At 37.1% G+C, this 57,671-nt stretch carries 43 protein-coding genes, 3 tRNA genes and 2 riboswitches (2 of these 48 running past the window's edge); of the genes, 30 read left to right on the top strand and 16 right to left on the bottom strand.

Translation table 11 applies throughout. The features are described from left to right. From ACQWU4_RS08415 to pckA, 8 genes are all read left to right on the top strand, one after another. On the top strand, window positions 1-945 hold the 3' portion of the coding sequence (locus ACQWU4_RS08415) for a RagB/SusD family nutrient uptake outer membrane protein (RefSeq protein WP_429935318.1). Its footprint begins 480 nt before the window's first position; the window shows 945 of its 1,425 coding nt (coding positions 481-1,425); its start codon lies off the left edge, out of view; it ends in the stop codon at window positions 943-945. 64 nt (window positions 946-1,009) lie between these two features. Further along, window positions 1,010-1,687: a hypothetical protein gene (locus tag ACQWU4_RS08410; RefSeq protein ID WP_429935317.1), complete on the top strand. Its 678-nt coding sequence runs from the start codon at window positions 1,010-1,012 to the stop codon at window positions 1,685-1,687. 126 nt (window positions 1,688-1,813) lie between these two features. Then, entirely contained in the window at window positions 1,814-3,751 is a 1,938-nt protein-coding gene (locus ACQWU4_RS08405) for a putative porin (RefSeq protein ID WP_429935316.1), read from the top strand. A gap of 12 nt (window positions 3,752-3,763) precedes the next feature. Further along, window positions 3,764-5,350 (top strand): bacillithiol biosynthesis cysteine-adding enzyme BshC, encoded by a 1,587-nt coding sequence (gene bshC / locus ACQWU4_RS08400; protein ID WP_429935315.1) that lies wholly within the window; start codon window positions 3,764-3,766, stop codon window positions 5,348-5,350. 38 nt (window positions 5,351-5,388) lie between these two features. Further along, window positions 5,389-7,335 carry a LysM peptidoglycan-binding domain-containing protein gene (locus ACQWU4_RS08395; RefSeq protein ID WP_429935314.1) on the top strand — a complete coding sequence of 649 codons (1,947 nt, stop codon included), beginning with the start codon at window positions 5,389-5,391 and terminating at the stop codon, window positions 7,333-7,335. A 70-nt stretch (window positions 7,336-7,405) separates the two neighbouring features. Next, complete coding sequence (gene fabD / locus ACQWU4_RS08390) at window positions 7,406-8,281, top strand: ACP S-malonyltransferase (RefSeq protein ID WP_429935313.1); 876 nt, start codon at window positions 7,406-7,408, stop codon at window positions 8,279-8,281. Window positions 8,282-8,290: 9 nt separating this feature from the next. Next, window positions 8,291-9,196: a GYDIA family GHMP kinase gene (locus ACQWU4_RS08385; RefSeq protein ID WP_429935312.1), complete on the top strand. Its 906-nt coding sequence runs from the start codon at window positions 8,291-8,293 to the stop codon at window positions 9,194-9,196. Window positions 9,197-9,323: 127 nt separating this feature from the next. Continuing rightward, complete coding sequence (gene pckA, locus ACQWU4_RS08380) at window positions 9,324-10,940, top strand: phosphoenolpyruvate carboxykinase (ATP) (protein ID WP_429935311.1); 1,617 nt, start codon at window positions 9,324-9,326, stop codon at window positions 10,938-10,940. A gap of 128 nt (window positions 10,941-11,068) precedes the next feature. Here the strand turns inward: pckA and ACQWU4_RS08375 are convergent, their stop codons facing one another. Beyond that, on the bottom strand, window positions 11,069-11,476 hold the full coding sequence (locus ACQWU4_RS08375; RefSeq protein ID WP_429935310.1) for a type II 3-dehydroquinate dehydratase: 408 nt from the start codon (window positions 11,474-11,476) through the stop codon (window positions 11,069-11,071). A 480-nt stretch (window positions 11,477-11,956) separates the two neighbouring features. Here ACQWU4_RS08375 and ACQWU4_RS08370 point away from each other — a divergent pair, with 480 nt between their 5' ends. From ACQWU4_RS08370 to ACQWU4_RS08360, 3 genes are all read left to right on the top strand, one after another. Further along, complete coding sequence (locus ACQWU4_RS08370; protein ID WP_429935309.1) at window positions 11,957-13,204, top strand: hypothetical protein; 1,248 nt, start codon at window positions 11,957-11,959, stop codon at window positions 13,202-13,204. A gap of 257 nt (window positions 13,205-13,461) precedes the next feature. Continuing rightward, a riboswitch (SAM riboswitch) is annotated at window positions 13,462-13,559 on the top strand. An 83-nt stretch (window positions 13,560-13,642) separates the two neighbouring features. Further along, the gene (locus ACQWU4_RS08365) at window positions 13,643-16,576 is read left to right on the top strand and encodes a SusC/RagA family TonB-linked outer membrane protein (protein WP_429935308.1); all 2,934 of its coding nucleotides are present in this window, start codon (window positions 13,643-13,645) and stop codon (window positions 16,574-16,576) included. Between the two features lie 18 nt (window positions 16,577-16,594). Next, the gene (locus ACQWU4_RS08360) at window positions 16,595-18,088 is read left to right on the top strand and encodes a RagB/SusD family nutrient uptake outer membrane protein (RefSeq protein ID WP_429935307.1); all 1,494 of its coding nucleotides are present in this window, start codon (window positions 16,595-16,597) and stop codon (window positions 18,086-18,088) included. A 142-nt stretch (window positions 18,089-18,230) separates the two neighbouring features. On the opposite strand, the gene ACQWU4_RS08355 is transcribed toward ACQWU4_RS08360, so the two are convergent. The 4 genes from ACQWU4_RS08355 to ACQWU4_RS08340 are packed head-to-tail and all read right to left on the bottom strand — an operon-like array spanning window position 18,231 to window position 26,673. After that, entirely contained in the window at window positions 18,231-18,707 is a 477-nt protein-coding gene (locus tag ACQWU4_RS08355; protein WP_429935306.1) for a hypothetical protein, read from the bottom strand. A gap of 7 nt (window positions 18,708-18,714) precedes the next feature. Next, on the bottom strand, window positions 18,715-25,356 hold the full coding sequence (locus ACQWU4_RS08350; protein WP_429935305.1) for an RHS repeat-associated core domain-containing protein: 6,642 nt from the start codon (window positions 25,354-25,356) through the stop codon (window positions 18,715-18,717). A gap of 37 nt (window positions 25,357-25,393) precedes the next feature. Continuing rightward, window positions 25,394-25,864: a hypothetical protein gene (locus tag ACQWU4_RS08345; protein ID WP_429935304.1), complete on the bottom strand. Its 471-nt coding sequence runs from the start codon at window positions 25,862-25,864 to the stop codon at window positions 25,394-25,396. Window positions 25,865-25,869: 5 nt separating this feature from the next. Next, window positions 25,870-26,673 carry a cell wall anchor protein gene (locus ACQWU4_RS08340; protein WP_429935303.1) on the bottom strand — a complete coding sequence of 268 codons (804 nt, stop codon included), beginning with the start codon at window positions 26,671-26,673 and terminating at the stop codon, window positions 25,870-25,872. 912 nt (window positions 26,674-27,585) lie between these two features. On the opposite strand from ACQWU4_RS08340, the gene ACQWU4_RS08335 reads away from it, so the two are divergent. The 19 genes from ACQWU4_RS08335 (at window position 27,586) to ACQWU4_RS08245 (ending at window position 51,152) form a co-directional block, all read left to right on the top strand. After that, window positions 27,586-27,909: a DUF6660 family protein gene (locus tag ACQWU4_RS08335; RefSeq protein WP_429935302.1), complete on the top strand. Its 324-nt coding sequence runs from the start codon at window positions 27,586-27,588 to the stop codon at window positions 27,907-27,909. 134 nt (window positions 27,910-28,043) lie between these two features. Continuing rightward, a complete protein-coding gene (locus ACQWU4_RS08330) occupies window positions 28,044-32,405 on the top strand; it encodes a CusA/CzcA family heavy metal efflux RND transporter (protein WP_429935301.1) in 4,362 nt (1,453 codons plus the stop codon). Window position 32,406: 1 nt separating this feature from the next. Beyond that, on the top strand, window positions 32,407-33,669 hold the full coding sequence (locus ACQWU4_RS08325; RefSeq protein WP_429935300.1) for an efflux RND transporter periplasmic adaptor subunit: 1,263 nt from the start codon (window positions 32,407-32,409) through the stop codon (window positions 33,667-33,669). 131 nt (window positions 33,670-33,800) lie between these two features. Next, window positions 33,801-34,682 carry a bestrophin family protein gene (locus tag ACQWU4_RS08320; RefSeq protein WP_429935299.1) on the top strand — a complete coding sequence of 294 codons (882 nt, stop codon included), beginning with the start codon at window positions 33,801-33,803 and terminating at the stop codon, window positions 34,680-34,682. A 25-nt stretch (window positions 34,683-34,707) separates the two neighbouring features. Beyond that, entirely contained in the window at window positions 34,708-35,604 is an 897-nt protein-coding gene (locus ACQWU4_RS08315) for a cation diffusion facilitator family transporter (RefSeq protein ID WP_429935298.1), read from the top strand. A gap of 13 nt (window positions 35,605-35,617) precedes the next feature. Beyond that, the gene (locus tag ACQWU4_RS08310) at window positions 35,618-36,037 is read left to right on the top strand and encodes a Fur family transcriptional regulator (protein WP_429935297.1); all 420 of its coding nucleotides are present in this window, start codon (window positions 35,618-35,620) and stop codon (window positions 36,035-36,037) included. Between the two features lie 44 nt (window positions 36,038-36,081). Next, complete coding sequence (locus ACQWU4_RS08305; protein ID WP_429935296.1) at window positions 36,082-38,046, top strand: heavy metal translocating P-type ATPase; 1,965 nt, start codon at window positions 36,082-36,084, stop codon at window positions 38,044-38,046. A gap of 348 nt (window positions 38,047-38,394) precedes the next feature. Then, on the top strand, window positions 38,395-38,757 hold the full coding sequence (locus ACQWU4_RS08300; RefSeq protein ID WP_429935295.1) for a hypothetical protein: 363 nt from the start codon (window positions 38,395-38,397) through the stop codon (window positions 38,755-38,757). Window positions 38,758-38,927: 170 nt separating this feature from the next. Next, complete coding sequence (locus tag ACQWU4_RS08295; protein ID WP_429935294.1) at window positions 38,928-39,203, top strand: YHS domain-containing protein; 276 nt, start codon at window positions 38,928-38,930, stop codon at window positions 39,201-39,203. Continuing rightward, entirely contained in the window at window positions 39,190-39,873 is a 684-nt protein-coding gene (locus tag ACQWU4_RS08290) for an SCO family protein (RefSeq protein WP_429935293.1), read from the top strand. Before ACQWU4_RS08295 ends, ACQWU4_RS08290 begins: the two co-directional genes overlap by 14 nt. A gap of 32 nt (window positions 39,874-39,905) precedes the next feature. Further along, window positions 39,906-40,580: a superoxide dismutase gene (locus ACQWU4_RS08285; protein WP_429935292.1), complete on the top strand. Its 675-nt coding sequence runs from the start codon at window positions 39,906-39,908 to the stop codon at window positions 40,578-40,580. A 2-nt stretch (window positions 40,581-40,582) separates the two neighbouring features. Beyond that, the gene (locus ACQWU4_RS08280; RefSeq protein WP_429935291.1) at window positions 40,583-40,951 is read left to right on the top strand and encodes a hypothetical protein; all 369 of its coding nucleotides are present in this window, start codon (window positions 40,583-40,585) and stop codon (window positions 40,949-40,951) included. A 212-nt stretch (window positions 40,952-41,163) separates the two neighbouring features. Beyond that, a complete protein-coding gene (locus ACQWU4_RS08275; protein ID WP_429935290.1) occupies window positions 41,164-41,991 on the top strand; it encodes an MbnP family protein in 828 nt (275 codons plus the stop codon). Beyond that, a complete protein-coding gene (locus ACQWU4_RS08270; protein WP_429935289.1) occupies window positions 41,984-43,027 on the top strand; it encodes a cytochrome-c peroxidase in 1,044 nt (347 codons plus the stop codon). The genes ACQWU4_RS08275 and ACQWU4_RS08270 overlap by 8 nt, the downstream gene beginning before the upstream one ends. After that, complete coding sequence (locus ACQWU4_RS08265; RefSeq protein ID WP_429935288.1) at window positions 43,024-43,983, top strand: transporter; 960 nt, start codon at window positions 43,024-43,026, stop codon at window positions 43,981-43,983. Before ACQWU4_RS08270 ends, ACQWU4_RS08265 begins: the two co-directional genes overlap by 4 nt. A gap of 179 nt (window positions 43,984-44,162) precedes the next feature. Beyond that, a riboswitch (cobalamin riboswitch) is annotated at window positions 44,163-44,347 on the top strand. A 109-nt stretch (window positions 44,348-44,456) separates the two neighbouring features. After that, window positions 44,457-46,487: a TonB-dependent receptor plug domain-containing protein gene (locus ACQWU4_RS08260; RefSeq protein WP_429935287.1), complete on the top strand. Its 2,031-nt coding sequence runs from the start codon at window positions 44,457-44,459 to the stop codon at window positions 46,485-46,487. Then, window positions 46,484-47,617: a YncE family protein gene (locus tag ACQWU4_RS08255; protein WP_429935286.1), complete on the top strand. Its 1,134-nt coding sequence runs from the start codon at window positions 46,484-46,486 to the stop codon at window positions 47,615-47,617. Before ACQWU4_RS08260 ends, ACQWU4_RS08255 begins: the two co-directional genes overlap by 4 nt. A gap of 11 nt (window positions 47,618-47,628) precedes the next feature. Continuing rightward, entirely contained in the window at window positions 47,629-48,837 is a 1,209-nt protein-coding gene (locus tag ACQWU4_RS08250) for a cell surface protein (RefSeq protein WP_429935285.1), read from the top strand. Window positions 48,838-48,872: 35 nt separating this feature from the next. Beyond that, complete coding sequence (locus ACQWU4_RS08245; RefSeq protein WP_429935284.1) at window positions 48,873-51,152, top strand: DUF5074 domain-containing protein; 2,280 nt, start codon at window positions 48,873-48,875, stop codon at window positions 51,150-51,152. A 125-nt stretch (window positions 51,153-51,277) separates the two neighbouring features. Here ACQWU4_RS08245 and ACQWU4_RS08240 read toward each other — a convergent pair whose 3' ends face one another. From ACQWU4_RS08240 to ACQWU4_RS08190, 11 genes are all read right to left on the bottom strand, one after another. Beyond that, window positions 51,278-52,051, bottom strand: coding sequence for a T9SS type A sorting domain-containing protein (locus ACQWU4_RS08240; RefSeq protein WP_429935283.1), 774 nt, complete (start codon window positions 52,049-52,051; stop codon window positions 51,278-51,280). Window positions 52,052-52,179: 128 nt separating this feature from the next. After that, the gene (locus ACQWU4_RS08235; RefSeq protein ID WP_429935282.1) at window positions 52,180-53,385 is read right to left on the bottom strand and encodes an MFS transporter; all 1,206 of its coding nucleotides are present in this window, start codon (window positions 53,383-53,385) and stop codon (window positions 52,180-52,182) included. 57 nt (window positions 53,386-53,442) lie between these two features. Then, window positions 53,443-54,099, bottom strand: coding sequence for a FadR/GntR family transcriptional regulator (locus ACQWU4_RS08230; RefSeq protein ID WP_429935281.1), 657 nt, complete (start codon window positions 54,097-54,099; stop codon window positions 53,443-53,445). 171 nt (window positions 54,100-54,270) lie between these two features. Continuing rightward, window positions 54,271-54,897 (bottom strand): FMN-dependent NADH-azoreductase, encoded by a 627-nt coding sequence (locus tag ACQWU4_RS08225; RefSeq protein ID WP_429935280.1) that lies wholly within the window; start codon window positions 54,895-54,897, stop codon window positions 54,271-54,273. A gap of 59 nt (window positions 54,898-54,956) precedes the next feature. After that, a complete protein-coding gene (locus ACQWU4_RS08220) occupies window positions 54,957-55,535 on the bottom strand; it encodes a Crp/Fnr family transcriptional regulator (RefSeq protein WP_429935279.1) in 579 nt (192 codons plus the stop codon). 114 nt (window positions 55,536-55,649) lie between these two features. Further along, window positions 55,650-55,721, bottom strand: a tRNA-Glu gene (locus ACQWU4_RS08215). Window positions 55,722-55,818: 97 nt separating this feature from the next. After that, window positions 55,819-55,890 (bottom strand) — tRNA-Glu (locus ACQWU4_RS08210). Window positions 55,891-55,900: 10 nt separating this feature from the next. Then, window positions 55,901-56,155 (bottom strand): 30S ribosomal protein S20, encoded by a 255-nt coding sequence (rpsT, locus tag ACQWU4_RS08205; protein WP_048501176.1) that lies wholly within the window; start codon window positions 56,153-56,155, stop codon window positions 55,901-55,903. Window positions 56,156-56,222: 67 nt separating this feature from the next. Then, window positions 56,223-56,543 (bottom strand): hypothetical protein, encoded by a 321-nt coding sequence (locus tag ACQWU4_RS08200; RefSeq protein WP_429935278.1) that lies wholly within the window; start codon window positions 56,541-56,543, stop codon window positions 56,223-56,225. Window positions 56,544-56,982: 439 nt separating this feature from the next. After that, a tRNA-Glu gene (locus ACQWU4_RS08195) sits at window positions 56,983-57,054 on the bottom strand. 58 nt (window positions 57,055-57,112) lie between these two features. Continuing rightward, window positions 57,113-57,671, bottom strand: the 3' portion of a protein-coding gene (locus ACQWU4_RS08190) for an N-acetylmuramoyl-L-alanine amidase family protein (RefSeq protein WP_429935277.1). It continues 731 nt past the right edge of the window; only the last 559 of its 1,290 coding nucleotides appear in the window; its start codon lies off the right edge, out of view; the stop codon is at window positions 57,113-57,115.

Here is a 57,671-nt window from a genome sequence, read left to right as displayed (position 1 = left end):
TTTGATGCATTGAGAATGTTTGGACAGGAGTATGCAGGAGGTACTACAGGGGTAGTTATTCCTACAGTATACAATCCTGAAGCTAAGCAGGCTCGTTCTACAGTAGCTGAAACAAGAGCTCAGATAGAAGCTGATTTTGATAAGGCACTTTCTCTAATGGGAACTCCAACAGCCAATATACACCTTACAAGAACAGAAATTAACCAATATGGTGTGAAAGCACTTATGTCAAGATATTATCTTTACAAAGGTGATTATGCAAAAGTTAGAACTTTGGTAGCTGATTTGGTTGCATCAGGTAAATATTCTGTGATTGGTGCATCTGATTTCTCCGGAAGTTTTTCAAAACCAGATTCTTCAGTTAACTCAATTTTTGAAATTGCTGTAGGTTCCACTAATGATCTTGGAACAACATCTACTTCTAACAAACTAAACCTTGCTCCAAAAGGATACGGAAATATGAAGGTTGTTCCTGCATTAAGACTGTCTTATATTGCAGATGATGTGAGAGGAGCTGTTATTTCATCAACAAACGTTCTTAACGGTAAATATGTAAATAGTTTTGACAACATTCGTGTTGTGAGATACGAAGAGGTATTGTTAAACGGTGCAGAAGCCGAACTTAACGGAGGATCTGCTGCTACTGCATTAACTTATTACAATTTGATTCAGGCTAAACGTGGAAAAGCTACTGGTGCTTTGGCTCCGGCTGCTGCAGTTACATTAGATATGGTAGCTACAGAAAGACAAAAAGAGCTTGTAGGAGAAGGTTTTGGATATTGGGATTTACTAAGAAGAAATCAGCCAATTATTCAAAGAAGCTCTAGCGGTGTTGCAGGTACTGTTAGAAACGTTGGAAACCAATTATTAACTTTCCCTATCCCTAGAACGGAAATTAATGTTCCTGGAACATTGGTTGTTCCTAACCCAGGTTTTGGTAATTAATAAATAAATTTGAAAAAAAAGCCGCTATATAGCGGCTTTTTTAATCTAAAAGATAAATGTTAATATGAAAAAAATACTTTTTATTACGACAATATTGTTGGGACAAATTCTTTTTTCCCAGAATAGCGATATTCTAAATGTTGTCACAACACCAGATGGGTTTTACAGTAAGCCGGGAAGAGTCCATAAAGAAGATCGTAAAATTGATGGTTCCCCTTATATAAATGGGGATCAGTTTCAGAAAGTAATTATAAAAGATTACAGTAAAAATGTTCAGGATCTTCGCTACAATGCATATCAGGATGAAATGGAATTCAAGATGGGGGAAGAATTATATAATGCAAACAAAACAGAAGGGCTTAGAATTCAATTTCCAACCCTTAAAAAAACATATGAATCTCTTACTTATTCTTATGATGGTAAGACAAAATCAGGATATTTGGTACTACTGGTAGACAATCCTAAATTTTCTTTATACAAAAGAGAAAAAATGGAGCTGATGGGAGGGACAAAGAGTAATAATGGCTTTACAAAAGATGCTAATGATTATTATGAAAACGACAAAGATTTATATCTGATTGCTAAAGATAAAAAATTCTCCAAATTCCCTAAAAACTCATCTGATGCTGCTTCAATTTTTTCAATAGACAAGAAAGAGCTGGATAGTTTTGTGAAATCGAATAAAATCAATTTCAATAAAGAACCGGACATGATAAAACTGGTAGAATTCATAAACAAATAAACACCATATCTAACCCCTGCATTCCGCAGGGGTTTTTGTTTCCTTTTATTTCTTATTTTTGCTGTACAAAAAATGAATAGTGAAACCGTTAGGTGCTATATAATTTTTTTACAATAAAATATACACATGAAGTACATCCTTGTTATAATAATCTTCTTTAGTTTTGCCGTAAAGGCTCAGGTCGTTAATAAAACAGATATTAAAGACCCGAAAAAAGAAGAAGATACTCTTGTCATAGACACGGGAAGAAAAGACTCTCTGAAAATCTTTAAACCGACAATTAATGATTATCTGTATCAGACTCAGTTTTCCGAAAAGAAGGTTTTTGATACCGTAATGACTTTTGATAAAACTCATATCTTTTCGCAGTATAATAATAAGGACAACTTTGGTAAAGCTCAGGTTGCCAATATAGGGGCAGGATTTAATCCTCTGATTTATGAAGTAAATCCCGAACAGAACCTGTCATTACTTCCTTCCAACAAATCGTACATGATCATCGGAGCTGATGAGGTAAAATACTATGATGTAAAAACACCCACAGCCGCTTTCATTTACCATACAGCAATGAAGAACGGAGCTGCATTGAACTCGACTTATACCCAGAATATTGGGAAAAGATTCAATTTTGCCCTTGAATATATGGGACTTCGTTCTCAGGGATTTTATAGAAATTCCCTGGCTTCCAATAACAATACCATATTTTCGGGACATTATGTTTCCAAAAGTGGGAACTATGAATTGTATGCCCATTATCTGCATCAAAATGTAAACAATCAGGAAAGTGGAGGGATTACAGAAGATGATCTTTTTCAGAATGGCGACAGCAATTATAAGAACAGACAGAATGCACAGGTTAACCTTGCATCATCAAGTTCCCAATACTCATACAGAAGATATTATCTGTCCCATCAGTTTACACCATTCAATTCAGAGAAATTTCCTTTCAGTATAAGACATACCTTGTCCCATCAGGGAAACAAATATTTTTACAACCAGGGAGCAGCAGAACCTTATTGGTATGATGACGCTTCGGAACTGACAAACGGTTTTCCACTTACAACAAAAAAATATTCAGACAACTTCAGTAATACATTAAGTCTTGTTTTTAATAATGAGAAATTCAAGCTTGATGGTGGAGTACGCTATCAGATGCTTAAATTTGGTGTAAGAGATATTGCGACGGTTAATGGAATAACACTTCCGGGAGAGCTTAAAGAAAACAGAATTGGAGCAGTAGGAAATCTTCAGATAAAACTTTGGGACAAATTTCAATTGAAATCCTTCTTGGAGTTTTCCAATGGGAGCCAGTTCGGAAGCTACCTTAGAACAGCCAACAATATAAAGTTTGAGCCGGTAAAAGATTATTTTGTAAATGCAAAAGTAAACTTCCAGAGTGCTTATCCTTCATTCAACTATCTTTTAAATACTTCCGTTTACAATAAATACAATTATTACCTGGAAAATGCCAAAAACCAGACCGTAACGGAAATTGGAGGAAGTGTTAATCTGAAATGGTTCAAAACAGAAATTTTTGCCAACTATTTCAGAATAGATAATTATACTTATTTCAATGCTGACGGAGCACCGCAGCAAAGCAGCAGCTCGCTGAACATTTCCCAGATTGGAGGAGATGCCACCTTCAGTTTCGGAAAATTCCATCTTAATACAAGACTTCATTTCCAGAATGCATTAACGAATAAAGAATTGCTCCCAATGCCAGGTTTTATAGGAAGAGCCAATTTCTTCTTCCAGAGCCAGGCATTTAAAAAAGCAGCCGAAATTCAGGCAGGTTTAAAAGTCTATTATTTCTCAAAATTTGCATCGAGAGATTATTTCCCGATTTTAAACGAATATATTCTGCCTAATGCAGATTCATTTTCCATTGGCGGGCAGCCTATCGTAGATCTTTATATCAATATGAAGGTTAAAAAAATGTTCTTCTATGTAGAAGGCCAGCAGATAGGAACCGTTATTTCCAACAATAAAGCATATGCATTTCCACATTATCCGGTTTACGATTTCAGGTTAAACATTGGTATTGTGTGGTATTTGTTCAACTAAAAGCAAAACAAGTTGAAAACAATAAATAAGATATCATTTAACGATATAGAAAGCATTCCTCAATTGGTAAAAGATTTTCTGAATCAGAAGATTGAGGGCTTTGAAAAAAACACCTTTTCTTTAGATCACTTTAAAGATCAGATTCATCTCAAACAGAATTCTTTTACAGAGGATCAGAGGTTGATCTTATCTGATGTAATGGAGAAACAGCTTTCAGATCTTGTACTTTCTTCAAAACAGAAAGAAAACTTAGAAAATCTGAAGTTACCCGATACATTTACAATTACTACCGGACATCAGCTGAATTTATTTTCCGGTCCCGTTTTCTTCGTCTATAAAATTCTGCAGACCATTAAAACATGTACTTATCTGAAAGAAAATTTTCCGGACTTTAATTTTGTTCCTGTATATTGGATGGCATCGGAAGATCATGATTTTGCTGAGATCAATCATTTTAAAACAGAGCATAATTATTATGAGATCAATGAGAAATCCGGCGGACCTGTAGGAAGGATAACCATCAGTGATACATTTTTTATTTCCGAATTTGAAAAAGAATTTAAAGATTCCGTATTCGGGACAGAATTGATTCTGATGATGAAAGAAGCATATAAAGTTGGAAATACACTTACGGAGGCCATTAAAATATTGGTCAACAGGCTTTTTTCAGAATTTGGATTACTTATTATAGATGGCGATTCCAGAGAGCTTAAAAACCAGGTTAAAGATATTTTTAAAGACGAACTGATGAGTTTCAGTCTGCAGAAAAATTCAGAAGAGAAAGTGGATTTTCTGACTGAAAAATATGGGAAAGTACAGGTCAATCCACGTGATATTAATCTTTTCTATCTTTCTGAAACCAGAGACAGAATCGATTTTGATGGTGAAAAATATATAGCAGTAGACACAAACAGAAGATTTACAAGGGAAGAAATACTTCAGGAATTAGAAAGCCATCCCGAAAGATTCAGTCCAAATGCTTTAATGCGTCCGGTTTATCAGGAAAAAGTACTTCCTAACCTGGCCTATATTGGAGGAAATGCTGAAATCATGTACTGGCTGGAACTTAAAGACTATTTCAAAACGGTCAATATTCCTTTCCCTGTTTTGATTCCAAGAAACTCAATGCTTTTCATTAAAGAAAAAACAGTTGGGAAAATAGAAAAGCTGGATCTTAACATTCAGGACTTCTTTGGAAATTTTACAGCAATTACCAATCAGAAAATTTTAAAAGACAGCAGTATATTATCATTGCTTGAAGAAAAAGAAATCCTTTTGGAGAAAAATTTTTCTGAACTTAAAGACATTGCTGAAACTACAGAACATTCTTTTGGAAATATGGTAAAAGCAGAAGAAGTAAGGCAGTTGAAATCATTCAAAAGAATGAAAAAACGCCTGCTTCATGCAGAAAAAATAAAACAAAGTGAGCTGCTTGAAAGACTCGAAAATCTGTTTTTAGACGTTCATCCTTCAAAAACCTGGCAGGAAAGAGTTTATAACTTTAGTACATTCTTTTCGGATTATGGATATTCATGGCTTGAAAATTGTTTGGAAGAGATGGTGGTTCAAGAATCCAAATTAATAATTGTTGCCATTTAATTTTAAAGAAGTATTTTTGTAAATTATAATTACCGAGTATGATAAAAAGGTTTTTTATTTTGTCCAGTTTATGTATGGTTTTGGGGGTATCTGCCCAGAACTCTCACACCGTTGTAAAAGGAGATAATCCTTATAATATTGCAAAAAAATATGGGATGACGGTAGATGAACTGTTAAAGCTGAACCCAAAATACAAAGACGGTAAGCTGGCAATAGGAGATATTGTTACAGTAAAAACTGAAAAACATACTACTCCGGTTTCCAAACCTGCCGTTGTAGAAAAAGCCAAAACCAACCATTCAGTGGCACAGGTTGGGAAGATCATTCTACAGCCTAAACAGACTATTTACGGAATTACAAAACAATACCGTATCTCTGAAACAGATTTGAGAAAGCTGAACCCTGAACTTGATGCTCATATGAAAATAGGAGATGAGATCATTTTACCTCTTGAAAGCATCAAAAAATATGGCGGAGAACAGCAGGCAGTTCCCGAAACTGTGGTTACTAAACCTGTAGAAACCCATACAGAGACACCTATAGCTACAACACCTGTAGAAGGAGAAGCTTATGTGATTCAGTCAAAAGATAATTATTACAGAATTACAAAACAGTTTGGAATTACCCAACAGGAACTTTTTGCCTTAAATCCTGGATTGGAAGAAAAAGGACTTAAGCCGGGTGAAACCATCAAAGTAAAAAAATCAAATACGGATGCAGCAGTGGTTTCTGAACCTGTAAATCCAAAAACCAAAATAGAATCAGGAAACGAAAAATCTTCTGCAGGAACTGTAACTACCGTCGTTGATGATTATGTTACCTATACCGTTCAGCAGGGAGATACTGTGTTTTCTATTGTTAATAAATTCGGAGTATCTATCGATGAACTGATTGCTCTGAACCCTGAACTTTCAAAAGGGCTGAAAGCTGGAATGGTCTTAAAGATCAAAAAGCAGGATCCGGCTTATGTGAAGAAAAGCGGCGATGCATTAAGCGTTGTTTTAATGCTTCCTTTCGGATACAGTACCAATGAAACCCAGTACAGATCAATGGCACTGGATTTCCTTACCGGAGCTAAACTTGCTATTGAAAGAAATGCCAGAGGAGGACAGAAGCTTGATATTAAAATTGTGGATTCCGGGAACGAAGCCTCATTTAAAAACTCAATGGCCCAGATCAATCCGGAAAATACAGACCTGATTATTGGCCCATTCTTTAAATCTAATGTAATTGATGTTCTTGATTTTACCAAAAATCAGAAAATCCCGGTTGTTGCGCCTTTTGCCAACTCGCCGGAACTATACAATTATAACAACCTGATTATTGTTGAAACCAATGATCAGACTTATGCAGATAAAATAGTTGAAGAAGTAAAAGCTGTTTATTCAGATCAGAAAATTTATGTAGTGGCAGACAGCAAAAAAGAAATTGCAAACTACATTAAAGGTGGTCTTGAAAAAGCAGTTAAAAATCCAAATATTATCGTCGTTAATTCTCCTTCAGAGATTCAGCTGGATCAGAATATGATGACAGGACAATCCGCTCCGGTTATTGCCATCCTTGCCAGTGATAATGATGCTGCAGGAGAAGCTTTTGCCAACAAAACAATTGCTCTTTCCAAAGAAGTACAGGGAGTGAAAGCCTTCAGTATGTATTATTCTCCTGTTTTTGAGAAGAAAGTAGATGATCTGAGCCAGGCAAGCCTTGTATATCTGATGGACAGAAAGATCAATACAGACGGAAGCTTTGAAAAAGAAATTCTGGCAGCTTACAAAAGTAAATACTGTAAAACACCTCCAAAATATGCAATCGTAGGTTTTGATGTGGTGAATGATATGCTGACCAGAGAAAATAAAAAAGGAGAGATCTTTAAACAGATGAATAAAGTTCAGACCCAGCTTGCTACTAAGTTTGAATTTGTGAAATCTAAAGCAAATGGAGCTTACGTAAATACCGGATACCGTGTAATTAGACTAGTTCCTTAACCTATTTGTGCTTTTTTAAAGGAATATTTTTAACATTATCTTTATATTTGCATAATATTTAAATCAATACATGAAAGCACTTGTATTTCCTGGGCAGGGTTCTCAGTTCGTAGGAATGGGAAAAGAATTATACGATTCCAGAAAAGACATTAAGGACTTAATGGAATATGCCAACGAAATTTTAGGTTTCGATATTCTTTCCCTGATGTTTAATGGTACGGATGAAGATCTGAAGAAAACAGAAGTTACCCAGCCTTCAATATTTATACATTCAGTAGCTGCTTTAAAAGCAGTAAACGGTCTTGGAGCCGAAATGGTTGCAGGACATTCATTAGGCGAATTTTCAGCTTTAGTGGCTAATGGAGTTCTGTCCTTTGACGATGGTTTGAAATTAGTATCCGAGAGAGCAAAAGCTATGCAGGAAGCCTGCGATATCAATCCAAGCTCTATGGCTGCAATTTTAGGTCTTGATGACACTAAAGTTGAAGAGATATGTTCACAAATCAGCGGTATTGTAGTACCTGCTAATTATAACTGTCCTGGCCAATTGGTAATTTCAGGAGAAACAGCAGCTGTAGAAGAAGCTTGCATAAAACTTAAAGAAGCGGGTGCAAAAAGAGCATTATTACTTCCGGTAAACGGAGCATTTCACTCCCCGTTAATGCAGCCGGCACAGGAAAGACTGGCAGCGGCAATTGAAAATACAAAATTCAGAAAAGCAACTATTCCGGTATACCAGAATATTACAACTACAGCAGTAATTAATCCTGAGGAGATCAAACAAAATCTGATCGCTCAGCTTACAGGTCCTGTAAAATGGACGCAGTCTGTTCAGAATATGATCAAGGACGGAGCATCTAATTTTGTAGAAGTAGGTCCCGGAAAAACCCTTCAGGGACTGATCAAGAAAATTGATCCTTCTGTAGATGTTGCTTCTGCAATCTAAATAAAAAATATGAGCGGAATATTTTCACCGGGAAAGCTTATGCTTACTTCAGAATATTTCGCAATAGACGGAGCTCTTGTCCTGGCGGTACCTACCAAGCTTGGACAAGAGTTTTTTTTTGATGAAAAAGACGACCGGAGATCTCTGATATTTTGGGAAGCGCATCATCAAAACAAATTATGGCTGAAGGCTGTCATTGATTATAAAAACTGGCAGATCCTCGAAACCAATCTTCCTTCAAGCGCTGAATTTATTCTTAAAACCTTAAAAAATGTTCAGCAACTTTCTAAAATCAAATTCAAGAACAGTTTTACTTATCATCTGAAGACCAATCTTCAGTTTCCCGCAGACTATGGACTTGGAAGCAGTTCTACACTCATGAATAATTTGGCGGAGTGGGCTGGTATTGATCCTTTTCATCTCAACAGCATTAGTCTGGGTGGAAGCGGTTATGATATTGCGGTTGCAAAAGAGAAATCAGCTATTCTTTTCCAGAGCAAACCTGAAATAAGTTATGAGAAGGTTGATTTCAGTCCGATGTTTAAAAATGAACTGATTTTTATTCATTTAAATCAGAAGCAGGACAGCAGGGAAGGAATCAATTTTTACAAGTCAAAATCAAAGTCCCAAATACTCGTTGATGAATTTTCGGATATCACAAAGAAAGTTTTGTTATGCGGTGAATTGGAAAATTTTTCTCAATTGATGATGATTCATGAGCAAAAAATATCAAAATTCCTTGAAATTCCTACAGTTAAAGAAAAAAATTTCACAGACTGCCCTGTTTTTGTTAAAAGTTTGGGAGCCTGGGGCGGAGATTTTGTGATGAGTGCCAAATTTCATGGCTATAAGGACTATTTTTGGGGAAAAGGTTTTAATACTGTTTTTGAATGGTCTGATATAATTAATTTATAATCAGTAATTTACAGCCAGGTTTTTTTATTTGCCATTCTGACTTATATCATTATATTTAAACCACCTTTAACAAATAATTAATATTAATTTTGTTGAACCCAATAAAGAAATAGAAAATATAAGTAAAATGAAACACGCTAAAATCATCCAGGATTTAGAAAAATTAGGGATTAAAGGAAATTATGAACTCGTCTATAACCCGTCTTATGAAGAGTTATATCAGGCTGAGGTAGCTCCTGAAAATCAAGGCTTTGAAGAAGCTGAGCTTACAGAATCTGGTGCAGTATCAGTAAAAACTGGAATTTTCACAGGTCGTTCGCCTAAAGACAGATACATAGTTCAGGATGATGTTACAAGAGACACAATTTTCTGGGACGGGAAAGTAAACCTTCCTACAACAGCGGAAAATTTTGATTCTTGTAAAGGATTAGTGCTGAACCAGCTTTCTGAGGCTAAAAAGATCTATGTAGTTGATGCTTTTTGTGGTACCAATACAGATACAAGACTAAAAGTGAGGTTCATCGTTGAAGTAGCGTGGCAGGCGCATTTCGTTACTAATATGTTCATCCGTCCGTCTCACTACGAATTAGAAAATTTCGGGGAGCCGGATTTCACAGTAATCAATGGTTCCAAAACAACCAACCCGAACTGGGAAGCTCAGGGATTAAATTCTGAGAACTTCATTATGTTCAATCTTACCGAAAAATTACAGATCATCGGAGGTACATGGTACGGTGGTGAAATGAAGAAAGGGATGTTTGCAATGATGAACTACTATCTTCCACTAAAAGGAATGGCTTCTATGCACTGTTCTGCCAATGTAGGTGAAGGTGGTGATGTCGCTCTTTTCTTCGGTCTTTCCGGAACAGGAAAAACAACTTTATCCGCAGATCCTAAGAGATTCCTTATCGGTGACGATGAGCACGGTTGGGATAACAATGGAGTATTCAACTATGAAGGTGGATGCTATGCTAAAGTAATTGACCTTTCAGAAGAAAAAGAGCCGGATATTTTCAGAGCAATCAAAAGAGATGCACTTCTTGAAAATGTAGTGGTAAATAACGGTGTTGCTGACTATAAAGACGGATCTATCACTGAAAATACAAGAGTATCTTATCCTATTTATCATATCAACAAAATTGTTCTTCCTTCTAAAGCCGGACATGCTAAGAAGATTGTTTATCTTTCTGCTGATGCCTTCGGAGTATTGCCTCCGGTTTCTATTTTAGATGAAAACCAGGCACAATATCACTTCCTTTGTGGATATACTTCCAAACTGGCTGGCACTGAAAGAGGAATCACTGAGCCTGAACCATCTTTCTCTCCTGCATTCGGAGAAGCGTTCCTTACCCTTCACCCAACAATGTATTCTAAAACATTGATCGGGAAGATGAAAGAACACGGTGCAAAAGCATATTTGGTAAATACAGGATGGAACGGAACCGGAAAGAGAATTTCTCTGAAAGATACAAGAGCTATCATTGATGCCATCATTGACGGTTCTATTGAAAATGCTCCTAAAACTCAGGTTCCTATCATGAACCTTGAAATTCCTACACAGCTTCCAAATGTTTCTGAAGGTATCCTGGATCCTAGAGAAACATACAGTAATGCTGCAGAATGGGAAGAAAAGGCAAAAGATCTTGCTGCAAGATATATCAAGAACTTTGAACAGTACTGTGATACTGAAGAAGGGAAGAAGCTAATTGCTTCAGGTCCTCAGCTTCAACAGCAGACTATCTAATATAACAAAAGCCTCATCATTGATGAGGCTTTTTTATTTAATAACTTCAATCCTTCCGAAATATTTATTTCTATTATTACAATGTCATGCTGAGCGGAGTCGAAGCATCTGTTTTCTAAATTCCTGGTTTATTTCAAACTTAAAATAGCCAGTCTGTACCCATCCATTCCAAAACCGGACAATACAGCATCTGTATTGGCTGCCGTTACAGATTTCTGTCGGAATTCTTCCCTTTTATAAATGTTACTGATGTGAACTTCTACTTTGGGTTTTTGTATATTTTTTAGGCAGTCTGCTATTGCATACGAGTAATGTGTATAAGCTCCGGGATTAATCACCAAAGCATCAAAATTATCCTCCTGAAGTCTGTTAATGATTTCTCCCTCAATATTAGACTGATAATAGCTGATCTCATGATATGAGAATTCAGTCTCCAGTTTTTTCAGATAATCTGCCATGGAAATTGTACCGTATATTTCCGGCTCCCTGGTGCCCAGTAAATTAAGATTTGGACCATTAATGATAAGAATTCTCATTTGAAAAATTTATTCAAAGATAAATAATTTCTCTGCATATTAATTATTAAGTGTCATAGATGTTTGGACAGAAATTCTGGTATAATCAATCCGTATCTATTTTAAACTCCCTGTAACTCTCATTTAAAATTTATAACATAAATAATTAAAGACATTTCAAAAGAAAGATATGTTGATAAAACCTATGATCTGTTAATTTTTATGTCGATTGATTTTTTTTATCACTAAGGTTAATTGGTTCAGTGGAGTTATCTAAATGAATTTTTATAAATCATTGGTTTAATTTATTGACTTTCAGTTTGATATAGATTTAAGTTATTTCCCGTTTTTCACTTATTGAATTGTTTTTTTTATCTAAGCCGGAGAATAACTTTGCCAAATGTTTATTCAAAAAAATCTCATCGAAATGAGTAAGGATGACTTGATGAAAGGATTCCCTGCAATAACTTTTATCAATCTTTAAACTTAAATAATTTGAAAATGAAAAAAACAATATTACTTTTTGCAACCATTGCTTCTGGTTTTATTTATTCACAGGTTGGAATCAATACGTCAAACCCACAGGGGATTTTCCATGTAGATGGTTTGAAGGATAATCCTGCATCGGGAGTTCCAACTGCTCCACAGGGCTCGAATGATTTTACTATAACTTCCACAGGCAGAGTCGGAATTGGAACCACTGAACCCAATGCTTCTGCAATTTTGGATGTCAATGTAGACGGACTTGCCGTTGGAAGCAAAAAAGGACTTCTGGGTCCGAAAGTAGCTTTAACTTCTCAAACCGATCAGGTTACCATTCCTTCGCCGGTAGCAGGACTGCTTGTGTATAATTTAGGAACCGGAGGACTTGGCTATACGGGTTATGTATTCTGGAATGGCACGGAGTGGAGAACATTTAATAACGGGTCTCTTGCCCCCGGAACTTTAGGAGCTATTACCTGTAACGGAGTTACACTTTCGCCCGGAACTTATACTGCCGGGACACCTTATACCGGAACAATGAATGTTCCTTATACAGGGGGAAACGGGGGAGTGTATGCTGCACAGACTGTAGGTCCTGTAAACGGGCTTACTGCAACGCTTCCTGCCGGGAATTTCAATGTAGGATCAGGAATACTTAGCTATACGGTTTCAGGAATGCCAACTGCTTCCAGTCCTACACTGACTACTTTCCCGATAAATATTGGTGGGCAGACCTGTAGTGCAACGGTAGGAGCTGGAGCTGTGATTGCGCCTGGAGAGCTTGTGTATTATCACTCTTCAATTCCCCGCCAGACAACATCATTTCTTTTAAGCCAATTCCTTAATGATCTTCCGGTAGTTAATAATACTTTCAGAGTCGATGCTTTTATTACTTCTCCTAATGCGTTTGATGGAAATGGAACTTCTACTAATTTTGATCCGCGTCTTTACAATATTACCACCACCAATGCGAAAGTATGGGTTTCTGAGGTGTCTACCCATACAGGTGATTCACGTGGTGCTAATTTTTTAATTTTCCCAAATAATTACGCACAGTTTGATGATGGGGTTTATCTTACCTATGGAAGAAATGAGACTGTTACATTTGATATTACAACTGCGGATAACAAATGGTACAGGGTTTATTATGCATTGCGTATAGATAACAAATCTTATACAAGTTCGGGTAATGCCAGCGTTACCTCAGATTCTAATACATTAGACAATACATTGGAAGTTTTTGTTTCCATACAGAGACTGTATTAATACTTGAAATTAATCTTGGAAACATTAAATGGCGCCTTATGGCGTCTTTTTTTATTTCAGTATTTTATAAAATATGCATCATTCAATTATTAATAATGATATATCTCATGTTTGAAGATTTCATAATTCGTTAACTGCTTGCTGTGAGGGTTTTTAATTAAAAATTAAGTTAATTTTTGATAATATTTAGTAAAAAATTTTAAAGTCTACTTGTTTTGTAGACTAATTGTTTTTAGATTTGCAGACATATTTCGATCGGCTTATAAAGAAAGATGGAGGGAACTGACCCTGTGAAATCTTAACAACCTGCCCCTGCGCAAGGTGTTACATTCAGCCTTTAAAGGAAAAATAAGCATTTGGTTAATCGTATTTATCGATGCCCTTTGCTGACTTTTCTGCAAAGGGTTGATTTTTAATATACGATAAATAGAATTGATTATGATTAGCAAAAATTTAATTGCATCTAAGGTTTGGATTCCTCCTGTTGCTGTGTTTTTCTTAGGAATTATCAGCGTAAATGCACAGGAAGTAAAAGCAAAAAAAGATACAATCAACGAAAAGGAAATTGATGAAGTAGTAGTAATCGCTTATGGGAAAGCCAAGAGAACAAGTTATACAGGTTCAGTAGCTACCATCTCAAGTGATAAGATCAATAACAGACCTGTTACCAATATTACAAAAGCTCTTGAAGGGCAGGTTCCCGGAATACAGGCGGTAAGTGCTTCAGGACAGCCGGGTTCTACAGCTTCCATCAGGATCAGAGGAGTAGGGTCGATAAGCGCTTCCAGCGATCCGTTATGTGTGGTAGACGGAATTCCTTTTGACGGAAATATCAACTCTATCAGCCCGAATGATATAGAATCTATCAGTGTTTTGAAAGATGCTACGGCCAGTTCACTATACGGTTCAAGAGGAGCCAACGGAATCATCATTATCACCACAAAGTCCGGTAAAAAAGGGGAATCCAGAATCAATTTTAACATCAGTCAGGGATTTTCCGGCAGAGCCGTAAAAGATTACAAACAGGTAAGTACAGACGAATATTTCCAGCTGTATTGGGAAGCCTTGAGAAACGGCTATAAATCAGGACAAATAACTTCACAACAGGCAGGACAGATGGCAAGCGATAATCTTGTGAATGCTTTGGGAATAAACCCTTACGGAGCCGGATTTCCAAAACCTGTAGGAACAGACGGGAAGCTTCTTCCGGGAGCAAAGCCTCTATGGAATGACGATTGGAGGGATATTCTTCAAAGAACGGCATCCAGAAGCCAGGTGGATTTCGATATCAGTGGAGGAAGTGAAAAAAGTAATTACTTCTTTTCATTAGGCTACCTTGATGATAAAGGAATTGCCATCGAATCAGGATTTCAAAAATTTTCCACCAGATTAAAGATCAATTCCGAAGTTAAAAAGTGGTTGAATGCAGGGGCAAATCTAAGCTACACCAACAGTATTCAGCAGGCACCACCTTCTTCGGATTCCAGAACAGACAATATTATCAATGCAGCCAGAGTAATTCCGTCTTTCTATCCTTATTACGAAAGAAACGCTGATGGAAGCTACGTTTTGGATGCAGAAGGAAACAGGATTTATGATTTCGGGAAATACAGACCTACAAGTGCTTTACAAAACCAGAATGCCGCTGCAACTCTGCCTTTGGATAAAAACGAAAATAAAGAAGACAATTTTTCAGGAAAAGGATTCTTAGATTTTACTTTTCTTCCCGAATTGAAATTTAAAACCAGCTTTTCAGTTGATCTTGTGAATTACAATGGCCATTATTATTCAAATCCCCTTCTTGGTGAGGGAAGCGAGATTGGCGGTTCAGTAACGAGATCAAACAGCCGGACACTTTCTTATACAACGAGTAATATTCTTACTTTTGACAAAAAAATCGGGAAGCATCACCTTAATGTTTTGGGAGGTCAGGAATTTTATAAATATGATTACCAAACGATATCCGGTTCCAGGAGCCAGTTCTCCCTTCCATATTATTATGAACCTGATGCTGCAGCCCTGTTGGGAAGTTTCAGTGGAAACAGTGACAAATTTTCTTTGTTGAGCTTTCTGGGAAGAGCAGAGTATGATTTCAATAATACTTACTTTTTATCCGTATCAGGAAGGGCGGACGGTTCTTCAAGATTCTTCGAGGATAACAGATGGGGGAAATTCTGGTCAGTAGGAGGTTCATGGAAAGCTTCCAATGAAGATTTTATCAAGAACCTGAATATTTTCAACCAATTAACGCTTCGTGCAAGTTATGGAGGTCAGGGAAATGATAAATTGCGAAGACCAAATGGATCTTCACTTTATTATGCTTATCAGGAGCTGTACAGATTTTATAACAACCTTGGCGAACCGGGAACCGTTCTTGAAAAAGTACAGACGAATGATGTGAAATGGGAAACCAATCTTAATTTAAACCTGGGACTTGAGTTTGCCATCCTTAATAACAGAGTTAAAGGAAACATCGAATATTTTAAACGAAAAAGTCAGGATCTTTTATTTAATATGCCGGTTGCCCCGTCTTTGGGAATCAGTGATTTTCCTTTCAACGTAGGAACGATACAGAATACAGGTTTTGAATTCTCATTGTTTACGACACCGATCAAAAATGATAATTTCCAGTGGAATGTTGATGTAAACCTGAGCACTTTAAACAATAAAATTACAAAACTTCCCAAAGGGTCTGTAATAACCGGAACAAAGCGCCTTGAGGTAGGTGGTTCCATCTATGATTTCTTTATTCCTGAATGGATAGGCGTAGATTCTTCCAACGGGAAACCTCTATGGAGATATATTTACCAGGATGCGAACGGAAATACAGTAGACGGAACAACTTCGGAATATGCAAAAGCTACAAAAACAATTCAGGGATCTGCATTGCCAAAAGTAACAGGAGGAATTACAACAAGTATTGCCTATAAAAATTTTGATTTTTCAGGACTTTTGACATTCAGCATTGGCGGAAAGATCCTTGATACAGATTACACATCACTGATGAGCAACGGAAGCGCCGGAGGGCGTGCGTGGAGTGCAGAAATGCTGAACAGATGGACTCCTGAAAATCCAAATACAGATGTTCCTGCGCTAAGCACCACTACGAATAACTGGACCTCTACTTCTTCAAGGTTTTTATATTCCGGAACCTATGCAAGACTTAAAAATGTGAGTTTAGGGTATACACTTCCATCAGATTATTTTGAAAAATTGGGACTGAAAAAATTCAGGATTTATGTTCAGGCAGAAAACCTTCTGACTTTTTACAAACATAAAGGGATGGATCCTGAGCAGGCACTGGATGGAACCACTTATTACAGATATCCTGCCATGAGAACTATAACTTTCGGTCTTCAGGCAACTCTTTAACTTTTTAAAATTGAAACAATGAAAAAATTAAAATATATATCTTTTGCCCTGATTGCAGTTTGGTCGCTGACAAGCTGTCAAAATGAACTGGAAACGGCTCCTACAGACCAAGCTAATGGTGAAGAGGTTTTCAAAACGGCAGAAAGTGCAGAAACGGTAATTAACGGAGCCTGGGCGAAATTGAATGATGATGGACCCACTTTCGCGAATATAGGATATTCAACGGTTTTGAGGACAAGTGATGCTATGGGAAGTGATGTTGCGGTTCTTACCAATAAGTATGGTTTCGCGTCTGCATACGCTTTTACGGAAATGGTGAACAATACTGCTTCCCGGTCACAGTTTATATGGTCTGCACTGTATTCAACCATTAACAATATGAATAATGTGATCACCCGTATTGATCAGACAGAAGGAAGTCAGGAGAAAAAAGACCAGGTAAAAGGGCAGGCTAAAGCATTGCGTGCTTTCTGTTATCTGAATCTGGCCAGTTTTTATCAGTTCAGCTATCTGAAAGACAAAACTGCATTGACCGCTCCAATCTATATGGAACCTTCAACAATCAGTACTGTTCCAAAGAAAAGAGCAAGCCTTGAGGAAATTTATGCTTTGATCAAAAACGATCTTACAGAAGCGGATAACCTTTTAACCAATTATACCAGAAATAATAAGGATAAAATTAATAAAGCTGTTGTAAACGGTCTTTTGGCAAGAACTTATCTGAATACCGGAGAATGGAACAAAGCGGCGGCTGCAGCAAAAATAGCCAGAACAGGCTATCCTTTAATGACTGCTGAAAAATACAAAGAAGGTTTCAATGACATCAGCAATGGCGAATGGATCTGGGGTCACGGACAGACTCAGGAGCAGTCGGGAGCAAGCTATGCTTTCCATTATCTTGATGTATCTTCTTCGGGAAGTTATTACTACAGCTTTATGGCAGATCCTTTCTTCAAAGATCTGTTTGATGCCAATGATATCAGATTCCAGTTGTTTCAGTGGGACGGACTTCCGGGTAGAGAAGGACTTTTAAGGTATTCGAAATTTAAATTTAAGACAGGTCTTATTGCAGATATTGTTCTAATGAGAGCTGCAGAAATGTATTTGATCGAAGCCGAGGCAGAAGCCAGAAACGGGAATATTGCAAATGCAGTTACAGTTTTAAATGAATTGAAAACAGCCAGAAACGCCAATCCTTACAATGGCTCTCTTACCCAGGATGCTGTTATAGAAAAAATTCTGATTGAAAGAAGAAAAGAGCTTTTCGGGGAAGGATTCTCCCTCTCGGATATTATAAGAACTCGGGGGGCTGTGGCAAGAAAACCGTTTGTAGATACCAACGGACAACCTGTAAAAGTACAGATTACCACTCCTGATGGAACCGTAAAAACGGTGAACGGAAGAGGGCATTCTGTTTTTAACTTCCCGGATCAGACTGCTTTTGCGCCGAACAGTAAGTATTATCTGTTCAGTATTCCGCAGAAGGAGATTGAGAATAATCCGAATTTATAGTTTATTTAGATTTGATTTTTTAAAAAGCCACGATGTTTAAACATTGTGGCTTTTTTACTTTAAAATCTAAAAAATTTTATATCAGGAAGTATTTCAATAGAGATTTACTGTTTAAATTCAACTCTTGTTTCGATAGCCCCTTTTATTTTTTATAAAACTCAGATGAAAAAGTTGTCTTGTATATACTGGATGAGGTAATGTTTTTTTCAATCTTATTTTCAATTTTAGTGAAAATAGAATTATCCCCATTTTTAATACATTTTATTTCATTGAAATTATCCTTCTTTGAATTAAATATAAGTGCTGATTTATGTACAATTATATTATTCTCGAAATAACAATCACTCATTTCTGATTTTGAAGAGAGATACAACTTATAAATAGATTCTAAATCTTCTTGTGAAAATTTTATATATAGTTTTATATTTTGAATTAAAGAGTCATTAGCATATTTCTTATATTCATATATCCCGGTTGAACTGTTATAAATACGTTCATCATAGATAGTACCCAAGTCATAATCTGCGGTATGATATATAAACTCCGTGTTTGCCTTGTTCTGAGCTGTACAAGCTTGAAAAGCATTAAATAAAATTATTAAGTATATATAATTTTTCATAAGATAATTATTTCATTGAACGTTGGAAAACTGGCATAAGCTTTTTATAAGCTGTTTCTATTAAGTTTTGTCTGGCTAAATCTAAGAGTTTAAACATTTTATCTAATCGATATTGAGGAATAAAATCATCAATTGGGTAGTTATTTATTGTTCTGCTAATATGCTCTAGTTTGTATACTGCGAATTCTTCTGTAGTATCTAACATTTCTGTGTATCTATTTTTTAGTCCAAATTCTTTTTCCCAATCAATACTTTCATTAAGTAACCTTAATTTATTCGAAAGTGCATGTCCCGTCTCATGTATCATTGTTTCGGCCAGTAATTGGGGGTTTTGAGCAGCTAAAGGAGAATATACTATATTGGATTTACCTGTGAAAAAATTTGCTTTTGTAGTATATGCTAAAACATGGGTTTTATTTCCAGGATTCATAGTCCCATCTGTCCATGCTGCATCTCCAGAAGTTTCATCCCCAACTCCATAATCATCATAATAAAATTTTTTTCGAGTTTTATTTATATTATTTTGCATAGTATCACTTCCAATAGTTGGGTCATATTTATAAGTTGAAGTCGTAGAGTTATCAGCCATTGTTATTCTAGCCTTATTCCCTCCACTAGCAAAATACTCTACAGTGTAACTCACAGCAGCTACTGCACCACCAATCACAGCCCCTTTTAAAACTCCATTTAGAAAGTTATCACCATTAATTAATGAAACAATACCTCCGCTTCCACCACCAGCTAGAGCTCCATTTCCAACCGTAGCCCAGAACCCCCCAGCGCTGAATATCTCTCCAGCTCCTGCTGAAACGGCACCCGTAACAGTTCCAATTAGAATAGATTTTGCAAAACCACCCCAGGACCAATTATTATTGAATGTTGCTTGAAGAGCATACATACCAACACTTATTGCAGCACCAACAATTGCACCGGATATCACTGTAGCCCAAAAATATCCAAGCCCAACACCAATTAAGAAAGGAAGGACCTCTCCACTTGGATCATTATACATCAGCGGATTGTTGAGTACATACCCATACTTATTATAATTCTGGGTATTGTAGGGATCCTGAATATTTTCATCAGCATTTAAGAATCTTCTTAATAATGGATCGTACAATCTACCGTTCATGTGGATGATTCCTACTTCTGCAAAATGTTCATGGCTTGTGTATCCTCTTTCTACTAATAACGAAGTTGCATCAATTATATTTTTATCAGTGATAATTGCTCCGTTTCCAACCTGTAGATGAGTGAAATTCCCCCATGCATCAAAGTGTCTTTGCTCAAGTTTATTTCCTGCTTCATCACTAACAGCAAGTATGCTTCCTAAATAATCCTTGTGCAGAAATTTGTAAGAACCGCTGCTCTCTGTAAAGTCCTTTAAATATACAATATTACTTTCATAAGGATTTCCGCCTATATAAAGAATATGTTTTTCTTTTCCGGTTACATTATCCTTAACAACTTCAAAGCTTCCATCTTCGCTGTAGTATTTGGTGAATTTGCCTTCCTGATCGGGATCGAAATTTCCACCGTAGCTTACTTTCTGTCTCATACTGGTGAGTCCGTACTGAAAAGCTACATCCCCTTTCTCACCGTCAATAAAAACAGGATCATTATTTTCATTATAAGCAATGCTCTGGATCAGGTCATTATTGTAATTCTGGGTTCCGGCAGCATTTAAAGTCATTCCGGTAGGTTGATAGATCTTGGCAGGATTCTCAAATTTAATTGTTCCCACCTGATCGTTTTCCATAATCCTACCTTTAACATCGTAAACATTTCTGTTTGTAGAAGGTTTGATTCCGGTGATGGGATTGGTCCAGTTGATGAGTCTATTGTTATCGTCATAATCGAATGATTCTGTAATATTAAAGTCTCCTCCTGTGGTTCTGCTCTTCAATTCATTTTTAATTGCGTCAAATGAATAAGAGAGTTGAAGAATAGATGGTTTAACAGTTGAGGAATGATTTACATTAGTTAAGAAGCCATTGACATTATAGGTATTGTTAATGCTGGCTGCTCCTAATTTGGCTTGAAGTACCTGCCCTTTAGCGTTTGTTTCATTAAGTTCCCATAATATTTTTCCTGAGTTTTTATCTTTTATCTGATATAATTCCCCGCTCCAGGTACTGTAGTTATTTTCAATCTGGACTTTAGTGAGAGTGCCTGACGAATATAACTGTTTCTCATAAGAAATAACCCTTGCCTTATCATCATAGGTAATTGATTTCTGAATATAATATTTTTCGTTACTGCTTTCTGAAGATGATAAAACTCTACCTTGCGGATCATAAGAAACACTGGAGCTGTATATTTTACCTTTGGATGTTCCTGATTTTGAGCTTATCCTTCCTTTATCATCATATTGGTATGTAATAACTTTGTTAGTTGACTGCCCGCCATCGGTTGTAGATAGTTCTTTTTGCAAAATAAGCTGCCCGAAAGTATTGTAAGTGTATTCTTTAGTACCTTTTGGACTTATTATTTTTTTAGGCTGGCCAAAACCATCATATTCATATTTATAGATTCCGTTTGATGGATCATTAAATTCTGATTTTCTTCCCCATGAGTCATATTTTGTCGTAACAATATTTTCGGCATATTTAGCCTGGACTTGCTCTCCTGCAGCATTGTAGGAGAATGTAATAGTCCCTCCTTTATCAGAAGATGAAATTGTATTTCCAATAGCATCTGCCGTTTTTGTAGTCGTTCGTGCATTACCATTGTTTTCCTTTACTGTTGTTGTCAAACCTGAAACCGAAGTCGTCACCTCTTTTCCATTGAATGATTTTGCCGTTATTTTAGCCGGGAAAACCGTATCGTCATAAGTAATTGTGTTCCATTGAAAAGGATTACTCCCTTCAAAGAAAGGTTCACTTTCTGCAGTTTTTCTTCCCAATATATCATATTGAGTTTCTTTTGAAACAAATTGCCCTTGCGTGAATGCTTTGGTTGAAACTTTATATTCCTGCCCCAATTTGTTAGTATGTTTTTTTGATACATTACCATTAGAATCATATTGTATGACTGTTATATTGCCATTAACATCTCTTATATACTGATAAGTTGTTGTACCTTCCAGATTGGTTTTGGAAGACAGAAGTTTGCCCCATGCATCATATTTATTGACTAGTATATTGCCAAGTGGATCGGTTTGTTTCTCAATCTGTCCCCAATCATTGTAAATAAAATGGGTTTCCAGTCCTAAATTATCAATTTTCTTTTCTACAAATCTTCCTTTAGGTTCATATACAGCTTTGTTAGTTTGTACCTGGGAATCTATACTATTGCTGATCGTTTTTTGAGTGATGTTTCCAAAACCATCATAATCATATGTTTCCAAAAGATAACCGGAATTATCTCTGTTCCAGGTTTTGAGTATTTTTAAAAGGTTACTGTCATAAATATATTCTTCCTTGGCAGATTTTGTATCGCCATAGGCCTGTACAATTTCAGTTTTATAGTCTGGTCTTCCAATATAATAAGCTGATCCCGCTCCTGTTGGATTATGGATATATTTAAATGTAGAAGTTGTTATAGCATATCCGTTATTCACATTGGTTACACTTTGGGCTGGAAGATAGTAATCCCCGTAGGTAAGGCTGCCTGTAGTGATGGTTTCTGTTAAAAATTCCTTAGTTATAGTACTTTTTGGAATAATTGCCGTTATAATTTTAGGTTTATCAATTTCTGAAACAGGTGTGGTTACTAACTGTCCATTTAACATTTTATCTTCTTGATAAATAGTGGACTTAAAGCTTAACAGCTGGGTATTGTTCTCAGAAATATCTGTTGGGAAAATTTTTGATTCATCATTTGTTCTGATTGACCATTCCTTTACAGGAACTCCATTCATAAGCGGATCTATTTCTACTCCTGACCAGATTTTGGTATTTTCAGCTCCATCTGCATACCACGAAGAACGGGCGGACTGATAATACCCTAATGAGCCTTTCCCTTGCAAATGTCCGGTCATACCTCTGTACCTGAAATCCTGTTTTTTCCCTTCCAGTTTCAACTGTGATACGGCATAAGATTGGTCAACTCTGTTTAAAGAGAAGTATGGATAATATTCTTTTTTGATTTTGTTATAAAAAAATGAATTACTTTCAGGGATAAGTTCGTTATAATCTACCGTCGTTATAAGGCCGCCCTGATTAATTGCAGTAATTCTAGTTAATTCAGCTAAGGAGGTTTGTGTTCTGTATTTGTGCACTCTTGTTTTATTAAATACAAAAATGTCGTAATAGCTGTTGTTGGACTTAATTGGGTTGGTTATAGGTTGAAATAAGCTAAGGTCGCCACCGCTAATAGTATATGATTGGCTTGTACTGTTTAAGCCGGCGGTAAAATCAGTGCCACCATTTCCATGCAGCGTTTTAACTTCATATTGTAACTTTCTCCATGTTGCATTTCCATAACTATCTACACCTCCTACGCTATTTTTAGAATAAATAAAAACAATATCAGATTTTCCATCTTTATTAGTGTCTGAAATAGAATAAAAATGACGATCAATCAACGACCAAGTTACTGGTTGGTTGGGACTTCTATATTTAAGAAAATTTATCTTTAAAACACTTTGAAAGCCATTTTCTGTACCCATGTAAAACCGCCAGTTATCATCTACTTGGTTATCTGTAACAGGAATTGTAAAATCAAGATTTCCATCTCCGTTAAAATCCCCATATAAAATAGGGGTTTCAACATTTTTAACTTCAGATAAACTTCCGGTAAATCTTATCTTTTTTAAATATTTATCAGGTGCGGTTTTAATAAACTCAAAAGCGGTATATGCTGTGTTTGAAATATTAATAATTTCAGCTTTTCCATCTCCATCAATATCTAAATATTTTTGATTACTATAAATATTCTCATTAATTCCAGTATCTATTGTATAAGTTGACAACGGATTATTTTGATTCTTTAAATCCACAATGAAATTATCTATTTCATAAGTAGCACACCTGAGAACAGTACAAGGATCAGGGCGGGCAGTAGTTTCATTTGATGTAACATTATTACAGGCAGGATCTGGTACCCATTCACAAACTCTCTTTTTTAAAGTCAAAAAAATGTCTGAAATACCATCTCCATTGAGGTCTCCTTCATTTAAAGATGGGGAGATTATATTACAACCTGCAGGTGGAGGCTCGTTACCAGACGTACAGTCGGATATATTATATATTAGCTTTTCGAATACCTTAACAAAAGTATTATTTCTAAAAATATAACCTACAATTTTATCTTCTTCATATTGTACAATGCCATTTCCATTATAAATCTGGCCTTCTTCGTCCAATAAGGTACTAACAACCTTTGCTTCACTATTAAAAATTTTACTGGTAGAAACCTCTGTATATGAATCGTTGAAAGCGCCAAGTTTTACAACACCATTATTCATAATAAAATCCAAATAAGAGTCTCCATTAAAATCTCCGGTAAGCTTGACATTCTCAAAAGAGTCACTGTTATAAGGCAAAACACCATAATAGTCTCCTGTTGATGAGATTAAATTTGGATATGAAAATGTCACAGGGTTAGCACTTGCATTTTCAGAATTGAATTCTGTAATTTTATTGACTAACTGATAATTAGTACCATTATTAAAATACTCTATTGCATACCTTTTAAATGTATTTCCATTAGATTTTACAACAACATCATTTAACAACTTATCTTGGAGAATTGAAATACCATTTATAAAAGATGTTTCTTTTAAGTTTCTTGTTGTGTTTGTATTATAATTAAAAATAATACTGTTAAAGTTTGCTTTACTTAATAGATCATTCCCTCCCCATTCTATACTTGCTATAGAAGCAACGTTGCTGGATAATGTTTGGGTATAATTATAATTAATATGATTCCCTTGCGCATCTTTCCATTTTACAATATTGTATTCTATAGGTGTTCTGGCTGTACTATTTCCTGAAGCAATTGCTCCGTACCAAGCCTGAGAACCATCTTCAAAAGTCACTTCCCAATATTCAGGACCTTGCCAGGCTTCTCCCGTTACAGATCCGATGGATCTTATTTTGATATTCGAATATTTTTCCGTAACATATTCAGCTCCATTCTTACCGTATTCTCCGGATTTTAAAACCAGTCGTTGTCCATTAAAGCTATAATAATCAGAATAATCTAACTTGATTCCTCTCGTTTCGCCATTAGTCTCAATGGTTTTCCCAACTCTCGAAATGGTAGTGATTCCTGAAATATTCCATCCATACCCAGCAATTCCATTACCTGAACCACTGATATAAACAAGATTAATTTGTGGAGCTACACTTTTTACTCCCGGAGGTAAAGCAATAGGTAATGTAAATTGTAGCTGCCCAGCTCCGTTTACTTCAATATTTCCTTTAGTGTCATGAAAACTCTGTCCTGCAGGAGTAGTTGTTCCTGATGGGTTGGTTGCGCCTGCATCTGAATTTGTAGGTCCTCCTCCCGGATTTTCAGTACCCGGCCCAATTTTGGCTATAAAAGGATTAGATATATTTGATGATGCATGAAATCCCTGTGCAAGCACCACAGTCTGTGGATCCTGAACTGTTCGCGAGGTACTTTCAGTTTGGTATAATATTGTTTGAGAGTATCCCAATATTGAGATACAGGATATAATGAATGAATAGAAAATTTTCATATTCTGTTACTTAAATTAATGGATAATAATTATGGACCTATCGTTTGCTAACATTTCTGACGAAAACTCTTCCGTCTTTCAATGTAAAACGCAGAATATAAATTCCCCAGTCATAACCGCTCATATTGATTTTAAGCTGACGGTTTAACCCTGGAATATTCTGTTGTTGAAATTTCCAGTGTACAGTACTGTGCTGATATAGTGAAACAGCTTCTATGAGATTGTCTGCTTCTTCTGTCCAATCGATGGTAAGAACATCATTTACCGGCACAGGATAAAGCCTGATTTGTTTCCAGAATGTCTTTTCATCCATTGCAGATGTCTGTTCCAGAGCTGCTGTAGTTATGGGTTCTTTTTTTGCAGATTCAGCAGGTGCACTTTTCCCCGCTGCGTTAGGACCTCGGTATATTTGGTTTCCGGCTTCGTCATATTTGAAATAAACCTCAGTTTGAGAAAATCCGAAAAACCCTACAAATAATGAAAATATAGAAATTATTTTTTTTTTCATAAGTATTATTTTTTTTCGGATAAAAGTTTTTCAAGCTGTTTCTCCAGTTTTTCAACTTTTTCAGATTGAACTTTTAACTGCTTGTTCTGTTCAATAGAGTAAAGTGTAAGCTCCTCTATTTTTTCCATAAGTTTGGTATTCATGTCAGCTACATTAATACCATTTTTAAGAATCTCTGCTTCTGATGGAATGTTTGGTAGATGTCCTTTCTCCTGGATATGCTTTTCTACTTCTTCTAAAGAATTTAGTTTATAATCTTTTCGAAATACATAATCTGCCCATACATTGGCTTTTATTTCAACCTCTTTAGCAAATATTTTACCGTCAAATCTTGCTGTGGCATTGTTAAAAAACTTTATCCAAGTGCCGTTGGCAAGATCCTGAATACCTATATAATATCTTCCGTCATTGTAATTGCTGGGCATAGCAAGAATGATATTATGGGTTTTTCCCTTATTTCTAAGAACTGTATCTCCATTTTGGCCACCAAAGCACCCGTCACAAGTTGATTTTGAAATTTGAAATGAGCTCAGTGAACTAGCTACTTCAAAAACTGGATTTTCAGCTTGATAAACTCTGAAAGCCGAATCATTATTCACAGGATCATTGGCTCCTATCTTAGCTTTTCCATCAGGAAGTATGCGCATAACTTCCGTATTGTTGGCTTTAAGTACTAAAGGTTGGTTGTCTGTTGTTCCGAGAAAGTTATTCGAGGGATTTGTACCGGAATTTCCAGTTAAATTCCAAGATTGTGCAAAAGAAAATGTTGAAATAAGTAAGGCTAACGCAAGTAATTTTTGTTTCATCATGATAATCTTAAAATATGTTAAATGTTTTTTGCAAAATTACCTTTTTTAGTTCACAATAAAAAGATTTATTTTATTGATAATCATAATAATCTTCCCAGGATTGATATTTTACTGATTAACCATAGATGTAAATATATTTTATAAAACATCAAAATTTAGTATATTTTATTTCTACAATACTAAATGTAGTTTAGAGATAATATAGAACTGAATTAGAGATCTTGCTTTTTGAACTGGCTGTTCGGTAGTTGGGGATAGATATTTTTTCGTAATGTAGTTTTTATTAGAGATTTGAAAAAGATAAATAAAAATAAACTCTTTATTGTACCAAAAAATTGTTATTACTTTTCACAAAATAAACAATTCTCTCATTCCTATCCCTATCTTTAAAACTAATTTTAATACTATCTAAGCTATTCCTCTTACTGATATCATCATAATATAAAACAATATTATCACTATTCATGCCGCCACAAAAATTACAGTGAAAATCGATAAACTCACCATGGTCACTGTCTTCAAGGGAAAGGCCTTCCTCACTAGTTTCAATATTCTTAATCCTTATACTCAAAGCAAAGAAATTTTTATTAATCGTTTGGTCCTTTATTGAATTGAATTTAAAAGCGGTAAACGCTTCTACATCTGATATTCTCCATTATTAATTTTAACTGTATCCACTGTAGGGAGGTATTCTTTAATTAAAAGTTCTCTACTTCTAGCTTCTGAAATAGTCTGGGGAAGAAATTCTATATCAGAGCCTACACAGGACATTAGTATTAATAAGAATAAGAAAACGTATTTTTTCATGATAGTTATTATGCGTAAAATTAATATTGTTTTCTACAATGTCAAGGATATATTAAATATCAACAGAATCTTCCCATTTTAGAAAAAAACTCTACCTTTGTCCGTATGAACCTGTTAAGATGGATACTTGCATTCTATTTCATGGCATTGTCACTGATGCCCTGTGAGGATGTGCACCGTTCTTCAGGATCGGCAGACATTAAGCTGTCATTCAATGTTCAGGAATCTCATTCAAAAGATCAGGGGGATATCTGTTCTCCGCTTTGTACATGCAGCTGCTGTCAGATGACGGTATCTTCTTTCAGAATGGACCCCCTGTTGGAAATTCAGAATCAGGTTCAGGCTTACTTTTCGAAGAAAATTCTTTTTCAGAAAAACAATTTTGCGTATCAGATGTACGACCATATCTGGCAGCCTCCTAAAATTTAATTTTTATTGATTATTAGAAAGTTACGCTTTCTATCCATTGAACTTTGCAATACCATTGCAGAGGTCTTCGTGATATTTTTGCATCGGCATTATCGCCGCTTGTACTTATTACCAATAAAAATTAAATACATATCGTGTTAGATAAAATCATAAAATTCAGTATCAAAAACAAGGTGGTTGTTGGTATTATGACCTTGCTTCTCATAATCTGGGGAGTATGGAGCGCTACAAAACTTCCCATAGATGCTGTTCCTGATATTACCAACAATCAGGTGCAGATCATTACCGCTTGTCCTACACTCGCAGGACAGGAAGTAGAGCAGCTTGTTACTTTTCCCATAGAGCAGAGCATTGCCAATGTTCCCGATATTCAGGAAACCAGAAGTATCTCAAGATTCGGGCTTTCCGTGATTACTGTGGTATTCAAAGAAAATGTGGATATTTATTTTGCCAGACAGCTGATTAATGAACAGTTGAAACTTGCCGTAGAAGAAATTCCCAAAGGAGTAGGAACTCCCGAACTCGCCCCCGTAAGTACAGGATTAGGGGAAGTGTATCAGTATATTCTCCATCCTAAAAAAGGCAGCGAAAAGAAATACTCCGCCAAAGAACTCCGGACAATGCAGGACTGGATTGTCCGCAGACAACTGAATGGAACTCCCGGTGTTGCAGAGATCAACAGCTTCGGAGGAGAATTAAAACAATATGAAGTAGGAGTGAATCCCGACCGCCTTAAAGCAATGGGAGTAAGCATTTCTGATATTTTTACGGCGTTGGAAAAAAACAACCAGAATACAGGAGGAGCTTATATTGACAAAAAGCCAAATGCCTATTTTATCCGCGGAATCGGCTTTGTAACTTCATTGGAAGACATTAAAAATATTTCCGTAAAAAATGAAACCGGAAGCGTTCCTATATTTATAAAAGATGTGGCCGATGTACGTTTTGGGAACGCTGTACGTTACGGAGCACTGACCTACAACGGAAAAGTGGATGCAGTAGGCGGTGTAGTAATGATGTTAAAAGGTGCTAACAGTAACGATGTTGTAAGCAGAATCAAAGCTAAAATCCCAACCATTCAGAAATCCCTTCCCGACGATGTGATTATAGAACCTTTTCTGGACAGAACAGATCTCGTAGGAAGAGCGATCAATACCGTAGAAAAAAACCTTATTGAAGGTGCCCTTATCGTTATATTCGTTTTGGTTGTTTTTCTTGGAAATCTTAGAGCAGGGCTTATTGTAGCTTCAGCTATTCCGTTATCGCTTCTGTTTGCTTTAGGAATGATGAATGTTTTCGGAGTCAGTGCCAATTTAATGAGTCTCGGTGCTATAGATTTCGGACTTATTGTAGACGGAGCTGTCATTATTGTAGAAGCCACCTTACATCATTTAGGTATAAGAAAATCCGTTAGAAAGCTTACCCAAAGCGAAATGGATGAAGAAGTCTTCCTTTCCGCATCGAAGATCAGAAGCAGTGCTGCTTTCGGAGAGATTATTATTCTTATTGTATACATTCCTATTCTTACATTGGCAGGAGTAGAAGGAAAAATGTTTACACCAATGGCTAAAACAGTAGGATTTGCCATTTTGGGAGCTTTGATTCTTTCATTGACATATATTCCGATGATGAGCGCTTTATTTTTGTCTAAAAATATTTCTCACAAAGAGACCTTTTCAGATAAAATGATGAACTTCCTGCAGAAAATCTACCAGCCATTACTGCAGAAAGCTATTAAAGTAAAGTACATCATAGTTTCAGCAACAATTTTCGTTTTCGTCATCAGCGCTTTCATTTTTAAAAATATGGGTGGTGAATTTATCCCCCAGTTGCAGGAAGGTGATTATGCATTCCACTGCATCTTGCCGCAGGGTAGTTCACTCAGCCAGAGTATTGAAACCTCTATGCAGGCTTCCAGAATTATTAAACAGTTCGATGAGGTGAAAATGGTTGTTGGGAAAACAGGTTCAGCAGAAGTTCCTACAGATCCAATGCCACCCGAAGCCACTGACCTGATTGTGGTATTGAAACCGCAAAGTGAATGGAAATCAAAAAAATCCTACTCAGAGCTGGCCGATGAAATCAGTGAAAAATTAGAAAGTATTCCCGGTGTATTTTTTGAGAAAAACCAGCCGATTCAGATGCGCTTCAATGAGCTGATGACAGGAATCCGACAGGATGTTGCCGTTAAAATTTTTGGTGAAAACCTGGATTCACTTTCCATTTATGCAGATAAAGTAGGAAAGATCATTCAGACTGTAGATGGAGCAACTGCCCCGCAGATCGAAAGAGTAAGTGGGCTTCCTCAGATCAATGTGGAATACGACAGGACGAGAATGGCCAATTACGGACTGAATATAGAAGATGTCAATAATGCTGTAAGCACAGCCTTTGCAGGAAAAGCAGCCGGACAGGTCTTTGAAAATGAAAGACGTTTCGATCTTGTAGTCCGCCTCGACAGTCTTCACCGAACCAATATTGAAGATGTAAATAATTTAATGATTGCAACAGGTACGGGAACACAGATCCCGCTTTCCCAGGTTGCTAACGTAAGCTATAAACTGGGACCGGCACAGATCAGCCGTGAAGAAGGAAAAAGAAGGATCGTAATCGGGTTTAATGTAAAAGGCCGGGATGTACAGAGTGTTGTGAAAGATATTCAGGCAAAGCTGGATAAACAGGTTAAGCTGCCTTCGGGTTATTATTTTACTTATGGCGGGCAGTTCGAAAATCTTCAGGAAGCCAGCAAACGTCTGATGATTGCAGTGCCGGTTTCCCTGTTCCTGATCTTTATGCTCCTGTATTTTACATTCCATTCATTCAAACAGGCGGCGTTGATTTTTACAGCTATTCCTATGAGTGCTATCGGAGGTGTTTTTGCTCTTCTTTTAAGAGATATGCCCTTCAGTATCAGTGCAGGAATAGGATTTATTGCCCTTTTCGGAGTTGCTGTTCTTAACGGAATTGTTTTAATAGGAACCTTTAACCAACTTGAAAAAGAAGGAGAGAAAGATGTATTGAAAAGAGTATATGAAGGGACAAAAACCAGATTAAGACCAGTTCTGATGACCGCAACAGTGGCTTCATTAGGATTCCTGCCAATGGCAATTTCTACCGGAGCAGGAGCGGAAGTACAGAAACCTCTGGCTACAGTAGTGATCGGTGGTTTGGTGACAGCTACTTTCCTTACTCTCTTTGTTTTGCCGATGCTCTATATTATTTTTAACTCAAAGATTTCCGGAAAGATCAACAGGGTCAAACCAATAAGCACAGTGATTGTCCTTGGATTCCTGATGCTCGGACAGACTTTCAAAGCTCAGACCAGACAGATGTCTGCAGATCAGGCAATAGAAATGGCAGTGGAAAATAACCTGGTGTTAAAATCAAAAGATTTAAATATAAAATCTGCAGAAGCCCTCAAAGGAACGGCAAAAGAGCTTCCAAAACTGAATTTTGAAGCACAGCTGGGGCAATACAACAGCCCAAAATTCGACCAGTCATTTTCCCTTTCACAGAGCATTCCTTTTCCTACACTGTTTAAGGCAAGGAGAGAATTGATTAATGAGAATATAAAAAGCAGGCAAATCAATAAAGAAGTTTCCGTAAACGAACTGAAAAAGCAGGTACGAACGTATTATTATCAGATTGAATATCTGCAGTATAATAAATTCAAGTTAAAGAATCTCGACAGCCTGTATCAGGATTTTATCAGAATTGCCACGGTAAGATTTAAAGCAGGAGACATAAAAAAGATTGAAATTAATACTGCAGAAACCCAGAAAGGAGAAATCAGCCTGCTGTTGAAACAGAACGAGGTATACTTGAATAATGCGTATAAAAATTTAAAGACATTACTCAATACTTCCGAAGATTTTGAAGTTCCGTTTAAAAGTGATTATGAACCTTTAAGAACGGAAAATATCCTCGACAGTACATCCGTAGCCGATAATCCTACTGTAAAAGCTTTTTATAATGAAATGGTAGTTGCAGAAAAAAATAAAAATGTTGAAAAGTCACAGGGACTCCCTGAATTCAGCCTGGGATTGACGAGCCAGTCGCTCATTGGATTTCATATCAAGAACGGGCAGGAGAAATTTTATAATGCAGGTGACAGATTCAATTCTTTCTCTGTAGGTGTTGCCATTCCTTTGACATTTGGTGCTACAAAAGCAAGAATGCAGGCTCTGGAATACGAAAAACAGGCTGCCGAAACCAATGCCAGAATGCAGCAGAAACAGCTTTCTGCACAGCTTGAAAATGCTTTCGGGCAATATCAGCAGGACATCCAGCAGTATGAATATTATGTGAGTCAGGCTATTCCTAATGCCGATAAAATTGTAAAAGCAGCTCAGTTAGGCTACAAAACAGGAGAGATTTCTTACGTAGAATATCTTTTTGCCCTCCAGACTGCAACTAATATTCAGTTAAAATACCTAGAATCCATCCAGCAGGTTAATCAATCTGTAGTTACCATTAATTCAATCATCAATAAATAACATGAAAATAAAGCACAATATCATACTTCTGACAGTCACGGTACTTTTAATGATAAGCTGCGGCAAAAAAGAAACGTCAGCAGAAAAGACTGAAGTAAAAACCGAAAAGACCGAAACTGGACATGAAGACGCTCCCCAAACTATTGCTTCATTGACGGAAGAACAGATAAAATCAGTCGGAATATCTTTAGGCCCAGTGGAAATGAAAGAGCTTACCTCCACTATCAAAGCAAACGGACTTCTGCGTGTTCCGAACAACAATAAAGCAACGATAACCTCTCTTTATGGCGGAGTTATTAAAACCCTTAACGTACAGGTTGGAAGCCTGGTGAGAAAAGGGCAGGTGATTGCAACCATTGCCAATCCTGAATTTATCCAGCTGCAGGAAGATTATCTGACCACAAACAGCAGAATCACCTACGCAGAACAGGAATACAGAAGACAAAGAGAGCTTTTCGATAATGATGCAGGAGCAAAAAAGAACCTGCAGAGTTCGGATGCAGAATTGAAAACACTGAGAACCCGGAGAGCTTCTCTTTTAAAACAGCTTCAGATGATGGGAATAAGCCCGGGAAAAGTAAATAATTCCAATATGAGGTCGGGACTGGTTATTACTGCACCGATCAGCGGGACGGTCAGTAGTATTTCGGCGCAGATTGGAAGCTATGTAGATGTTTCGTCACCTGTGGCAGAAATTATCGATAACAATTCTATCCACCTCGATCTGCAGGTTTTTGAAAAAGATCTTCCGAAAATGAGAGTAGGACAGACCGTTCATTTCAAATTGACCAATAATCCTGAAACTGAATATGATGCCATGGTGTACAGCGTAGGTTCTTCATTTGAAAACGAGAGTAAAACAGTATCTGTACACGGCACCGTGACCGGAAACAAAGCAGGTCTCATTGACGGAATGAATATCACCGGAATAGTAAGCCTTGATAAAAATACCACACCTGCTGTTCCAAATGAGGCAATCGTAGAAGCAGACGGAAAATATTATGTGTTTATCAAAACAGATAAAAAAACTGAGGAACATGAAGAAGAGATCCCCGTTGAAGGTAAGAAAGAAGAAGCCGGCGAGCATGCTCAATACAAGAAAACCTTAAATTTTGAAAAGGTAGAGGTGGTAAAAGGAGCTTCGGATATGGGATATACTGCAATTACACCGGTCAGGGAAATTCCTGCCGATGCCAGAATCGTTGTGAAAGGAGCCTTTTTCGTTAATGCCAAGCTTTCCAATTCCGGCGAGCATGAGCATTAAAATAAGAAAATGATAAGTGATTTATAAGGACAGACCGGAATAAGTACCGATTTTTATGCCTAAATTAGAGGTGTTTACGGTAGATTTTCAGAGTCAGACAGACAAGAAACATTCTAATACATCATTCAGTTATGTTGCTAAACAAGAAAATATCCATCTGGTATTTCATCCGTGAAATAAAAAAACAGATCCTGTATATGGGAGTATTTGCTATATCCATCGGATTATTAGACCTTCTCCCCGGATTCCGCAAAATTTCTCTTCCTCTTAATATTCCGGCTCTTTTAGGAACTGCAGTATCATTACTGCTGGCTTTCCGGACCTCGCAATCCTATGAAAGGTGGTGGGAAGCCAGAACAGTCTGGGGAGCAATAGTGAATGATTCCAGAACATTGATGAGGCTGGTCATTCAGTTTTTCCCTTCAGGAGAAGATAAGATCATCAAAGAATTTGCAGAAAGACAGATCATCTGGACCTATGCGCTCGGTGAATCCCTGAGAAGACAGCCTTTTTCAGAGAAAGTTCAGAAATATCTGGATGAGCATCAGATCGAAGCAGCAAACATTCCGAATGCTCTTTTGGATGCCCATTCCCAACAGCTCAAAGAAACGGCTTCTTTGAAAGGCTTAACAGATTTCCAGCAGATGCAGCTGAATGATATTATTACAAGACTTTGCGACAGCATGGGAAAATGTGAAAGATTAAAAAATACCGTTTTCCCAAGATCTTACAGTATTTTACTGCATACCCTGATCTATGTTTTTGCTGCAATACTCCCGTTCGGATTGGATGACGGGCAGCTTATTGTTGAAATCATTATTACCTTCCTTATTCCGGTTATGTTCCTTGCCATAGAAAAAACATCAATTATCATGCAGGATCCCTTTGAAAATGGCCCGGTTGATACACCGGTGACCGCTTTGGCACAAACCATTGAAATTAATATCAGACAAATGACAGGAGAAAAAAATGTTCCTGCCAAAAAAGAAAATACTTTGTATTACGAAATGTGACAGATTAAAAAATTCCAAAAAAATTATGGAAGAAATAAAAATACAGACGGGTTCGCCCGCAAGCAGACATAAAAAGAATTTGCTTTTTGTCCTCTTGTTAAGCGGGACCTATATGATCGCTGAGGTGATTGGAGGTGTTATTACCCAAAGTCTTGCCCTCATGGCAGATGCGGCACATATGCTGACTGATGTTGTCGGGTTGCTTCTGGCATTCATTGCCATAAAAATAGGAGAAAGAAAGGCAGATGCTTCCAAAACATTCGGATATTACCGGACAGAGATACTGGCAGCAGTAATTAATGCTGTGGTACTGCTTGGTATTTCTCTTTATGTGCTGTATGAAGCCTATCAAAGATTCAGTAATCCACCGGAAGTGCAGAGCAAAACAATGCTTATTGTGGCAGGAATCGGGCTGATGGTAAATATTATAGGAATGATGATCCTGAGAAAAGATTCTGAAGGAAGTCTCAATATGAAAGGGGCTTACTTTGAGGTTCTTTCCGATATGCTGACTTCCATTGGAGTGATGATTGCAGGAGTCATTATGCTGACAACAGGCTGGTATTACGCTGATCCGATTATTTCTGCAGCTATCGGCCTTTTGATTTTCCCAAGAACCTGGCGTTTATTGAAAGAAGCAGTCAATGTATTGCTGGAGGGAACTCCCAAAGATGTAGATATTCAGCAGGTACGTAAAACACTGGAAGAAGTTCCGGGAGTAAAAGACGTGCATGATCTTCATATATGGTCATTGACATCAAGTGTCAATGCTATGAGTGCCCATATTGTAAGAGATAATAAAACGGCTCAAAACCAACTGCTGAAAACTTTAACCGAAGTCACAACGAAAAACTTTAAAATCAGCCATACTACTTTCCAGGTTGAAGAAGAAGGTTATGAAGAACAGGAAGTACATCTTTAAAATAAATCAGGAAATGAAAAAAGATATAGAAAATAAACTTATTGATAAAAATACCAAACCTACCAGTATGAGGATTTTGGTATACGATTTTTTAAGTACTCAGGATGCGGCACTTTCCCTTTCGGAAGTGGAAAACCATTTTGATAATGCAGACAGGACCACAATTTACCGGACTTTGAAAACCTTTGAAGAAAAAGGAATTGTTCACAGCATTCAGGAAAATACAACCACAAAATATAAATTATGTGATGACGGTTGTGATGAGAAAACACACAAAGACTGGCATCTGCATTTCTACTGCAAAATATGCAAGCAGACTACCTGCAGAGAAGGTATTTCTTTTCCGGAAAATATACAGACCAATTTCAGGATTGATGAAATAAGACTTTTTGCCAAAGGAATCTGCGAGAATTGTCTTGAAAGTTTGCAATAGTGTTGCATTGAGTTTAAACCTAATTTTACATCAAAATAGTATTTATGGAAGAATGTTGCAGTACAAAACCCAAACAGAAAGAACAGCATAAACACGACCACTCAGAAGGAGACGGCCACGATCACTCTCATGATACAGGAGATAAAACGGTTTTCCAGATGTTTCTCCCCGCCATCATCTCTTTCCTGTTGCTTCTGATTGGAATAGCATTGGATAATTATATAAAAACAGAATGGTTTACAGGATGGGTACGGTTAGCCTGGTATTTGGCAGCATACGTTCCAGTGGGACTTCCCGTTTTGAAAGAAGCTTACGAAAGCATTGTTCAGGGAGATGTATTCTCTGAATTTTTCCTGATGGGAATTGCCACAGTAGGAGCATTCATAATAGGGGAATATCCGGAAGGTGTTGCCGTAATGCTTTTTTATTCCGTAGGTGAAGTATTTCAGGGAATGGCTGTTTCAAGAGCAAAAGGAAACATCAAAGCATTGTTGGATCAGCGCCCTGATGAGGTAACAGTCATTGAAGGTAGCCAGCCAAAAACCATTAAAGCAAAGGATACCAAGATAGGAGATATCATTCAGCTGAAGCCGGGTGAAAAGCTGGCGCTGGATGGTGAACTGATTACAGAATCAGCTTCATTCAACACAGCAGCCCTTACAGGAGAAAGCAAACCGGATACTAAAACAAAAGGAGAATCCGTACTTGCAGGAATGATCAATATGAACAATATTGCTCATGTAAAAGTGAATACGGCTTACGAAGACAGTAAGCTCAGTAAAATTCTGGAACTGGTGCAGAATGCCACAGCGCAAAAAGCCCCGACTGAACTTTTCATCAGAAAATTTGCAAAAGTATATACTCCAATCGTTGTTTTCCTGGCGATAGGGATTTGTCTTCTGCCCTATTTTTTTGTCGATGATTACATCTTCCGGGACTGGCTTTACAGAGCACTGATTTTTTTGGTAATTTCATGTCCCTGTGCATTGGTGATCTCGATTCCTTTAGGGTATTTCGGAGGAATTGGAGCGGCAAGCAGAAACGGAATACTGTTTAAAGGAAGCAATTTTCTGGACAGTATTGCAGAAATCCAGAATGTAGTAATGGACAAAACCGGAACCATGACGGAAGGTGTATTCAAAGTACAGGAAGTGAACATTAACCCCGAATTCAGCAAAGAAGAGGTCCTGAAACTGGTGAATGCTCTGGAAAGCAAAAGTACACACCCTGTAGCTACAGCGATTCATAATTATGCAGGTGAGATCAATCACGCTGTCCCATTAGAGAATGTAGAGGAAATTGCGGGACATGGTTTAAAAGCTTCAGTTAATGGAAAAGAATTGTTGGTAGGTAATTTTAAGCTGATGGATAAATTCAGTATCAGCTACGATATTAATCATGGCAATATTGTTTACACTTTAATTGCTATAGCCTATGATAAAAAATTTGCTGGCTATATCACCATTGCAGACAGTATAAAAAATGATGCAAAACAAACTGTTGAAAACCTTCACAAAATGGGTGTGAAAGCGACTATGTTGAGTGGTGATAAAAGTACCGTTGTAAAATATGTAGCAGATCAGCTTGGTATAGACAACGCTTTCGGAGATTTGCTACCTGAAGATAAAGTAAATAAAGTAAAAGAAATCAAAGCCACGAATCAAACCGTAGCCTTTGTAGGTGACGGAGTAAATGATGCTCCCGTGGTCGCTCTCAGTGACGTAGGAATTGCAATGGGTGGGCTGGGAAGCGACGCCACCATCGAAACAGCGGACGTTGTGATCCAGGATGATAAACCCGGTAAGATTCCAATGGCCATTAACATAGGTAAACAGACCAAGAAAATTGTATGGCAGAATATTATTTTAGCCTTTGCCGTAAAAGCGATAGTCTTAGCTCTGGGAGCCGGCGGTCTGGCAACGATGTGGGAAGCCGTATTCGCAGATGTGGGAGTAGCGATGCTGGCTATTTTAAATGCAGTGAGAATACAAAGGATGAAGTTTGGTTAAAGGTAGCAGGTTGCAGATGACAGGTTTTAGGTATTAGATGAGGCGAGAAATAATCAGGACTGTAAAATTTTATCAGAGATAAAATCCTTGCGCCTTAAAAACATCCATCATTTCTAAAATAACTTTTGCGCCTTTGCGATAAAAACACTCCAGGCCGCAAAAAAATAAAGACATAAAAAATCTGTGAAATCAGCCTAATCAGCGAGAGAAAAAAATAACCCATAAACTCTGTTACAACTGTAGCAGAGTTTTTTTCATCAGGTTTCAACGAAAATAATCAATGACATTCATCATAAATAAGCCATAAACCCAATTTGAGTAGTATATTTGTAAAACAGAACCAATTCATTGAGATTTCTTATATCCATATTCGTCATTTTTACCATCGCATTACGCCCTGTTTTGCCATTGGTAAACTATGCCGTGAACTATGATTATATTGTAAAAAACCTCTGTGAAAACAGAAATATTCCCCAATCTACATGTAAAGGGAAATGCTACGTAAGTAAAGAACTGGCAAAAACAGAGAAACAGTCCAATAATTCCCAGACTATAAAAATTGCAGGATTAGATGTATTTCTTTCACACGATATTCTTTCATTTTTAGCTCAAAAAGAATCTGGTTCCGAATTAAAAGTGATCAATACATATCATAGTATAGATGATACTTCAGAATATTTTACCAGGATATTTCATCCTCCTTTAGCTTAATTTATTTTGAACTAAATATATAGTTGGTGTTTTAATCTGTGAAAACATCTCTTATTGCTATATGTAAAGTGCTTATGAATGTAAATACATGCTAACATCACTTTAAATTTAGTTTAAATAATACCTCTGTCTTTGTTCAATACTATCATTAATTTCAATTTACAATTAAAATGAAATCAAAAATTATTTTAACTGCATTATTGTCAGTTTCATTATTCGCCTGTGGCCAGGAAACACCAAAAGTAAAACATAAAAAAAGTGCTTCATCTTCAAAATCAAGCATCAGAAAGGTAAAATTTGCCAATGCCGAAGATCCGATTTGTCATATGAAAACAGAAGATGATATGAAAGACACAGTAGTCTATAAAAATAAAACATACGGTTTTTGCAGCAGCCTTTGTAAAGACGAATTCAAAAAAAATCCGGAAAAATATGCCCAGAAATAATAAACCCCAAAACGGAGCAAAGAAAAAGGTCATCATTCCGATAGCCATTTTTGCCCTGCTTTTTCTGGGAATAGGTATAGGAATGGGATACTTTAAAAAGAACCTGTACACCGTAATGAAGGTTCCCGATTTTACACTGACCGACCAGAATAATAAGAAAATCACCAATAAAGATATGCTGGGGAAAGTATATCTGGTAGAATTTTTCTTCAGCAGGTGTCCAACAATCTGCCCCGTAATGAACCGTAATATGAGATTTATTGAAGATGAGGTAAACAGCCCCGAATTTGGAATTATCTCAATAAGTATCGACCCGGAAAACGATACACCCGCAGCATTAAAACAGCATGCCAAAAGTGTGGGAGCAAAATCACCGGACTGGCATTTTCTTACCGGAGACAGGGATTATATAGGAAAACTGGCAGATCAGTTCAATATCTATGTAGGAGATAAGGAAGACGAAAGTGAAAGCCTGAACCACAGCGGAATGATCGCCCTTGTAGACAAAGAGGGAAACATTCGCTGCAGGTATAATAAAGACAATATGCCAATCCTGTATTATTCCGGGCTGAATTATGAAGATCCGGAAGGAAAAACACCAAAGCTTAACGGTAAATATCATCCCGACAGGGAAATCCTGATCGAGGATATTAAAAAACTATTGAAGTAAGAAATATTGTTAAACCATAAAAACAAAACGTTATGAAGATTTTGAAAATAGCAGCTTTAAGTGCCGTATTTGCCACACAGTTTGCTTTTGCCCAGTTTAAGCAGGCTCCGCTTCCGTATGCATACAATGCGCTGGAGGGATCAGTGGATGCACAGACTATGGAAATCCATTATTCAAAGCATGCAGCTGCCTATGTTGCCAATTTAAATAAAGCGATTGCAGGAACCCCACAGGAAAAACAGACCCTTTTCCAGATTCTTTCAGGAGTTTCTAAGCTTTCACCGGCAGTAAGAAACAATGCAGGAGGGCATTACAACCATGAACTTTTCTGGACAGTTCTTACTCCCGTAAAAAACACACAGCCTTCTGAAAAACTGGCTAAAGCTATCAGTGAAACTTTTGGAAGCATGGAGGCTTTCAAAGAAAAGATCAGCAAAGCAGGAGCAGACCGCTTCGGTTCAGGATGGGCATGGCTTTCTGTAGATAAGAACGGAAAATTATTCGTGTCATCTACAGCCAATCAGGATAATCCTCTGATGGATGTAGTAGAAGAAAAAGGAACCCCGATTTTAGGGATTGATGTATGGGAACACGCTTATTACCTGAAATACCAGAACAAAAGAGCCGATTACCTTACTGCAATCTGGAATGTGCTTAACTGGAAAGAAGTAAGCAGAAGATATGACGAAGCAGTAAGCAAAAAATAAAAATGAATTTAATTTGCAGCATATTCCTCACTTTTTACATGGTGTTCAGACCCCTGATCCCATTGATGGAGTATGCTGTAAATTATAACTATATTGCTACCGTTCTTTGTATTAATAAAAGCAGGCCGGAGCTTCATTGTAATGGGAAATGCTACTTAAGCAAAGAACTGGCGAAAACAAATAATACTGATTCCTCGCCTTTAAACAAAACCAAAAATTCAGGACAGAAAGTATTGGATACTTATACACTTTCTGAAATATCAGCCATTCAGACGGAAAGAGAACTCTTCTCCCTGAATTTTAATTTTCTCTATGAAACAGCCTATTCTTTTCTGTTTCTAAAACATATTTTCAGACCACCGGTTTTTTAAGTTTACTCCTTTACAAACCACAAAGAGAAGTTTATATAGTATGAAAATCAAAGATTTTCAAAAACTTATGTGCTCTTCTATTCAGTTTTCCAATACACTTTAAATAACTAAAGTGTAAAAGAACTTTTGCGCCTTTTGTGGTTTAAAAAAATTGAATGTTCACTCATTCAAAAGAATCTCTATTTCAAAAAATTCAACTTAAAAAATCAAAAATGAAAATTTATAAATTTTTATCATTATTCTTTATTGCCTTTACTTTACTCACTTTATCATCTTGTCAAAGCAGCGATGATGCCGATCCGCAGGATACTTCCACAGGGAATCTTCAGATCAAATTCGAGAATGGGTTTAATAATCTTGGTGATATTGTTTTAAATCAAACAGTACAGACTTCTACCGCAGGGCAGAAACATAATTTTTCCACCCTTAAATACGTAATCAGCAATATTACACTGATCGACGAAAGCGGAAACGAATTCAAATACAATGAAAATAATCCTGATAAAGGAGCTTTTATCATAGACCAGGCAGATGCAGTAGCCGGAATTGTCTACGTTGACCTGAACGGAGTCCCTAAAAATAATTACAAAAAAATGAAATTCGGACTTGGGATCAGCCAGAAAGCGTACTTGCTCGGACAGGACGGTCAGGCAGAATTCTGGACCAAAGCAAAAACTAAAGGGATGTCATGGTCCTGGGCAGCAGGCTATGTTTTTGTGAAACTGGAAGGGAAATATGGCAACAGTACGGCAGATACAAACTTTATGAATCATACCGGAAATATGGGAAATGTAGCAGCCAATAACACACCGGATCTTTACCGGGAAATTACGTTGAATTTGCCGACGACAGCCAGAGTGACTTCGCAGGTAAAACCTTCAGTTCATATTCTTGCCGATCTCAACCAGTTTTTAAGCGGCGGTAAAACACTTTCCCTTACAGCGGAAAATAATATGATGATGGGATCAAGTCCTCATTTGGCAGATGTTACGGATAACCTGACTAAAATGTTTAAAGTAGATCATGTTCACAATGATTAAAATTTTATCCAAAATAGTATTGGCTATACTTTTTCTGAATTGTGTATCCTGTTCTGATGAGGTGATCCGGCCACTCGAAAAAGATGAAGCCTATCCGTTGCAGTTTCCTTCCTATTTCCCTGAAATGACTTTCAATTCATCCGGAAATCCGGTTACCAAAAACGGAGTGGAATTAGGACGAAAATTATTTTACGAAGGAAAACTTTCCAGAAATAATACAATATCATGCGGTTTCTGTCATATTCAGGAAAACGCTTTTACCCATCACGGTCATACAGTAAGTCATGGTGTAGACGATAGAATAGGAATCCGGAATGCACCGCCTGTCCAGAATATGGCTTTTCTGAAAAGATATATGTGGGACGGTGTGATCCATAATCTGAATGAGCAGCCTATCAGCCCGATTACAGATGAAAACGAAATGGATAGTTCCATGCCTGAAGTGATATCAAAACTGAAGGAAGACCAAAAGTATAAAAAGCTTTTCATGGCCGCATACGGAGATGAAAATATTACCGGAGAAAGGGTTCTGAAAGCCCTGTCACAGTTTATGGCAAGCATGATCTCTGCTGATTCGAAATATGACAGGTTCAGGCAGGGAAGAGAAATTCTTACTTCTGAAGAAAATCAGGGAAAGAGTTTATTTCAGCAGAAATGTGCTTCCTGCCACAGCGGAGAATTATTTACTGATGAAAGCTTCAGAAATACCGGAATGTATTACAATACGCAATTCAAAGATGCAGGACGTTACCGTGTAACGCTTGATCAGAATGACTGGATGAAATTCCGCGTTCCGAGCCTTAGAAACATAGAATATACTGCTCCCTATATGCACGACGGAAGATTTTACACGCTGGAAGCTGTTCTTAATTTCTATTCGGATAATGTAGAGGATAATCCCAACCTTGATCCGCAGCTTAAACAGAACGGACATATAGGAATTGCAATGAATGCTCAGGAAAAGCAGTTTATCATTGCCTTTTTGAAAACCTTGTCTGATAAAAGCTTTATTTCCAATCCAAAATTTGCAGAATGAACATTACTATAAACTTTAAAAGAATAATTTTTATAATCAGTCTGGCTTTCTCATTTGTTTGTCAGGCTGCAATAATTAACGACAGTATTGATATTTCTGATGATATTAACAGAAATATCCTTGATGACTGTGATGCCTGTGGCTGTGCGGCAGGAAACGGCTCCTCCGGTTTTGAATCTTTGCTGAATCCGCAATTTATCGGGATTAAGTATTTTGCCCAGCATTATAGAGCAAAAGAAAACCTTTTTGTAAAAGATCTCACACAGGATCAGTATTTCAATACCATGCAGATTTGGGGAAAAATCCCTTTGACTGAAAAACTGAGTGTATATGCCAGTCTGCCTTTTCATTTTCACGAAAAGAAAACCATGCAGGGAGATATCAACATCAATGGTATCGGAGATTTAAATCTGATGGGAATCTACAGGATCATTAATTCCAAAGATAATTTTCATCAGCTTAATGGTGGTCTGGGGATAAAAGTTCCTTTGGGGAAATTTGATGAAAAAGGAATTTCCGGGGTCAATCCAAGTTTTCAGCTCGGAACGGGCAGTTGGGATTATCAGGCAGTTTTAAACTATAAATTTCAGAAGAATAAGCTGGCTTTACTGATCAATACAGATTATACAGTGAAAACAGAAAATAAAAAGCATTACCATTTTGGAAACCAATGGAATTATGCGGCAACAGGATTTTATCAGATTACAGGAAATGAAAAAGCCATTTTATCTGCGAAGGCAGGACTTCAAGGCGAAGTGTATGACAAAAACAGGCAGTTTAATGAAGCACTACCCAATACAGCAGGAAGTGCTTTATACGGGAAGCTGGGTTTTGAAGCTTCCTATAAAAAATTTAGTCTCGGTGGTGAAGTGATGCTTCCTGCGTATTCCAATCTGGCGGGAGGAGATATTGAAGCGAAATCTAGATTCAGTATTTTTCTGAATTTTGGGATTTGATGAGGAATGATGGTTTCGAGAGCCTCAGCCACCAAAAGTGGTTGATTCAATCTTAAACATACTATTATTCTATCCTTAATGATGGGTTCTGAAACTGGTGGCTGAGGCTCCCGAAGCCGCCGGTTTTTATTGCTGAAAATTAAATTATTATGTCTTGTATTGCATCTGTCAATAATTTTCTATCTTTGCCGCAATCTGGTGCGCTGTAAAAAGCACTTAAAAGGGAATCCGGTGAAAATCCGGAACAGACCCGCTGCTGTAAGCTCCACATCAAAGTTTTTGAAGATTATATCCACTGTTTTTTAATGGGAAGGATTTCAAAAACGGAGTAAGTCAGAAGACCTGCCGGAGGATAAACGTTTGATGCTTTCGTGGAATAAAGCTTAGGACAACAATGATTCTGTGCAGTGACAGCTGTGCTTTGTCGTTGCTATCTTATATCCATTAGCGTCTGCATTATTCCAAATGAGCTAATGGTCAGAAAACTTACTGTTTCACGGTTTCAAAAAGGGGTTATCACATTATTTGTGGCAGCATCTCAAATTTTGTTTTCGCAATCCGGAGATACGATCCGGGAGAAAACAATTCTTCCCATCCGGATTTATAAAAAAGATTTTAAAGAAATTCTTCCGGCTCAGATACTTTCCGGTGAGCAGCTTGAAAGGCTGAACAGCCAGTCTGTGGCTGATGCTTTACGGTATTTTTCAGGAGTACAGATCAAAGATTATGGTGGAATGGGCGGACTGAAAACGGTGAATATCCGGAGTATGGGAAGCCAGCATGTTGGGGTTTTCTACGACGGTATTCAATTGGGGAATGTTCAGAACGGAATCGTGGATCTTGGAAAATTCTCCCTAGATGATATTGAGGCTGTTTCTTTATACAACGGCCAGAAAAGTGAGATCTTCCAGCCTGCAAAAGATTTCGGCTCTTCGGGATCTATTTATCTTCAGCCTAAAATACCTGTTTTTAAAGAAGATCAGAAAACGAACTTAACGGTTAAATTAAAATTAGGGTCGATAAGTTTATTCAATCCTTCATTCCGCCTGGAACAGAAGATCTCTGATAAAGTTTCGGCAAGTTTCAGTTCGGAGTTTGTACAAAGTGACGGATTGTATAAGTATAAATATGAGAAAAAGAATTCTGACGGATCTGTTGCGAATGATACGATTGCCAGAAGGTATGATTCCTATATCCGTGCTAAACGTTTTGAAACCAGTTTTAACGGAACCATAAATGAAGGAAGCTGGAGTGTACGCGGATACGGCTATATTTCAGACCGAGGAATTCCTACTGCTGTTGTTAATAATGATTTCGGACCGAAAGGCCAGCAAATGCTGGATGAAAATTATTTTGTTCAGGCCAGCTTCAGAAAAAAACTGTTTCCGAAATTTGAAACCCAGGTCAAAGCCAAATTTGGCTATGACTATACCAGATTTCTAGATACAGTTAATGTTGCGACAACGGTTTTGCCAATAGATAATTCTTACATACAGAGAGAACTTTATTTTTCCACATCAAATATTTATTCCATCAATAAGAACTGGGATGTAAGCGGGAGTTTTGACTTTCAGTACAATAATCTTGATGCTAGCCTGAGGGATTTTTCATATCCCACCCGCCATACCTCACTGCTTTCTTTTGCTACTACTTATCAATGGAACAGGTTTAAGTTTTTAGGGAGTATTTTGGGAACATTTGTTCATGAAAATGTAAAAATGAATGCCAAATCTCCGGACAAAACCGAATGGACACCTTCTGCTTTCCTGAATTACCAGCCGTCCGAATCCAAAGATTTTACACTAAGAGCTTTTTACAAAAGAGTTTTCAGGATGCCTACTTTCAACGACCTCTACTACACAATGATCGGAAACGTGATGCTGAAACCTGAGTATACGAATCAGTATGATATTGGATTTACCTATCAGAAACTCTATGACCACAAAGTTTTTAAAGGAATTTATGTGAAAGTGGACGGATATTATAATGAAGTGGAGAATAAGATTGTAGCTGTTCCTACTACCAATCTTTTCAGATGGATGATGACCAATCTGGGTAATGTAAAGATCATCGGGACAGATGTTAATATCCAGGCTGAATTTGATATCAGTAAAGTTAAACTAAAACCCCTCGTGAGCTATACTTATCAGCGGGCCGGAGATTATACCGATAAAAAAGAAGACTATTACGGAGATCAGATTCCTTATGTGCCGTGGCATGCTCTCACCTTTACGCTGATGACAGATTATAAAGACTGGAGTTTCAACTATAGTTTTATGTATACCGGAGAACGTTATGATGCCCAGCTGAATAATATCCGGGCCAATTATCTGCAGCCGTGGTATACTCATGATTTATCTATCCAGAAAAAATTCAATTGGCATTCACACCAGCTTAAGGCAGGTTTTGAGGTCAACAATGTACTGGATCAATACTATGACGTGGTAAGGAATTATCCTATGCCCGGAAGAAATTTTAAACTCATTGTAAGCTTTACATTATGAAAAAACTGAACTTTTGCCTGCTGGCTTTTGCATTGCTATTCCTGTTTTCCTGCCGGACGGATGATTATGTTGTTCCTTCCGAAAAAGATGAGGTAAGTACAGGGGAAGATACTCCGATTAAAGGATTCTATCTTTTAAATGAAGGAAATATGGGCAGCAACAAATGTACGCTCGATTATTTCGATTACGCAACAGGAACCTACCACAAGAATATTTATGCAGAAATAAATCCAAGTGTGGTAAAAGAGTTGGGAGATGTGGGGAATGACATTATGATTTATGGAAGTAAAATGTATGTAGTGGTTAATGTTTCCAATAAAATAGAAGTATTGGACGCCAAAACTGCAAAACGCATCAAAACGATACAGCTGCAAAACTGCCGTTACATGTCTTTCAAAGGAAATAAAATATATGCAAGCAGCTACGCCGGCCCCGTTGAGCTGAATCCAAATTCTCCACCGGGAAAAGTAGTTGAAATTGATACCACCTCACTTAGCATTGAAAGGCAGGTCGTGGTAGGATATCAGCCTGAAGAAATGGAAATTATCGGAGATCAGCTTTTTGTAGCAAATTCCGGAGGATATATGTTCCCTAACTATGACAGAACTGTTTCTGTTATTGACCTGAACACTTTTACACAAACAAAAAAAATTGACGTCGCGATTAATCTTCATCGTCTGCAGAAAGATAATTACGGAGATCTGTATGTCAGCTCCAGGGGAGATTATTACAATATTCCGTCCAGTCTGTTTCTTGTAGATGCAGCAACAGGAACTGTGAAAAAAGATTTTCATGTTGCTGTAAGCGGAATGACGATTGTGAATGATAAGCTGTATTACTATGGAAATGAATTTAATTACAATACCCATTCCTACGTCAAGACCTTCGGAATTATAGATGTCAAGACCGAGCAGGTTATTGCTACTAAAATTATTGACCAGCAGTATGCAGATGAGATCAAGGCACCTTATGGAATTGCTGTAAATCCTTATACAGAGGATATTTACCTTACAGATGCCAGAAATTATGTGACTACCGGATATGTATACTGTTTTGATAAAACCGGAAAATTTAAGTGGAAGACTGAAGGTGGAAATATCCCCGCCCATTTTACTTTTTTATATAAATAATCAGAAAAAGAATGGAAAGAAAAACAATACAAATTGTAAAGACAGTGCTTTTTTCTTCGGTTTTGCTGGCAATGGCAGCCTGTAAAAGCGACACTGAAGAAGTTGCGGAAGAAGTAATATTTCCTGCAGAAGTTCTTAAAGAATCCTATACGATCGACAGGCTGAAGCTATTGAATATAGATCCGAAAATTGAAGGCAAGCTGACGTGGAGTATTAAGGATTCCATTATTTCCGATCAGCAGCAGCTGGATTTTGTAAGTGTCTACACCAAAACTTATCCTTTAGCCCTGAAAGTTGAAGTAAAGGGAGTTGTGAAGGTTTATCAATCACAGATTATAGTAAATAAAGAGCAGACACCTTACAGTAAATATATTAAGGATGTTTTTGAATTCCGTCCTGCTGTCGGGCAGTTTATCAATGAAGTTCCGGAATATGTTAGTGGAAATACCGAGGCAAGCATGCTCCAAAAAGCAAAAGAGTCTTTAATAGGAGGGAATTCTACTATGATTACGTTGGGAGGTTTCGGAGGATATGTTTCCTTCGGCTTTGATCATACGATTCCGAATCTTGAAGGAAGGGATTTCAAAATCCTGGGTAATGCATTCTGGGGAAATAATGCAGCCACAACAAGATCAGGTTCCTGCGAACCCGGAATTATTATGGTAGCCTATGATAAAAATAAAAACGGCAAGCCGGACGAAGATGAATGGTATGAGATTGCCGGCAGCGAATATTTTAAAAATTCAACTACAAAAAATTATAGCATAACTTATTTCAAACCCAATGAAAACAAGCCCCCCGTTCCCGGAAGTGAGTTTTGGCAGACTGATGTGGAGTACATCAAATGGCAGGATGATTTTGGGAATTCTGGATTTAAAACTAAAAACACCTTCCATGCACAAAGCTATTATCCTTTATGGTTTCAGAATGCTTCTTACAGCCTGACAGGAACCAGACTTAAAGATAATTTTTACGACCAGAGCGGAACGGGGACTTATTGGGTGGGAACGTCTTATGACTATGGCTATGCAGACAATGCACCGAATAATGATGAAGCTTCCAATATTGATATTTCCTGGGCTGTAGATAAAAACGGGAAATATGTAAAGCTTCCGGGTATCGATTTTATTAAGGTATATACGGGAGTCAATCAGGAAGCCGGCTGGCTTGGGGAAGTTTCTACAGAAGTGGCAGGCGCTTATGATCTGCACTTTAATTAAAATACGGACTACAAAATTTAATAAATATATTCAAAATGAAAAAGTTTTACCTTTTTACGGTACTGTTTCTGTTTGCGTTCTTTGCCAATGCACAGGTAAGAGTACAGGGTGTACCCAGGAATGATATTCAGGGGACGAGCAGCAATCAGCTGAACGCTACAGTAACGACCAACATCAGTTTTTCTGATATCCAGTATTGGGTTGGAAGCGGGACAAACCAAGCGGCTTTCGTTGTACAGTGGAACGACAGTAAAAATCCTGATGCTTTGGTATGGGGATTCAGATGGAACGGTAATGCTACGGGGGAAGATATGCTGAAAGCCATTGCGCAGGCGGATCACAGATTTTTCACATTGCTTTATCCCGGAACACAGTTCGGAACAGCTATTGGAGGTCTGGGTTTTGACCTGAACGGACAGAATAGTAATGCACTTTACAAAAATGGAAATACAACCTATCCTCTTTATCCTGTGAGCGGTATCGTAAATACAGCAGCCTATGATTTTGATGATTATACTGCGGCAGATACCGGTGATCATTGGGGATCAGGATGGTATAACAGCTACTGGTCTTATTGGGTGAAGGATCCTTCGGATGCTGATTTTGGATATTCCGGGGTAGGGGCTTCTTCCCGCGTGCTTCAGAACGGTTCATGGGATGTATGGAACTTTAATCCGGGAATGAATTCTTTCCCTATTTCTTCTACATTAACTCCAGTGTCATCTTATGTAGCTTCTACTAATTTTACTACAGGTTACTTTATGGTGAATGAAGAATGGTTCGGGCATACGAACGGTTCTGTAAATTTTATCGATAATAATGGTCAGGTTAACTACCGTGTATACAGTAATGCTAATAATAACCAGGCTTTTGGCGCAACAACGCAGTATGGAACAATCTATGGGGATAAATTTTATTTTGTCTCAAAGCAGGCAGCAGATGGAGGAGATACTCAATATACACCGGGAGGAAGGCTTGTTGTTGCCAATGCACAGACAATGCAGAAAATTGCAGGTTTTAACAATATAGGAGGTGGTGACGGAAGATCTTTTGTAGGTGTTAATGAAAACAAAGGGTATATCGGAGCTTCTAACGGAGTTTATGTATTTGATATTGCCAATTTACAGGTTGGAAGCTTAATTGCCGGAACTGGCGGAGGCGGTCAATACGCGGGGCAAATCGGAAATATGATCCGTTCTTCTAAATATGTATTTGCAGTAAAACAGTCTGCGGGGATTTTAGTAATTGATCCGGCTACCGATACTCTGATTAATACGGTACCGGGAGCTTTTCATTCTGTTGTTCAGGCAAAAGACGGAAGTATCTGGGCTATTCAGGATCAGAAATTAGTGAATATAAATCCAACGACTTTTGCAACAACTGTTTATAATATTCCAACAACTAAGTATCTGGGTTCTTGGGGAGCATGGAATGCGGGAAGTTTTTCAGCGAGCAGTAAGCAGAATGTTTTATATTGGATTAATTCCATTAACAGTTTCAGCTCAGGGACACAAATTGTGAAATTTGATGTAACGACGAAAGCGTTCAATGAAAGTTTTGCAACAATTCCGGGCCAGACAGGAACTTACAAACAGATTCCTTACGGTGCAGGTCTTCGTGTCAATCCAACCACCGATGAGCTGATTCTCAATACTACGGAAAGCGGTTATGGAGCACACTACCAGAAAAACTGGATTCATACTTTTAATACCAGCGGAACTCTTACGAATACGAAAATACTTAATGATTATTACTGGTTCCCGGCTTTGGCTGTATTCCCGGATAATACACTTCCGATTGTAAGCAGTACTTTCCCGTCACAGGTTAACCTGGGGTCTGTATCTACAATTGATCTGAAGACAATAGTTTCTGATGAGGATAATCTTTCATCGGCAATTGTAAAATCAATTAAATCGAATTCAAATCCAGCAGTTGTTTCTGCAATAATCAATGCTAATGATGAACTTGTATTGACTCCGGTTGCTTCAGGGACGTCTGAGATTAAGATCAGCTTTAATTCAAACGGAAAGGTTGTTGAAAAAGTACTTACTGTCAACAGTACAACTTCTACTTTAGCCACTGCAGAAGTGAAGAAAATTGAATTCAGTATCTATCCGAATCCGGTTACCGATATTCTTACTATTAAAACTCAGGAGAAAATCTTAAATGTTTCTGTTTACGATGCTTCCGGTAAAATGATTAATACACAGCTTAACAATGGTCAGATTAATGTAAGTATGCTTCCAAATGGAATGTATATTCTGAAGGCTGTAACTGACAAGGCAGTGTACCAGCAGAAATTGATCAAGAAATAGTTTTCACAGTCTATTTTTATTTCAATGGATCGGCGGCCCTTCGGGCCGCCGATTTTTTATTACATTATCAGATAAAATAATTCCGGCGGGCTGAAAGCCCGCCGGAACCTTATTCCTCAAGTATTTTAATTGGTAATCCTAATTTTACGTGAATATACCTTTTTATCTTTTGTTTCTATTGTCAGAATATAAATTCCTTCCGGTTGTGGTGAAGACATTTCGAAAGTTTTAGATTTCAGGATAGACCTGTGTATCTCTTTTCCTGAAGCATTTCTTAACGTAACTTCAGATCCTTCTAACGGAACATTACCTCCCAGAGTGATCTGTCCGTTTTTACTGTATGCCAGAATGTTGGCAAGAGGATCCTGATAAGCGTAATAGATTCTGAATCCGCCGCCAAGGCTTAATACACCACCACTCAGTCTTATTTTAACTGCATTATATGAGCTGGCAGGAATAAGCTCAATAGTTGCTCTGGTAGGATTATCTGCAAGCTTCAGTAAATTACCGGTTATCATTTGGCTGTCATTATTGGCTGTTGTTCCACTCAGTGTTTCTATATATACGCCGCTTAAAAGCTGAACTGTCAGAGGAATGTCATTAGTGCCGATACCGATTACTAATTTGGTGTTGATCCTCACTTCAGGGAATCTCAAGGTCTGTTCAACACCTCCTAATAAAACGGTACCCATGACCATGGTAGAATAATTGTCTTCGTTATCTCCCAGAGCATTCAGGGGATTCTGTACACCACAAGCCAGACATACTCCGTATACATTGGAAACCTGGTCATGGGCATAAATTCTGCTTTGTGCCTGGCTGTTGTTTGATTGAAATAAAAATCCTAGAAATAATGCAGCCTGAAAAAGGCGGCTTTTTGAAAATAGAATAGATTTCATGCTTTAGAAGTTTTTGGTTAATGTTTCATTCAAATTTAAGCATAAAAGTATATGTTTACAATATTATTTCTAGTTAATGTGAATTATAATTTTATTTTAAAATATTCTTCAATATGGCTTTGTTTGGATTATTTTTTTCGTCCTTTAATATTGGGCAGGAAAGCAGTTATGATACCCATAAGAGGCAGGAAGGCACAGATTTTAAATACATATTCAATACTCGTATCATCGGCCAAAGCCCCAAGAACAGCTGAGCCGATTCCACCCATACCAAACATGAATCCGAAAAACAAACCTGCAACCAATCCTATTTTATTGGGCATAAGATCCGTAGCATATACCAGGATTGCAGAGAATGCTGATGCAATAATTAATCCGATTAAAACAGCAAATATTACCGTCCATAGCAATGGAAGGTAGGGAAGGCATAGAGTAAAAGGTGCAGCTCCCAGAATGGAGACCCAAATGATTTTTTTCCTTCCGTATTTATCACCCAGTTTTCCGCCCAGAATTGTTCCTATTGCAACTGCAGCCAGAAACATAAATAGATACAGTTGGGAATCTTTTACAGAAATATGAAACTTATCGATAAGAAAGAATGTAAAATAATTAGTCATTGATGCCAGGTAAATATATTTGGAAAATACCAGTGCCAGCAAAACGATAATTGAAAATATGACTTTTTTGCGTGACAGCTGTATTGTAATAATATTGTCCGGGTGCTGAACTGTTTTTTTTAACAATAACCTTTCAGCGTACCAGTTTCCGATTCTCCATAATACTATAATTCCTACGAACGCTGCTATGGCAAAAAGCCCTACATAACCCTGACCTAAAGGAAGTACAATCAGAGCAACCAATAATGGACCGATAGCGCTTCCTGAATTTCCTCCTACCTGAAAGATAGATTGGGCAAGTCCTTTTTGTCCTCCGGATGCCAGTTGTGCCACTCTGGAAGCTTCAGGATGAAAAATTGATGATCCCATACCGATTAAAGCAACTGAAACAAGAATCATGTAATATTGATGAGATGATGCCAAAAGTAGTAATCCGGCCATTGAAAATCCCATACCTATGGCTAATGATCTTGGATTGGGCTTTTTATCAGTATAAATTCCGACAAATGGCTGTAAAATGGATGCCGTAAGCTGAAATACCAATGTAATAATACCGATCTGTGCAAAGGACAGGCTGAATTCACCCTTCAGGATTGGATACAATGATGGGATGGTAGATTGTATCAGATCATTCAGAAAATGAGAAAAACTGATCATAAATAGGATCGGATAAACAATCTTAGTTGTATCAATGGTTTGGGACTGTGGATTTTTCATGAATTGAAAATTTTAAATTCATCATGTCATCTGATGAATTTGATTAAAAAATTATTTTTAATAAACTTTATCAACAATGAGCTGAGCAATACGGGCAGCATTTTCAGGATCTTTATTTTCTATACATTTATAAAGATCAGTATGTATTTTTTGTGAAAGCCTGAAAGATTCGGTATTGTTGTTATGGCTGGTTTCAAAAGTTCTGAGGATATTCTTACTTGTAATTTTGTAGATTTCTTTCAAAAGGCTATTGCCACACGCTTCAGCAATGGAAATGTGAAAATTGATATCAGCCTGATAACATTCCTGAGCAAGGTTTTCAGCAGCCAGTTTTTCTCTGAGATCCAGATACTTTTTAATAGTTTCCAGTTCTTTTTCACTCCGATAGGTTGCTGCTCTTGCTGCAATTTTTGAATCAAGAAGAGAACGTACTTCATATACTTCTTCAATCTCAGCCTTGCTGATCTGAGTTTCCAATGATTCCTGCACATTTTTGGAAGTCACAAATGTACCTACACCCTGTTGAACACTTAAAACTCCCTTTATTGAAAGGATTTTTATAGCTTCCCGGATGCTGGACCGGCCCACTCCATAAATCTTCATCAGTTCAGGCTCAATAGGAAGCTTGTCACCGATGGCATATTCATCGTTGATTATTCCCTGAATCAATCTCTCTGCGACTTCCTGAGCTAATGATTTTCTTTGAATCTGCATAATACATCTTATCATCTGATGAATGCAAAGGTAAATCTTTTTCCGGAATATCCACAACAAATTAGATAAAGTTTAAATGATGCAAATAAAAAAGAGAGCTGCAGGTAATGTCTCTCTTTATATTCAGATTATAAATAAGTTTTTTAATGTATTTTAAATCAATTAATTATGTTATTCAATAGCACTAATGATCTTGAAAATATCCCGTTTGGATTCTTCAAATATTTCACCTCCAAATTCTTCGTTATCCAGTGAGATTATGGTTACATCTTTCACTCCCATCATTCCGAAAACAAATTTTAAGTAGGTTGTCTGGAAATTCATATGCTCATTTTTTTCACTTTCGCCATATCCTGTGTCTCCTCTGCTTGAAAGGATGAATAGCTTCTTGTTTTCGAGCAGTCCGACATAGTCGCCATCAGGTTTTCCGGAGCGGAATTTCCATGTTTCATTGATTCTTATTACCTGATCTATATAGGCTTTTAGTCCACTGGGAATAGACCAATTGTACATAGGTGTTCCAATTACATAAATATTGTTTTCCTTCAGCTCTTTTATCAGCTCATTGCTGAACTGTAATGCTTTCTGATTTTCTTCATTCCGGTTTTCCGGTTTTGTAAATGCTCCTGCAATCCATTTTTCGTTAATAGGTTCTATAATTTCCAGACCTGCTTCCCTGAAAGTGATATGGTCATCCGGATGTCTGCTTGTCCAGTTATTAACAAATAATTGAGTCAGTTTTCTGCTGTATGACCGTTCCGCTCTGATGCTTGCATTGATAATAAGTAATTTGTTCATCTCTTTAAATTTAATAAAACAAAGGTCCGAACTTAAAAAATGAAGGATATTGATCTAGTTCAATGGATTTTATTTTTCTTGCGAATCCTGCTCAGGAATTCTGCTGAGATCCCCAGATAGGAGGCAATCAGATATTGTGGGATTCTGACTGCAATTTCCGGATAGGTCTGAAGAAAATCCAGATAACGGTATTCTGCATTATAAATATGATTATAGATAATTCTTTTTTGCAAAGCTCCGAGATAACTTTCCAAAATGATCCGGAAATATCTTTCAAGGGCAGGAATCTGTTCCAGCATTTTTTGAAAAGAATGAAAACTGATTTGTAAAAGTTCTGTTTTTTCTAACGCCTGGATATTGTATATAGATGGTTCCTGTTTGCGGAAACTCTCCATATCCGTTGCCCACCAGTCATCTATAGAAAAATAAAGAACCTCTTCATCACCGCTGTCAGTATTTATACAGAATGCCTTCAAAGTCCCGGAGACGATATAGTTATCCGTACGGCAAATTTCTCCGTTTCTCAACAGATAGTCACCTTTCTCCAAAACCTTTTTTGACCAGAAGGTATCCATAAGCGCTTGTTCCTCTTTTGTGAGTTGAACATGCTTTGAAATGGTGTCAGTTAATTTTTGCAAACCGTTCAATCTATTATGATTTAAAGAATTATTGGTAAGCAAATGTAATGAAAGGGATTGTAAAGTATATAAAAAGAAAAACAGGAAAAATGAATAATCACTTTTCCTGTTTAGTAGCCCGTAGGGGAATCGAACCCCTCTTACCAGAATGAAAATCTGAGGTCCTAACCGATAGACGAACGGGCCCTCTATCTTCCACTATTAAATAGTGTGTTAGATTTTTGTTTTTATAAGTTTACAACTCTTATCATATAATTACTCGGTTAGTAGTAATTATATTTAGTAGCCCGTAGGGGAATCGAACCCCTCTTACCAGAATGAAAATCTGAGGTCCTAACCGATAGACGAACGGGCCAACTATACTTTTACGCTAATTTATTAACGTGCTTAGTTAATTTACTTTTCAAGTTAGCAGCTTTGTTTTTGTGGATAATGTTTTTCTTAGCTAATTTATCCAATAAAGCGATAACTTTTGGCAGTTGCTCTGTAGCAGCAGCTTTGTTTTCTTCATTTCTCAAAACTTTAAGAGCAGTTCTTGCAGTCTTGTGATAATATCTGTTACGAACCTTTCTAACTTCGTTTTGTCTAATTCTCTTTAATGCTGATTTATGATTTGCCATATCGTTCAAATGTGAGTGCAAAACTATAAACTTTTTTCCAATCTGCCAAATTTATTTTTAACTTTTTTTAAATTTCTTCTGACAGGTATTTTCTGAGTTTATCTATTGCTTGTTCTATTTTTAAATTCTCTTGTTCTCGCTCTATTTTTTTGATTGTGCTGCTTAGCATAATCATTGCATTGTTCCATTCTCCCGTAGTATTAGTAAAGGAAAGACCATCAATTGTTACTTCAAAGGCAACCCTTTCTCCTGTCCGGTAAAGTCTGAAACTTATTTTATCATCCCTGCCTGTAATCCCGTCTTCATTGATCTGTAAATCATAACTTTTTGGGTTAGAGTGGATTTTCTTAAAAAGAAGTTTCGCTTCTTGTATTTTTAAATCCGGCATGATATAAAATTTGGGTAGTCTACTATAGGATTTTGTCCAAAAGACTTAATAAATTAGTATTCAATCATTTGCTTTTTCTCAAAATAAAGAAAGCACTTTAAGGGTTTATGCAGACTTTACTGTTTCATTGAGAATAAATGCGGTTGCAAAAATAAATAATTTTTTTTAATTTCCTAATAGCTTGGCCATATATTATTACGGGTTCTGCAAATTTTATCATAAATAATTAAATCCCAACTGATTTATATAAAATAATTCATGCTCGATTATATTATTGTGGAATCAAATTTCATCTTCTTATAAGAAAGTTTTAGAATGAATAAGTTCTTATGTTATGAAAAATAACCGGTATTTACATGAGCAGAGATTTTTTTTTAAATTTGTTAAAATGGGGGAATAAAAAAAGGACTCGATTAAAAGTCCTTGATTTTATGAAATGTAGCCTATAGGGGAATCGAACCCCTGTTGCAAGAATGAAAATCTTGAGTCCTGACCACTAGACGAATAGGCCAAATTTTGAGGTTGCAAAGGTAATAATTAACTTTTTAACTCCAAAATTATTTTTTACGTTATTTAAAAACTTTTTGGATAATAGTATTCTTGATTCCTTTGGATTCAAGGTCTTTTTGAAGCTTTACAGCGTCTTCTAACGTAAATACTTTACCATAGGTGTAATAAAACACTCCATTGTCTTTATTTCTTTCCACATCTTTCAATGTCTGAAGAATAAACGAGTTGCCATTAAGTTTATCGCCTGTATATACTTCAATAGTATAATAGCCAGTCAAAAGTTTTTGGTTAGGCATAAATCCTACTGCATAAGCATTTCTGAATCCTGCATCCTTAGCAGTTTTAAGATTGATATCTCTTATCGAAGCCATATTGGTTACTCCGTAGTAGTATTTGTACTGTCCGTTATCTTTAATAGGAAGAATATAGTTTAAGCCTTTTAAAGCAGGGTCTCCGTCATTATATTTTACAGGAGAGCTAAGTAAAAGAATTCTGAAATCATTTTTTAAAGGAGATTCGGCAGGCTTTTCAGGCTCAGGTTTTCTTACAGCTATAGAAGAACCTCCTGTTTTTCTGTCAATGGCTTTTTTATAGTCAATGATGGCATTGTAGATACTT

It is taken from the genome of Chryseobacterium sp. MIQD13 (assembly GCF_050496705.1).
Lineage (GTDB): Bacteria > Bacteroidota > Bacteroidia > Flavobacteriales > Weeksellaceae > Chryseobacterium.
This window is presented reverse-complemented; position numbering and strand designations above follow the sequence as displayed.

Bases quoted from the DNA above. Each gene is read 5' to 3' on its own strand.
- ACQWU4_RS08410 (WP_429935317.1), top strand. From the start codon at position 1,010: ATGAAAAAAATACTTTTTATTACGACAATATTGTTGGGACAAATTCTT.
- ACQWU4_RS08405 (WP_429935316.1), top strand. From the start codon at position 1,814: ATGAAGTACATCCTTGTTATAATAATCTTCTTTAGTTTTGCCGTAAAG.
- ACQWU4_RS08395 (WP_429935314.1), top strand. From the start codon at position 5,389: ATGATAAAAAGGTTTTTTATTTTGTCCAGTTTATGTATGGTTTTGGGG.
- fabD (WP_429935313.1), top strand. From the start codon at position 7,406: ATGAAAGCACTTGTATTTCCTGGGCAGGGTTCTCAGTTCGTAGGAATG.
- ACQWU4_RS08385 (WP_429935312.1), top strand. From the start codon at position 8,291: ATGAGCGGAATATTTTCACCGGGAAAGCTTATGCTTACTTCAGAATAT.
- pckA (WP_429935311.1), top strand. From the start codon at position 9,324: ATGAAACACGCTAAAATCATCCAGGATTTAGAAAAATTAGGGATTAAA.
- ACQWU4_RS08375 (WP_429935310.1), bottom strand. From the start codon at position 11,476: ATGAGAATTCTTATCATTAATGGTCCAAATCTTAATTTACTGGGCACC.
- ACQWU4_RS08370 (WP_429935309.1), top strand. From the start codon at position 11,957: ATGAAAAAAACAATATTACTTTTTGCAACCATTGCTTCTGGTTTTATT.
- ACQWU4_RS08365 (WP_429935308.1), top strand. From the start codon at position 13,643: ATGATTAGCAAAAATTTAATTGCATCTAAGGTTTGGATTCCTCCTGTT.
- ACQWU4_RS08360 (WP_429935307.1), top strand. From the start codon at position 16,595: ATGAAAAAATTAAAATATATATCTTTTGCCCTGATTGCAGTTTGGTCG.
- ACQWU4_RS08355 (WP_429935306.1), bottom strand. From the start codon at position 18,707: ATGAAAAATTATATATACTTAATAATTTTATTTAATGCTTTTCAAGCT.
- ACQWU4_RS08350 (WP_429935305.1), bottom strand. From the start codon at position 25,356: ATGAAAATTTTCTATTCATTCATTATATCCTGTATCTCAATATTGGGA.
- ACQWU4_RS08345 (WP_429935304.1), bottom strand. From the start codon at position 25,864: ATGAAAAAAAAAATAATTTCTATATTTTCATTATTTGTAGGGTTTTTC.
- ACQWU4_RS08340 (WP_429935303.1), bottom strand. From the start codon at position 26,673: ATGATGAAACAAAAATTACTTGCGTTAGCCTTACTTATTTCAACATTT.
- ACQWU4_RS08335 (WP_429935302.1), top strand. From the start codon at position 27,586: ATGAACCTGTTAAGATGGATACTTGCATTCTATTTCATGGCATTGTCA.
- ACQWU4_RS08325 (WP_429935300.1), top strand. From the start codon at position 32,407: ATGAAAATAAAGCACAATATCATACTTCTGACAGTCACGGTACTTTTA.
- ACQWU4_RS08320 (WP_429935299.1), top strand. From the start codon at position 33,801: ATGTTGCTAAACAAGAAAATATCCATCTGGTATTTCATCCGTGAAATA.
- ACQWU4_RS08315 (WP_429935298.1), top strand. From the start codon at position 34,708: ATGGAAGAAATAAAAATACAGACGGGTTCGCCCGCAAGCAGACATAAA.
- ACQWU4_RS08310 (WP_429935297.1), top strand. From the start codon at position 35,618: ATGAAAAAAGATATAGAAAATAAACTTATTGATAAAAATACCAAACCT.
- ACQWU4_RS08305 (WP_429935296.1), top strand. From the start codon at position 36,082: ATGGAAGAATGTTGCAGTACAAAACCCAAACAGAAAGAACAGCATAAA.
- ACQWU4_RS08295 (WP_429935294.1), top strand. From the start codon at position 38,928: ATGAAATCAAAAATTATTTTAACTGCATTATTGTCAGTTTCATTATTC.
- ACQWU4_RS08290 (WP_429935293.1), top strand. From the start codon at position 39,190: ATGCCCAGAAATAATAAACCCCAAAACGGAGCAAAGAAAAAGGTCATC.
- ACQWU4_RS08285 (WP_429935292.1), top strand. From the start codon at position 39,906: ATGAAGATTTTGAAAATAGCAGCTTTAAGTGCCGTATTTGCCACACAG.
- ACQWU4_RS08280 (WP_429935291.1), top strand. From the start codon at position 40,583: ATGAATTTAATTTGCAGCATATTCCTCACTTTTTACATGGTGTTCAGA.
- ACQWU4_RS08275 (WP_429935290.1), top strand. From the start codon at position 41,164: ATGAAAATTTATAAATTTTTATCATTATTCTTTATTGCCTTTACTTTA.
- ACQWU4_RS08270 (WP_429935289.1), top strand. From the start codon at position 41,984: ATGATTAAAATTTTATCCAAAATAGTATTGGCTATACTTTTTCTGAAT.
- ACQWU4_RS08265 (WP_429935288.1), top strand. From the start codon at position 43,024: ATGAACATTACTATAAACTTTAAAAGAATAATTTTTATAATCAGTCTG.
- ACQWU4_RS08260 (WP_429935287.1), top strand. From the start codon at position 44,457: ATGGTCAGAAAACTTACTGTTTCACGGTTTCAAAAAGGGGTTATCACA.
- ACQWU4_RS08255 (WP_429935286.1), top strand. From the start codon at position 46,484: ATGAAAAAACTGAACTTTTGCCTGCTGGCTTTTGCATTGCTATTCCTG.
- ACQWU4_RS08250 (WP_429935285.1), top strand. From the start codon at position 47,629: ATGGAAAGAAAAACAATACAAATTGTAAAGACAGTGCTTTTTTCTTCG.
- ACQWU4_RS08245 (WP_429935284.1), top strand. From the start codon at position 48,873: ATGAAAAAGTTTTACCTTTTTACGGTACTGTTTCTGTTTGCGTTCTTT.
- ACQWU4_RS08240 (WP_429935283.1), bottom strand. From the start codon at position 52,051: ATGAAATCTATTCTATTTTCAAAAAGCCGCCTTTTTCAGGCTGCATTA.
- ACQWU4_RS08235 (WP_429935282.1), bottom strand. From the start codon at position 53,385: ATGAAAAATCCACAGTCCCAAACCATTGATACAACTAAGATTGTTTAT.
- ACQWU4_RS08230 (WP_429935281.1), bottom strand. From the start codon at position 54,099: ATGCAGATTCAAAGAAAATCATTAGCTCAGGAAGTCGCAGAGAGATTG.
- ACQWU4_RS08225 (WP_429935280.1), bottom strand. From the start codon at position 54,897: ATGAACAAATTACTTATTATCAATGCAAGCATCAGAGCGGAACGGTCA.
- rpsT (WP_048501176.1), bottom strand. From the start codon at position 56,155: ATGGCAAATCATAAATCAGCATTAAAGAGAATTAGACAAAACGAAGTT.
- ACQWU4_RS08200 (WP_429935278.1), bottom strand. From the start codon at position 56,543: ATGCCGGATTTAAAAATACAAGAAGCGAAACTTCTTTTTAAGAAAATC.